Annotated in this window: 49 protein-coding genes and 1 pseudogene (2 of these 50 running past the window's edge); 21 read left to right on the top strand and 29 right to left on the bottom strand. The window is 69.1% G+C overall.

Annotated features, from left to right (window positions below; all coding sequences use genetic code 11):
• Positions 1-313, top strand: partial view of a CocE/NonD family hydrolase gene (locus tag FBZ89_RS15080; RefSeq protein ID WP_246172234.1) — the final stretch only. It extends 1,700 nt beyond the left edge of the window; 313 of the gene's 2,013 nt are visible here — the last part of the coding sequence; the start codon falls outside the window, past its left edge; its stop codon occupies positions 311-313.
• A 54-nt stretch (positions 314-367) separates the two neighbouring features.
• Here FBZ89_RS15080 and FBZ89_RS15075 read toward each other — a convergent pair.
• The 4 genes and pseudogenes from FBZ89_RS15075 to cysE form a co-directional block, all read right to left on the bottom strand.
• Positions 368-1,114, bottom strand: a pseudogene (locus tag FBZ89_RS15075) (YoaK family protein); the annotation flags it as partial.
• 170 nt (positions 1,115-1,284) lie between these two features.
• Positions 1,285-1,965 carry a hypothetical protein gene (locus FBZ89_RS15070; protein WP_145750781.1) on the bottom strand — a complete coding sequence of 227 codons (681 nt, stop codon included), beginning with the start codon at positions 1,963-1,965 and terminating at the stop codon, positions 1,285-1,287.
• 80 nt (positions 1,966-2,045) lie between these two features.
• Positions 2,046-3,281 carry a cysteine desulfurase family protein gene (locus FBZ89_RS15065; protein WP_342780616.1) on the bottom strand — a complete coding sequence of 412 codons (1,236 nt, stop codon included), beginning with the start codon at positions 3,279-3,281 and terminating at the stop codon, positions 2,046-2,048.
• Complete coding sequence (gene cysE / locus FBZ89_RS15060; protein ID WP_145750780.1) at positions 3,251-4,006, bottom strand: serine O-acetyltransferase; 756 nt, start codon at positions 4,004-4,006, stop codon at positions 3,251-3,253. Before cysE ends, FBZ89_RS15065 begins: the two co-directional genes overlap by 31 nt.
• Before the next feature lie 260 nt (positions 4,007-4,266).
• Between cysE and FBZ89_RS15055 the strand changes: the two genes are divergently transcribed.
• Positions 4,267-4,923 carry an alpha/beta hydrolase gene (locus FBZ89_RS15055; protein ID WP_004271979.1) on the top strand — a complete coding sequence of 219 codons (657 nt, stop codon included), beginning with the start codon at positions 4,267-4,269 and terminating at the stop codon, positions 4,921-4,923.
• Positions 4,924-4,945: 22 nt separating this feature from the next.
• Positions 4,946-5,791, top strand: a complete 846-nt coding sequence (locus tag FBZ89_RS15050) for a substrate-binding periplasmic protein (protein WP_145750778.1) — start codon at positions 4,946-4,948, stop codon at positions 5,789-5,791.
• Positions 5,792-5,975: 184 nt separating this feature from the next.
• Here the strand turns inward: FBZ89_RS15050 and FBZ89_RS15045 are convergent, their stop codons facing one another.
• Positions 5,976-6,734 (bottom strand): SDR family NAD(P)-dependent oxidoreductase, encoded by a 759-nt coding sequence (locus FBZ89_RS15045; protein ID WP_342780615.1) that lies wholly within the window; start codon positions 6,732-6,734, stop codon positions 5,976-5,978.
• Positions 6,735-6,901: 167 nt separating this feature from the next.
• Between FBZ89_RS15045 and FBZ89_RS15040 the strand changes: the two genes are divergently transcribed.
• From FBZ89_RS15040 to ybaL, 6 genes are all read left to right on the top strand, one after another.
• Positions 6,902-7,804, top strand: coding sequence for an AraC family transcriptional regulator (locus FBZ89_RS15040; protein ID WP_145750777.1), 903 nt, complete (start codon positions 6,902-6,904; stop codon positions 7,802-7,804).
• Positions 7,805-7,930: 126 nt separating this feature from the next.
• Complete coding sequence (tyrS, locus tag FBZ89_RS15035) at positions 7,931-9,202, top strand: tyrosine--tRNA ligase (RefSeq protein ID WP_145750776.1); 1,272 nt, start codon at positions 7,931-7,933, stop codon at positions 9,200-9,202.
• Entirely contained in the window at positions 9,202-9,522 is a 321-nt protein-coding gene (locus FBZ89_RS15030) for a hypothetical protein (RefSeq protein ID WP_145750775.1), read from the top strand. Before tyrS ends, FBZ89_RS15030 begins: the two co-directional genes overlap by 1 nt.
• 159 nt (positions 9,523-9,681) lie before the next feature.
• Entirely contained in the window at positions 9,682-10,971 is a 1,290-nt protein-coding gene (locus FBZ89_RS15025) for a hypothetical protein (protein ID WP_145750774.1), read from the top strand.
• Between the two features lie 155 nt (positions 10,972-11,126).
• Positions 11,127-11,423, top strand: a complete 297-nt coding sequence (locus tag FBZ89_RS15020) for a hypothetical protein (RefSeq protein ID WP_186457380.1) — start codon at positions 11,127-11,129, stop codon at positions 11,421-11,423.
• Between the two features lie 194 nt (positions 11,424-11,617).
• Complete coding sequence (ybaL, locus tag FBZ89_RS15015) at positions 11,618-13,363, top strand: YbaL family putative K(+) efflux transporter (protein WP_145750773.1); 1,746 nt, start codon at positions 11,618-11,620, stop codon at positions 13,361-13,363.
• Positions 13,364-13,418: 55 nt separating this feature from the next.
• Here the strand turns inward: ybaL and FBZ89_RS15010 are convergent, their stop codons facing one another.
• Complete coding sequence (locus FBZ89_RS15010; protein WP_246172232.1) at positions 13,419-16,661, bottom strand: S41 family peptidase; 3,243 nt, start codon at positions 16,659-16,661, stop codon at positions 13,419-13,421.
• A gap of 326 nt (positions 16,662-16,987) precedes the next feature.
• On the opposite strand from FBZ89_RS15010, the gene FBZ89_RS15005 reads away from it, so the two are divergent.
• A complete protein-coding gene (locus FBZ89_RS15005; RefSeq protein WP_246172230.1) occupies positions 16,988-17,926 on the top strand; it encodes a transporter substrate-binding domain-containing protein in 939 nt (312 codons plus the stop codon).
• Positions 17,927-18,016: 90 nt separating this feature from the next.
• Here the strand turns inward: FBZ89_RS15005 and FBZ89_RS15000 are convergent, their stop codons facing one another.
• The 5 genes from FBZ89_RS15000 to FBZ89_RS30910 form a co-directional block, all read right to left on the bottom strand.
• The gene (locus FBZ89_RS15000) at positions 18,017-18,505 is read right to left on the bottom strand and encodes an arsenate-mycothiol transferase ArsC (protein WP_004272607.1); all 489 of its coding nucleotides are present in this window, start codon (positions 18,503-18,505) and stop codon (positions 18,017-18,019) included.
• A gap of 8 nt (positions 18,506-18,513) precedes the next feature.
• The gene (locus FBZ89_RS14995; RefSeq protein ID WP_145750772.1) at positions 18,514-18,999 is read right to left on the bottom strand and encodes a UPF0262 family protein; all 486 of its coding nucleotides are present in this window, start codon (positions 18,997-18,999) and stop codon (positions 18,514-18,516) included.
• Between the two features lie 12 nt (positions 19,000-19,011).
• Complete coding sequence (gene hisD / locus FBZ89_RS14990) at positions 19,012-20,304, bottom strand: histidinol dehydrogenase (RefSeq protein ID WP_145750771.1); 1,293 nt, start codon at positions 20,302-20,304, stop codon at positions 19,012-19,014.
• Positions 20,294-21,043: an ATP phosphoribosyltransferase gene (gene hisG / locus FBZ89_RS14985; RefSeq protein ID WP_145750770.1), complete on the bottom strand. Its 750-nt coding sequence runs from the start codon at positions 21,041-21,043 to the stop codon at positions 20,294-20,296. The genes hisD and hisG overlap by 11 nt, the downstream gene beginning before the upstream one ends.
• 167 nt (positions 21,044-21,210) lie before the next feature.
• On the bottom strand, positions 21,211-21,504 hold the full coding sequence (locus tag FBZ89_RS30910; protein ID WP_186457379.1) for a cysteine rich repeat-containing protein: 294 nt from the start codon (positions 21,502-21,504) through the stop codon (positions 21,211-21,213).
• A 181-nt stretch (positions 21,505-21,685) separates the two neighbouring features.
• Between FBZ89_RS30910 and FBZ89_RS14975 the strand changes: the two genes are divergently transcribed.
• From FBZ89_RS14975 to FBZ89_RS14960, 4 genes are read left to right on the top strand one after another with little or no spacing between them, the layout of a single operon-like run.
• Positions 21,686-22,558: a sterol desaturase family protein gene (locus FBZ89_RS14975; RefSeq protein WP_145750768.1), complete on the top strand. Its 873-nt coding sequence runs from the start codon at positions 21,686-21,688 to the stop codon at positions 22,556-22,558.
• Positions 22,555-23,169, top strand: coding sequence for a sigma-70 family RNA polymerase sigma factor (locus FBZ89_RS14970; protein ID WP_145750767.1), 615 nt, complete (start codon positions 22,555-22,557; stop codon positions 23,167-23,169). The genes FBZ89_RS14975 and FBZ89_RS14970 overlap by 4 nt, the downstream gene beginning before the upstream one ends.
• Entirely contained in the window at positions 23,166-23,594 is a 429-nt protein-coding gene (locus tag FBZ89_RS14965) for a hypothetical protein (RefSeq protein ID WP_145750766.1), read from the top strand. Before FBZ89_RS14970 ends, FBZ89_RS14965 begins: the two co-directional genes overlap by 4 nt.
• A gap of 46 nt (positions 23,595-23,640) precedes the next feature.
• Complete coding sequence (locus FBZ89_RS14960) at positions 23,641-24,099, top strand: periplasmic heavy metal sensor (protein ID WP_145750765.1); 459 nt, start codon at positions 23,641-23,643, stop codon at positions 24,097-24,099.
• Between the two features lie 18 nt (positions 24,100-24,117).
• Here FBZ89_RS14960 and FBZ89_RS14955 read toward each other — a convergent pair whose 3' ends face one another.
• A complete protein-coding gene (locus tag FBZ89_RS14955; RefSeq protein ID WP_145750764.1) occupies positions 24,118-24,840 on the bottom strand; it encodes a LysE family translocator in 723 nt (240 codons plus the stop codon).
• Positions 24,841-25,326: 486 nt separating this feature from the next.
• On the bottom strand, positions 25,327-26,808 hold the full coding sequence (locus tag FBZ89_RS14950; RefSeq protein ID WP_145750763.1) for a catalase: 1,482 nt from the start codon (positions 26,806-26,808) through the stop codon (positions 25,327-25,329).
• A 153-nt stretch (positions 26,809-26,961) separates the two neighbouring features.
• On the opposite strand from FBZ89_RS14950, the gene FBZ89_RS14945 reads away from it, so the two are divergent.
• Positions 26,962-27,855: a hydrogen peroxide-inducible genes activator gene (locus tag FBZ89_RS14945; RefSeq protein ID WP_145750762.1), complete on the top strand. Its 894-nt coding sequence runs from the start codon at positions 26,962-26,964 to the stop codon at positions 27,853-27,855.
• 6 nt (positions 27,856-27,861) lie between these two features.
• Here the strand turns inward: FBZ89_RS14945 and FBZ89_RS14940 are convergent, their stop codons facing one another.
• The 3 genes from FBZ89_RS14940 to FBZ89_RS30905 all read right to left on the bottom strand — a co-directional run bounded on the left by FBZ89_RS14940 (position 27,862) and on the right by FBZ89_RS30905 (position 32,936).
• Complete coding sequence (locus tag FBZ89_RS14940) at positions 27,862-30,402, bottom strand: DUF3141 domain-containing protein (protein ID WP_246172229.1); 2,541 nt, start codon at positions 30,400-30,402, stop codon at positions 27,862-27,864.
• A 223-nt stretch (positions 30,403-30,625) separates the two neighbouring features.
• Entirely contained in the window at positions 30,626-31,051 is a 426-nt protein-coding gene (locus FBZ89_RS14935) for a hypothetical protein (RefSeq protein WP_145750761.1), read from the bottom strand.
• Positions 31,052-31,235: 184 nt separating this feature from the next.
• Complete coding sequence (locus FBZ89_RS30905) at positions 31,236-32,936, bottom strand: methyl-accepting chemotaxis protein (protein WP_186457378.1); 1,701 nt, start codon at positions 32,934-32,936, stop codon at positions 31,236-31,238.
• 468 nt (positions 32,937-33,404) lie between these two features.
• Between FBZ89_RS30905 and FBZ89_RS14915 the strand changes: the two genes are divergently transcribed.
• Positions 33,405-34,355 carry a hypothetical protein gene (locus FBZ89_RS14915; protein ID WP_145750759.1) on the top strand — a complete coding sequence of 317 codons (951 nt, stop codon included), beginning with the start codon at positions 33,405-33,407 and terminating at the stop codon, positions 34,353-34,355.
• Between the two features lie 7 nt (positions 34,356-34,362).
• Here the strand turns inward: FBZ89_RS14915 and FBZ89_RS14910 are convergent, their stop codons facing one another.
• From FBZ89_RS14910 to FBZ89_RS14900, 3 genes are all read right to left on the bottom strand, one after another.
• Entirely contained in the window at positions 34,363-35,727 is a 1,365-nt protein-coding gene (locus FBZ89_RS14910) for a DUF3667 domain-containing protein (RefSeq protein WP_186457377.1), read from the bottom strand.
• A 122-nt stretch (positions 35,728-35,849) separates the two neighbouring features.
• A complete protein-coding gene (locus FBZ89_RS14905; protein WP_145750757.1) occupies positions 35,850-36,557 on the bottom strand; it encodes an HAD family acid phosphatase in 708 nt (235 codons plus the stop codon).
• 10 nt (positions 36,558-36,567) lie between these two features.
• Complete coding sequence (locus FBZ89_RS14900) at positions 36,568-38,061, bottom strand: metallophosphoesterase (RefSeq protein WP_145750756.1); 1,494 nt, start codon at positions 38,059-38,061, stop codon at positions 36,568-36,570.
• A gap of 422 nt (positions 38,062-38,483) precedes the next feature.
• On the opposite strand from FBZ89_RS14900, the gene FBZ89_RS14895 reads away from it, so the two are divergent.
• On the top strand, positions 38,484-39,272 hold the full coding sequence (locus FBZ89_RS14895; RefSeq protein WP_186457376.1) for a DUF4349 domain-containing protein: 789 nt from the start codon (positions 38,484-38,486) through the stop codon (positions 39,270-39,272).
• Here FBZ89_RS14895 and FBZ89_RS14890 read toward each other — a convergent pair.
• The 5 genes from FBZ89_RS14890 to FBZ89_RS14870 all read right to left on the bottom strand — a co-directional run bounded on the left by FBZ89_RS14890 (position 39,269) and on the right by FBZ89_RS14870 (position 44,157).
• Positions 39,269-40,018 (bottom strand): SDR family oxidoreductase, encoded by a 750-nt coding sequence (locus FBZ89_RS14890; RefSeq protein ID WP_145750754.1) that lies wholly within the window; start codon positions 40,016-40,018, stop codon positions 39,269-39,271. The genes FBZ89_RS14895 and FBZ89_RS14890 overlap by 4 nt on opposite strands.
• A gap of 9 nt (positions 40,019-40,027) precedes the next feature.
• The gene (locus FBZ89_RS14885) at positions 40,028-40,735 is read right to left on the bottom strand and encodes a histidine phosphatase family protein (protein ID WP_145750753.1); all 708 of its coding nucleotides are present in this window, start codon (positions 40,733-40,735) and stop codon (positions 40,028-40,030) included.
• A 4-nt stretch (positions 40,736-40,739) separates the two neighbouring features.
• Entirely contained in the window at positions 40,740-41,864 is a 1,125-nt protein-coding gene (locus FBZ89_RS14880) for a phosphotransferase family protein (protein WP_246172227.1), read from the bottom strand.
• Positions 41,861-42,748 (bottom strand): SDR family oxidoreductase, encoded by an 888-nt coding sequence (locus FBZ89_RS14875; RefSeq protein ID WP_145750752.1) that lies wholly within the window; start codon positions 42,746-42,748, stop codon positions 41,861-41,863. Before FBZ89_RS14875 ends, FBZ89_RS14880 begins: the two co-directional genes overlap by 4 nt.
• A 170-nt stretch (positions 42,749-42,918) precedes the next feature.
• Positions 42,919-44,157, bottom strand: a complete 1,239-nt coding sequence (locus FBZ89_RS14870) for an acyl-CoA dehydrogenase family protein (RefSeq protein WP_145750751.1) — start codon at positions 44,155-44,157, stop codon at positions 42,919-42,921.
• Positions 44,158-44,236: 79 nt separating this feature from the next.
• On the opposite strand from FBZ89_RS14870, the gene FBZ89_RS14865 reads away from it, so the two are divergent.
• The 3 genes from FBZ89_RS14865 (at position 44,237) to FBZ89_RS14855 (ending at position 47,512) form a co-directional block, all read left to right on the top strand.
• Positions 44,237-45,205, top strand: a complete 969-nt coding sequence (locus FBZ89_RS14865) for a LysR family transcriptional regulator (protein WP_145750750.1) — start codon at positions 44,237-44,239, stop codon at positions 45,203-45,205.
• A gap of 32 nt (positions 45,206-45,237) precedes the next feature.
• A complete protein-coding gene (locus FBZ89_RS14860; RefSeq protein WP_145750749.1) occupies positions 45,238-46,224 on the top strand; it encodes a tetratricopeptide repeat protein in 987 nt (328 codons plus the stop codon).
• Positions 46,225-46,321: 97 nt separating this feature from the next.
• Positions 46,322-47,512 (top strand): SEL1-like repeat protein, encoded by a 1,191-nt coding sequence (locus tag FBZ89_RS14855; protein WP_145750748.1) that lies wholly within the window; start codon positions 46,322-46,324, stop codon positions 47,510-47,512.
• Positions 47,513-47,518: 6 nt separating this feature from the next.
• Here the strand turns inward: FBZ89_RS14855 and FBZ89_RS30900 are convergent, their stop codons facing one another.
• From FBZ89_RS30900 to FBZ89_RS14830, 5 genes are all read right to left on the bottom strand, one after another.
• Positions 47,519-49,108, bottom strand: coding sequence for a hypothetical protein (locus tag FBZ89_RS30900; protein WP_186457375.1), 1,590 nt, complete (start codon positions 49,106-49,108; stop codon positions 47,519-47,521).
• A gap of 106 nt (positions 49,109-49,214) precedes the next feature.
• Positions 49,215-50,804, bottom strand: a complete 1,590-nt coding sequence (locus FBZ89_RS14845) for an MFS transporter (protein ID WP_211115240.1) — start codon at positions 50,802-50,804, stop codon at positions 49,215-49,217.
• 98 nt (positions 50,805-50,902) lie between these two features.
• Positions 50,903-52,357, bottom strand: a complete 1,455-nt coding sequence (xylE, locus tag FBZ89_RS14840; RefSeq protein ID WP_145750747.1) for a D-xylose transporter XylE — start codon at positions 52,355-52,357, stop codon at positions 50,903-50,905.
• Positions 52,358-52,410: 53 nt separating this feature from the next.
• On the bottom strand, positions 52,411-53,478 hold the full coding sequence (locus FBZ89_RS14835; RefSeq protein WP_145750746.1) for a LacI family DNA-binding transcriptional regulator: 1,068 nt from the start codon (positions 53,476-53,478) through the stop codon (positions 52,411-52,413).
• A 226-nt stretch (positions 53,479-53,704) separates the two neighbouring features.
• The gene (locus tag FBZ89_RS14830; protein WP_246172226.1) at positions 53,705-56,008 is read right to left on the bottom strand and encodes a TonB-dependent receptor; all 2,304 of its coding nucleotides are present in this window, start codon (positions 56,006-56,008) and stop codon (positions 53,705-53,707) included.
• Between the two features lie 355 nt (positions 56,009-56,363).
• Between FBZ89_RS14830 and FBZ89_RS14825 the strand changes: the two genes are divergently transcribed.
• Positions 56,364-56,729: the 5' end (the start) of a tryptophan halogenase family protein gene (locus FBZ89_RS14825; protein WP_145750745.1), read on the top strand. Its footprint extends 1,293 nt past the window's final position; only the first 366 of its 1,659 coding nucleotides appear in the window; the start codon lies at positions 56,364-56,366; its stop codon lies off the right edge, out of view.

The following is a 56,729-nucleotide window of genomic DNA, read 5'->3' as shown; positions in this document are numbered from 1 at the left end:
GGTGCGCGGCGACCCGCTGCGAGCCAAGTTCCGCAACAGTTTCGAAAAGCCGGAACCCATGGTGCCGGACCAGGTGACGCCCATCCGTTACGCCCTGGCCGACGTCAACCACACCTTCCGCCGCGGCCATCGCATCATGGTGCAGATCCAGAGCAGTTGGTTCCCCTTGACCGACCGCAACCCCCAGACCTTCGTCGATATCCCCAACGCCAAGCCGGAAGACTTCAAGGCCGCACACGAACGCGTCTATCGCAGCCCCGACTACCCGTCGGCGCTGGAGGTGCGGGTGATGCCGGGGGTGGGGACACCCTGACAGTCCTTCAACGCGGGACGGGGCGCCCTCAGGTCAACGCGGCGCGGGCGCGCGCCGCAGGTCATCGACCAGCGGCACGATGGCCAGCAGCAACAGCAGCAGGGCCAGCGGCACGGTGACGGAAAAGCCGATGACCTTGAAGCCCAGGGCGCCCAGAACCCCGCCGCCGAAGAACGACCCGACCAGGCTGCTTAACAGGCGCAGCTTGGGCAGGTCGGCCTGGACGCGGGCGCCATCCTGGCCCACCGCGTTGACGGCGTCCGCCGAACGCCGGTTCCAATAGAGCATCTTGCCCAGCTCGATCCCGATATCCGTCACCATCCCCGTCATGTGGGTGGTGCGAATACGGGCGCGGGATATCTTGGTGATGATGGCGTTTTGCAGGCCCATGATGAAGCACAGCAGGGGCACGGCGATATCCAGGAAATAGCGGACATGCGGCCGCAGCATGCCCAGCGCGCCGAACAGCAGCAACAGGGCCGCCTCCAGCGACAGAGGCAAGGCGTACTGGCTGGTGTTGGCCCGGCGCCGGCCCCAGTTGATCAGGATGGCGGAACAGGCTGCACCGGCCAGGAAGGCGCCCAGGGCACCCAGCCCCATCAGAACCATGTCCGTGGCGCCCAGCACCAGGTTGTCGGCCAGGCCCGACACCACCCCCGACATGTGCGAGGTGTACTGACCCACCGCCAGGAAACCCCCGGCATTGGTCATGCCGGCGACGAAGCACAAGGCCACGGCCAGCTGCCTATCCTCCCGGTCGCCGCGTTCCGGCGCGATCAGGCGGCGCAGACGGTCGAACAGCCCGGCGGGGCTCGGCCGCCGGGCGGCGCCGTCAAAGGAGGAAACGCCGGTGTAAGTCTTGTCCATGCCCCGCACCCGGTGGCTGCCGGGCGGCCCAGGCGCCGCCCATCCCCGAACATAGCGCCGGAAGGCGGGGGATGATCAAGGATGGGGATCGATGGGGCCGGGAATCAATCCGCGTCAGGCGGCGTCACGGCACCCAGCGCCTCACCCAGCTGCTGGCACAGGGCCAGACGCTCGGCCAGTGCCGGCACGGCCGCCAGATTGTCATTGTGGAAGGCGGCGGACAGGTCCACCAGAGTGCCGGCGATGGCGCCAATGACACCCAGAGTCGCCTGCTCCAGCTGGTCCTCATCCACCGGATTGGCGGCGTGCAGCTCCGCCACCTGGGCCGCCAGATCGGCCATGTCGGCATCCTCCGGCCCCTTGCCCGGCGTTCCCGGCAGATCGCCGTCCGGGCGCACCAGGTCCAGGAGATAGCGGGCGCGGGCCGCGGGGTCGCGCAGGGTGGCGTAGGCCTGTTCCACAGCCTGGCGGTGCCGGTCGGCCAGTGCGCGTTCCTGGGGCCCGCGCGACTTCAGCCGTTCCGGATCCAGGATGCGGGTGAAGCCGGCGCGCTGGCGGTCCAGCACCGCGCGCTCGACATCGAAGCGGCGTTCCAGGTTCAGGCGCGCGAAGGCATCCAGGTCGGCCGGCGGCTGGATGGAGCCGCAGTTGTGGCAGAACAGCGCCCGGCCGGAGACCGGCTTGCCACAGGCCCAGCAATCCCCCATGCCGCCCGGCACCACGCCGGAGACACCCTGTCCCGCCCCCTTGTGCGGGGCTTTGTTCCCACCACTACCCTCGGCCATGCGCCGCCTACCCCTGCTTCACCCCGCCCCCGGGGAGTCATAACCCAGCCCGGCCTTCTTAAGCCAGCCGGGGCGCAACCCTACTGCTGCCGCGCCGTCTGGGAAACGATAGACTGCCTATCCTGTGGCGATAAGTGCGCCTGCTGTGCCGCCGGCGCCGGCATGCGGCGGCCATATAGGGCGATCCAGGCGTCGGCGAAACGCCGCACCTCATCCTCGGTGGTCGACCAGCCCAGGCTGACGCGGATGGCGCAACCGGCCAGATCCGGCCCCATCCCCATGGCCGCCAGCACGTGGGAGGCCGCGACCTTGCCGCTGGAGCAGGCGGAACCGCTGCTGACGGCGTAGCCGGCCAGATCCAGCGCCATCACCTGCGTCTCCCCCCGCCAGCCGGGCGTCACCAGGCAACTGGTGTTGGCCACACGCTCCGCCCTGGCGCCGGCCACCACCAGTTCCGCCGCCGCCGCCCGCAGCCGCGCCTCCAACCCGTCGCGCAAGACCGCCAGCCGGTTGAAGGCGCCGGCGTCGCAGGCCGCCGCCGCCGCGCCGAAGCCGACGATGCCGGCCACGTTCTCCGTCCCCGCCCGCCGCCGCCGCTCTTGACCGCCGCCGCGCAGGATGGGGGCCAGAGGGGCGCCGTCCCACACGGCCAGGGCGCCCACCCCCTGGGGCCCGCCGATCTTGTGGGCGGAAACGGTCAGGTAATCGGGCGCGAGGGCGGCCCAGTCCCAGGTCAGGCGGCCCACCGCCTGGCTGGCGTCGCAGTGAAACAGGGCACCGTGGCGCCGCGCCAGGGCCGCCGCCTCGGCCACCGGCTGGATGACGCCGGTCTCGTTGTTCACCGCCATGAGCGACAGGAAGGCCGGACGGCCGGCGCCCCCCAGCATCGTGTCCAGCGCGCCCAAATCGACCCTGCCATCCGGGGTGACCGGGCAGCGGACGGCCCCCGGGGTTGCCTCCAGCACGCTGGCGTGCTCGATGGTGCTGGTGATGACGGAGCGATCGCCGGCGCTGGCCAGCGCCAGCGCATTGGCCTCCGTCCCGCTGCCGGTGAAGATCAGGGTGGCGGGGGGCAGGTTCAGCAATGCTGCCACCTGACGGCGCGCCACCTCCACCCGCCGCCGCGCCTCACGTCCCTGGGCATGGACGGAGGACGGGTTGCCCGGCAGGGACAGCGCCGCCACCATGGCCGCAACGGCCTCGGGCCGGGGCGGGCAGGTGCCGTTATGGTCGAGATAGGTCGACGGCATCAGGGTGAACCGGTTGGAAGGGACGGTCGAGTCGCTCAGCAGGGTGAGCGGCCGGGCTTGCCGCACTCCTCATCCCCGACGCCGGCCCGGACCATCTGGGGGGCGATCATCTCGGAAGCGACCAGGGGGACGATGGGGGCCGCCTGCTCCAGCTCCTCGATGCGGCGGCTGAGGGTACTGACTTGGTCGGTCAGCGCCTGCAGGGCGCGGGCCACGGGGTCGGGCAGGTTGTTGCAGGGCGTGCCGTAGGCCAGGAACTGGTCCTTTTCCGTCTTGGCCTTGGCCGTGACGGCGCGGGCCGGGATGCCCACCATGGTGGCGCCCGCCGCGACGTCGGCCACCACCACCGCGTTGGCGCCGATGCGCGCCCCGGCCCCGATGGTTATGGCGCCCAGGATCTTGGCGCCCGCGCCGATGATGACGTTGTCGCCCACGGTGGGATGGCGCTTACCCTTGCTGAGCGAGGTGCCGCCCAGGGTGACCGCGTGATAAAGGTGGACGTTGCGGCCGATCTCCGCCGTCTCGCCGATCACCACGCCCATGCCGTGGTCGATGAAGAATCCCTCGCCTATGGTGGCGCCGGGGTGGATTTCGATGCCGGTGCCCATGCGGGCCAGGTGCGAAATGAATCGGCCCAGCGTCGGCCAGCCGTTACGCCAGCAATGGTTGGCCAGGCGGTACAAAAGCACAGCATGTAGGCCCGGATAGCACAGCAGCACCTCCAGGGTGGACCGCGCCGCCGGGTCGCGGGCTTTAATACCCTCGATCTCTTCTTGAAGACGCTTGAACACCGATGCGCTCGCTGTGGTATAAATCGCGCCCGGAATGGTCGTCTGCCATCATTGCAGCCTGGCCGTCCCGAGAAACGGGGGGTCAGATTGTCCGATGCGTCCGCACATGGCTCCAGGAGGCCCAGCCTTGCGATATAAGATCGCGTGCAGGCGGGGTCAAGCGATGCCAGCGCCACGGGCCTCGATGCGGCTGTTTTCCCCCCGTGCGGGTTCCAACGGTACGGGTACCACGTCCCATACAGCAGCGGAAACGGAGCACGATGCCTGAAGTCATCATCAATGGACCGGCCGGCCGGATCGAGGGACGCTACCTTCACGGCAAGTCGACCAACGCCCCCATCGCCCTGCTGCTGCATCCGCACCCGCAGTACGGCGGGACCATGAACAACAAGGTGGTCTACACCCTGTTCCATGCCTTCGCGCAGCGCGGCTTCTCCTGTTTGCGCTTCAACTTCCGCGGCGTCGGCCGCAGCCAGGGCACCTATGACCGGGGCGAGGGCGAGTTGTCGGACGCCGCGTCGGCGCTGGATTGGCTGCAGACCTACAATCCCAACGCCACGGCCTGCTGGATCGGCGGCTTCTCCTTCGGCGCCTGGATCGGCATGCAGCTGCTGATGCGCCGGCCGGAGATCGACGGCTTCGTGTCGGTGGCCCCGCCCGCCAACATGTTCGACTTCAGCTTCCTGGCGCCCTGCCCGTCCTCCGGACTGATCGTCCACGGCGACAAGGACGAACTGGTGCCGGATGCGGCGGTGACCAAGCTGGTCAACAAGCTGTCCAACCAGCGCGACATCAAGATCGACTTCAAGAAGGTCGAGGGCGCCAACCACTTCTTCAACGATCGGTCCGACGCGTTGAACGAGGTCGTGGGCACCTACCTGGACAGCAACCTGGGCAAGACGCTTGCCGCCGAATAAGGCCGGCCCAGACTTTTCCCAAGTGCGCACCCGGCCCGGACGCGCCCTGACGGCGGTTTTCCGGGCCGGGGTTCTTTTATCGTGCGGCGCCGCGCTGGGTTATGCGCCGGCGGCGCGGGCGGTCATCGATGACGCGCCGCCACCCAACCCAACGCTGGTGATGGTTTTCGCGGAACAGCCGCCCGTGCTGAACTGGAACCGCGAGACACGGCAGCCCTATGGCCCCCTGGTCGATACCATGACCCGCGTGGCGGCCCGCGCCGGCCTGACCCTGGTGTGGCAGGAGCCGTGGACACGGCGGCGCCTGCTGACCGATCTGGACGCCGGCCGCCAGCCCCTGTGCACCCTGAACTGGGCGTTGACGTCCGACCGGGCCCGCCGTTTCAAATTCACCGATCCGTTGGGGCCGGCGCCGGATTGGGTGCTGCTGGTCCGGGCCAGCGACCCGCGCATCGGCGCCAACCCCACGCTGGCGGACCTGCTGACCCGCCCGGACCTGGTCTTCGGCTTTTCCGACGGGTCCTGGGCGGACGAACGCTACGTCCAGCCGGCCCTGCGCGCCCAAGCGGGGCCGCAGCCCCGGCCCGACGCGCCCAACCGGGAACGGGTGCGCAGCGGCCACAGCACCCTGGTTGCCATGGTGGCCAAGGGCCGCATCGACTACACCATCATCGACCGCCTGATGCTGGACCACATGCTGGCGGAATGGCACATCCCGCCAGCCGACATGCGCACCATCCCCGCCCCCGATGCCGGCCCCAGCCAGCCGGGCCGCGTCATGTGCACCCTGTCCACCGCCAGCGAGGTGATCGATCGCCTGAACCAGGCCATCGCCGAAGAGGCCCGCGTGCCCCTGGCCGGCGATTGAGGCCTGTGGCCTTGCGCCAACGGCATTTGACCGTGACCGTTCAAATGCCATCCCTCAGTCGCCGGGCGGCCACACCCGTGGCCTGGGCTTCCTCGCGTTTCAGTCCGCTCACGCTCCCCAAAACGCTCCGGCGGACGCGGTCGCGTCCTATAGCGGCATAAGTCGAAATCTCATGCCGCTGGCATTACAGCACCATGCCGCCCGACACCTCGATGCGCTGGCCGTTGACCCAGCGGTTGGCCTCGGTCAACAGGCCGGCGATCATGGGGCCGATGTCCTCGGGCACGCCGGGGCGGCCCAGGGCGGTCATGTCCGACACCCGCTTGTTGACTTCGGGATTGTCGCGGACGATGCCGCCGCTGAAATCGGTCATGACGGCGCCGGGGGCGACCGTGTTGGCGGCGATGCGGCGCTCACCCAATTCCTTGGCCAGGTAGCGCGTCAACACTTCCACCGCGCCCTTCATGGCGGCGTAGGCGGCGCTGCCCGGGAAGGTGACGCGGGTCAGGCCGGTGGAGACGTTCACGATGCGGCCGCCGTCGTTCATCAGGGGCAGCAGCGCCTGGGTCAAGAAGAACACGCCCTTGAAATGGACATTGTAGAGGGCGTCCAACTCGGCTTCCGTCGTGGTGGCGATGGCGTTGTGGTGCGAGGTGCCGGCGTTGTTCACCAGGAAATCGAAGCGCTCCACGCCCCAATCCGCCAGCACGGCCCGGACCTGCTCCGCGAACCCGCGGAAGGTGGCGGACGCACCGGTGTCCAGCCGCAGGGCGGCCGCCTTGGCGCCCAGCCCTTCGACCGCCGCCACCACCTTGTCCGCCTCCGCCCCGTTGGCGTGGTAGGTGAAGATCACGTCCATGCCGTCGCGGGCCAGGGCCAGGACGGTGCTGCGACCCAGGCCGCGGCTGCCGCCCGTCACGATCGCCACCTTGCCCTTTGACATCACTGAATTTTCCGAGGTCATCGCTCATCTCCTTTGAGACTGGGTGTTGACCTGGAAGATAGGCCCCGGCCCGTTTCGCTTGAATGCCGGAACCCTGCTAGTTCTTGCCTGATCCTGCTCGGCTTCCCACTTCCTTGCGTAACGGCCCTTTAGCGAGAGTATGGGACATGTTGGAAGCCCTGGTTGAGGCGGTGACCCGCTACACGGACGCGCAAAGTGGTACCAGCCCTTATCCCACCGCCATCGACGGCTTCATCGTCATGCGCACCAACCAGCAGAAGCCGCCATCGCACATCATCCACAAGCCGGCCCTGTGCCTGGTGGTCCAGGGTGCCAAATGGACGGCCTTCGGCGACCGGCGTTATCACTACCGCGCCGGACAGGCCCTGATGGTCAACATGGAGATGCCGGCCTCCGGCCAGGTCAGCGAGGCCAGCCCCGACAAGCCCTATCTGGGCATCGTCATCCAGCTGGACCTGGGCATCCTGCGCGAGGTGTGGGAGGGGCTGGACCCCCCCTTGCCCGTCAGCGACGCCACCGGCCCCGGCGTCTTCGTCACCGACTTCGATGGCCCCCTGGCCGACTGCGCCCTGCGCGCCGTGCGCCTGCTGGATCGGCCCCAGGCCATTCCGGTGCTGTATCCCGCCATCATGCGCGAGATCTGCTATTGGCTGCTGAGCGGCCCGCATGGCGCGGAGGTCGCGCGCATGACCCTGGCCCAGAACCATACCCAGCGTGTCATCAACGCCATCCACATGCTGCGGACGCGCTTCACCGACGCCATCCGGGTGGACGAGCTGGCGGCCGTCGCCCAGCTGAGCCCATCGGCCTTCCATCGGCATTTCAAGGCCCTAACCGCCATGACGCCGCTGCAGTACCAAAAGCGGCTGCGCCTGCTGGAAGCGCGGCGCCTGATGGTTTCGGGTGCCGCCAACGTCGAGGACGCGGCCTTCCAGGTGGGATATGAAAGCCCGTCGCAGTTCAGCCGCGAATACGCCCGCATGTTCGGCGCCCCGCCCCGGCGCGACACGCAGGCGCTGCGCCGGTTGGAAAGCAGCCGGGCGGCTTGATATCGCCCAGTCCTTTTCCGACGAAGAACCCGGCTGGTTTTGCGGGCCGGCGTTTTATAGGAATGGGGGATGTGATAACAGACGTCTTCCTTTTCGACAGACGTTTCCAGCCGGCAGAGTTCATCCATGAGCAGCGCGTTCCCCTACGCCCCCAAGTCCGAGTTCCTGCGCGTCATGACGGAGCGCGGGTTCTTCCACCAGTGCACCGATATGGAAGCGCTGGATGCCGCCTTCCTGGCCGGGCCGGTGACGGGCTATATCGGCTTCGACGCGACGGCGGACAGCCTGCACGTGGGCAGCCTGGTGCAGATCATGATCCTGCGCTGGCTGCAGCGGACGGGGAACCGGCCCATCGCCCTGATGGGCGGCGGCACCACCAAGATCGGCGATCCGTCGGGCAAGGACGAATCCCGCCAGCTGCTGACCAACGACGCCATCGCCCAGAACATCCTGGGCATCCGCAAGCCCATGGACCGGCTGCTGGATTTCAACGACGGCCCCAACGGCGCCATCCTGGCCAACAACGCCGACTGGCTGGATGAACTGGCCTACATCCCCTTTCTGCGCGACGTGGGCCGCCACTTCACCATCAACCGCATGCTGACCTTCGATTCCGTGAAGACGCGGCTGGACCGGGAACAGCCGCTGACCTTCCTGGAATTCAACTACATGATCCTGCAGGCCTACGACTTCGTGGAGCTGAACCGCCGCTATGGCTGCCAGCTGCAATGCGGCGGGTCGGACCAGTGGGGCAACATCGTCAACGGCGTGGAGCTGGGCCGGCGCGTGTCGCAGGCGGCCCTGTTCGGCCTGACCGCCCCGCTGCTGACCACCGCGTCCGGCGCCAAGATGGGCAAGACCGCCAACGGTGCCGTCTGGCTGAATTCCGAGCGCTTGAGCGACTGGGACTTCTGGCAGTACTGGCGCAACACCGAGGATGCGGACGTGGGCCGCTTCCTGCGCCTGTTCACCGAACTGCCGCTGGATGAGATCGCGCGGCTGGAGGCCCTGCAGGGGGCGGAGATCAACGAGGCCAAGAAGATCCTGGCCAACGCCGTCACCGCCCTGATGCGCGGTGAGGAGGCCGGCGCCGCCGCCGCCGAGACCGCCCGCCAGACCTTCGAGCAGGGCACGACGTCCGAAGGCCTGCCCAGCATCGACGTAGGCCTGGCGGAACTGGAGGAGGGCATCCCCGCCTATGCCCTGCTGCTGCGGTCCGGCCTGGCGGGCAGCAATGGCGAGGCCCGCCGCCTGATCAAGGGCGGTGGCGCCAAGGTCAACGACATCCGCATTGCCGATGAGCAGGCCAAGGTCACTGCCGCCGACATCACCGACGGCGACATCATCAAGCTGTCGTCCGGCAAGAAGAACCACGCCCTGGTGAAGGTCGTCCGCTGATGCCCCTTCACGTGAACGGGGGCCGGGGCATGACCCTGCGCCTGGTGTTGGTCGGCATGGCGGCCCTGGTCGCCCTGTTCGGCACGCTGGGCGTCGTCGTGGGCCTGCGGGTGTCGGCGGTCCTGCTGGGTATCGGCTTCCTGGCCGCCCTGCTGCGGGTATGGACCAAGGTGAAGCCGGAGCGGCGCCTGCGCGCCACCTTGCGGCTGGTGCTGTTCTCCGCCCTGATCCTGGTGCTGATCGAGCGGCTGGCCGTGCTGGGCGGCTATGGCGTGCAGTTGCATGAAGGCCTGCGCCTGGCCTTCGGCCTGGCGCTCTGACCCCCGCCTGTCCTTAGGACTCAAGCGGCGGCGTGCACGGCGCCGCCGCCCGTCCGAACGGCATAGGTGCGGCACCTTGCGGGCTGCCACGAACGTGCCAGACTGTGCCGGTGGGTGGTCACCGGGGGCGGCGCCATCCCGTGGATAGGCAGGGGCGCCATGTCGGGGGACGACAGCGATAAGGGAGCGGCGGCCGCGCGGACGGTCGATACGGCCATAACCGGGGCGCCCGTAACCGTGGCGCCGGTTTCGTCACCGCCGCCGGCCGGCCCCGTGGCCCGTTGCCTTTACCGCGTCCGCGCCAGCCTGGGCCGGTGGATGACCATCGCCTGGACCCTGGCCCTGATGTGGCTGGGCGCCTTTCGGCACCGCGCGGGTGCCGCCCTGTTCGGACGCGCCCGCGCCTGGGGACAGCGCCTGTCCTTGTTCCTGACCCTGACCGGCCCGCAAGCCGCCGCCGGCACCTTGCGCCACTGGCGCGACCGCGCGCTGGACAACGCCGCGCGCCACATGAAGGACCCGCGCGGCACCGGCGTGCGCGCCCACCTGCGCCGCGCCTGGATCGCCGTGGCGGTAAGGACGGGCTATGCCCTGGACCATCAGGCGAACCGTCTGACCTGGCGCCTGGCCCACACCCTGCGGATGCTGGAGCGACAGGCCGCCGCCCCGGCCCGCTTGGGTCCACCGCCCCGAAGGGGCCCGGGCGCCCTGTCGCGCCTGGCCGCCCGCCTCGCGGCCGGTGGCTGGGGCGTGCTGGAAAAGCTGGCCAAGGGCCTGGACGGCGCGGGACGACTGGTTTCGCGGGTCAGCGCGGCAGGCCGGGCGCGTGCCGGCGGGTCCGGACGCGCCATCCTGCGCCTGGGTCGAACCTGGGGGGCGGCCGGCCTGGCGCTGCTGCGCCGGTTTCACGCCCGTCTGCGGCCGGTGATCGCATCGGCCCGGCATTGGCTGGCGCGCCGTCCGCGCCGCGTGGGGCTGATGGCGCGCGACGCCTCGCGGATCGCCGTCCGGACCGCCCTGGTCCGTGCCCGCGCCTATCCTTGGCGCCGCCTGGGCGCCCGCCTGCTGGTACCCGCGCAGTGCGCCGCCGGCATCCTGTTCGGCCTCAGCCTGCTACGCCGGGGCGACACGGTGCACATGCTGGCCGGCGGCCTGCTGGCCACCGCCTTCGTGTTGATGGCCGTCATTTACACCTGGATGCAGGCCCAGCAGCCCAAGGCGGAGACGCTGGGAACGGCCATGGCCGAAGAAGCGGCCGCGCCGGCGCCGGTGGCAGACCTGCCCACCGACAACGCGGTCGACCCGCCGCCCCTGGCGGCGCTGGGGGCGGTGGCGCCGCCTGAGATGGCGCCGCCGGCCAAACCCCGGCGCAAGCGGGCACGGCGGAAGGTCGCGGCGGTGCCGTCGCCCGCGCCCGCACTGGTCGGCGACCTGGCAACGGGCGCCTGAGCCGGGACGGCGCACAAGCGCCGGCTGAAATTGGCCCCCCGCCATCGACCCATAATGGCGTTGATTTGCGTCGCCCCTGCAATACCATGCGCGCTAACACCCTGATTTACAGGGACGCCCAACCTATGGGAACGAACACGGGGGATACTGAAACCATGCTGCGGATCGACGGGCCGGGCGCTGGTGACCGGTTGGACCGCCCCCACCCGCGCCGTGGCGGTCGTGCTGATGCTGGCGCCATGCCCATCGACATCGGCCTCTTCAGTACCGACCCGGGTGCATCGACCTTCGGCGACCATGACGTCATCCACCTGGCCAAGCACCCGCTTCACTTCGGGGAGCAGACCATCGAGCTGGTGGTGAACAAGAAGCCGGCGTTCGTCGGCATCGATCCCTACAACAAGCTGATCGACCGCAATTCCGACGACAACGTGGCGCGCCTGGGCCAATGACGGCGTGAATAACGGCGGTGACGCGGGGCCCTGGTGCCCCCCGTCACTGCCGTTTCCATTCCGGCCCGCAAAATGCCGATGCGAGGCGGATCCCGCCTGTTGCGGGGTGGGATGGAACGGCCCGGCCTGCTAGGGTGCGCCGCGAAGCCGGGGCGTTCGCCCCCAAAACCATATCCGGAGGCCACCCCCCACCCATGGTGCATGAGACCCCCCTGATCGCCATCATCGTCGGCGGCCTCGGCTGCGCCTTCGTCCTGGGCGCCATCGCCACCCGCCTGCGCATCTCGCCCCTGGTGGGGTATTTGCTGGCGGGGGTCATCCTGGGCCCGTTCACGCCCGGCTTCGTCGCCGACCAGCACCTGGCGTCGCAGCTGGCGGAGATCGGCGTCATCCTGCTGATGTTCGGGGTTGGCCTGCATTTCTCCCTGTCCGACCTCATGTCGGTGAAACTGATCGCCATTCCCGGCGCGCTGGCTCAGATCGGCGTCGCCACCCTGATGGGCATGGGCCTGGCCCGCGTGATGGGGTGGGGCCTGGGGGCGGGGCTGGTGTTCGGCCTGGCCCTGTCCGTCGCCAGCACGGTGGTGTTGCTGCGCACGCTGCAGGAACGCCGGCTGATGGAGACGCAGGGCGGCAAGATCGCCATCGGCTGGCTGGTGGTGGAGGACATGGCCATGGTGCTGGCGCTGGTGCTGCTGCCGGCGCTGGGTGACCTGCTGGGTGGCATGGGCACGCCGTCCTGGTCGCAGCTTAGCCTGACCCTGGCGCTGACCCTGGGCAAGGTGGCCCTGTTCGTGGCCCTGATGCTGGTAGGCGGGCGCCGGTTGATCCCCTGGATCCTGCACCGCGTCGCGCAGACCGGCTCCCGCGAGCTGTTCCGCCTGGCGGTGCTGGCCGTGGCGCTGGGCGTGGCCTTTGGGGCGGCCGAGCTGTTCGGCGTGTCCTTCGCCCTGGGCGCCTTCTTCGCCGGCATGACCCTGGCCGAATCCCCCCTGGCGCACGAGGCGGCGGAGGAATCACTGCCGCTGCGCGACGCTTTCGCCGTGCTGTTCTTCGTGTCGGTGGGCATGCTGTTCGACTGGCACATCCTGATCGACCATCCGCTGCCCCTGCTGGGCACGCTGGCCATCATCCTGGTGGGCAAGGTGGTGGCGGCCTATGTGCTGGTGCGCGCCTTCCGCCACACCATCCCGACGGCGCTGACCATCGCCGGCGGCCTGGCGCAGATCGGTGAGTTCTCCTTCATCCTGGCGGCGTTCGGCGTGGACCTGGGGTTGCTGCCGCCCACGGGGCAGAGCCTGATCCTGGCGGGGGCCATCCTGTCCATCCTATTGAACCCCCTGGTGTTTATCGGCCTGCAGCGCCTGGCCAACCAGCGCCAGCGCAAGGCGGCGGTCGCCACCGGCGAGGCGGAAGCGGCGGAAGCAACGGCCAAGGCCAAGACGTTCACGGCGCCGGAACCGACCGCGCTGACCGACCATGCCATCATCATCGGTTACGGCCGCGTCGGCCGCCTGGTGGGCGAGGCCCTGCGCCAGGACGGCACGCCCGTGCTGGTGGTGGAAGAGGACACCGGCATCCTGGAACAGCTGCGCGGCGCCGGGCAGGAGGTGATCGCCGGCAACGCGGCCCAGCCGGATGTGCTGGCCGCCGCCAACCTGGATGGCGCGCGGTGGCTGTTCGTGGCCGTGCCCAACAGCTTCGAGGCGGGGCAGGTGGTGGCCCAGGCGCGCAAGCGCAACCCCCAGCTGGACATCATCGCCCGCGCCCACACCGACGCCGCCGTGGACCATCTGCGCCAGCACGGCGCCAGCCTGGTCATCATGGGCGAACGGGAAATCGCCCAGGCCATGCTGGCCCACACCCACGGCCTGCGCATCCCCGACCCCGCCCCGGCCCGGGACATACCGCCGGAAGGAGCGGTGGCCGAGGCCGTATAGAGGGACTTCGCGGAGAAAAGGGCGCGGATGATGGACCGCGCCCGTTGCCACGACCTTACCGCCCCCCTTCCGGCAGCACCGGCTTGCGGTCCGGATAAGCGGGCCGCGCGAAGGTCTGGGGCGGGTTCTTGGCCAGTTGGTCCAGCGCCACGGCCACCGCCTTTTCCAGCTGGGGATCGTGGCCCTGGCGCACCAGGGCGGGATCCTGCTCCACCTCCACATCCGGCGGGATGCCGATGTTCTCCACCTCCCACTCGCCATGGGTGCCGTAGAGCGCCCAGCGCGGCGCGGTGATGGAGCCGCCGTCCATCAGCGGGGGATAGCCGCCGATGCCCACCAGGCCGCCCCAGGTGCGCACCCCCACCAGGGTGCCCAGCTTGGCCTTGCGGAACAGCCAGGGCAGCGCGTCACCGCCGGAGCCCGACATCTGGTTGATGATCATGACCTTGGGGCCGTAGATGGCCTGCGCCGGCTCCACCATCTCTTCACCCTCACGGGTGGCATCGATCATCTGCGGCGTCTTCTTCATCTGTTCGACGATGAAGTCCGCGATCTGGCCGCCATGGTTGAAGCGCTCATCCACGATGGCGCCCTGCTTGCCCACCTGCGAGTAGTAGTAGCGGTTGAAGTTGGCAAAGCCGCCCGCCGCCGTGTCCGGCAGATAGACATAGGCCAGGCGCCCGCCCGACAGCTGGTCCACCTTGCGCCGGTTCTCCTCCATCCAGGTGTGCAGGCGCAGCTTGGTTTCCGAGGGCAAGGGCACCACCGTCACCTGGCGCGACCCGCTGCCGTCGGCCTTGGGGCCCACGGTCAGCACCGTCTGCTTGCCGGCCGTGCCCAGGAAATAGCGGTAGACCTCCTGGTCCGTCTTCACCTCGTTGCCATTGACCGCCAGCAACAGGTCGCCCACGGCGACGTTGACGCCCGGCTGGGTCAGGGGCGCCCGGGCGCCCGGCGTCCAGTTCTCGCCCTCCAGGATGCGGGCGAACTGGTAACGGCCGGCCACGACGCGGTAGTCGGCGCCCAGTAGGCCGACGCTGACCTTGTCCTGCTTGGGGAAGGCGCCGCCGCCCACGAAGGTGTGGCCCAGGCCGATATGGCCGGTCATCTCCGCGAACAGGGTGTTCAGGTCCACACGGCCCGCCAGCGCCTCCAGGAAGGGGGCGTAGACCTGTTCGGCCTTGGCCAAATCCAGTCCCTGGGCCTTGGGGTCGTAGAGGAAGTCGCGCTCAATGCGCCAGGCCTCGTGGTACATCTGCCGCCACTCGGCCCGGGGGTCGACCCACACCTGCATCTCGTCCAGTTTCAGGGCGCCGGCCCCGGCGTCGGGCGCCTTGTCGGCGCCGTTCACGAACCAGCGTCCGTGCTGGGCGTACAGCACCTTGCGCCCATCGGCGGAGACGAGGAAGCTGCCGGCGTCCACGCCGTCCACGAACTTGTCGGTCTTGCGCGTCTTCAGGTCGAAGCGCGCGACCTCCAGGCTGGGCGGGCCGTTCTCGTCACCGTCCAGGTAATCCTCATCCGTCAGGGCTACCGGCTGGGCGGCGGCGAAGACGATACCCTCCGTCCCGACCTCGATGCCCGCCAGGTTCACGCGCGGGATGGGCAGGGCCAGGGTGCGCTGATCCAGGCCGGCGAAGTCGATGCGGACCTCCCCGACCTTCTTGCCGTCGCCCTTCTTGTCATCCCCTTTCTTGTCGCCGTCATCCTGGCCAGCCTTCTTGCCATCGGCGGCCGCTTCCTCGTCACTCTCCGGCGCCAGGGGCGAAGGCAGGTCGCGGCGCAGCACCATGACGTAGACGCGTCCATCGGTGGCGCGGCCCATGCTGGACATGTCCAGCCAGCCCTGGTCCAGGCCGTTGTTGGTGAAGGCCACGAAGTACAGGTACTTACCGCCGCGGTCGAAGCGGGGGGACGTGGCGTTGCTGCGCCCGTCCGTCACCATCTGCGTCTTCTTGTCGGCCAGGCTGTAGACGTAGATGCCGTGCAGGTGGTTGGGCAACTGCTTGGCATAAGCGATCCAGCGGCTGTCCGGCGACCAGGCGGGGTTCAGCTGGCTGGCCGGGCTGTCATAGCGGTCGGTGTCCACCTTCACCGGCGTGCCATGCTCCACATCGACCATCCACAGGTTCAGCCGCTTGTCGGTGTAGGCGATCTTCTTGGCATCGGGCGACCAGAGGGGGCCGTAGAAATAGCTGGGCGGCTGGCCCAGGGCGATCACCTTCACCGGGCCCAGCCCGTCGGCAGAGCGCAGATGCAGGGCGTATTCCCCACCCTGGTCGGAGAACCAGGCCACGGTCTTGCCGTCGGGCGACCAGGCAGGGTCGCGGTCGGCCACGCCGGGGCTTTGCGTCAGGTTGCGCACGTCGCCCTTTTCCGCCGGTACGGACAGGATCTCGCCATGGGTTTCGAACAGCACCCGCTTGCCGGTGGGCGACAGGGCGGCGTGCAGGATCTGGCCCGGATCCAGGGTTTCCAGGTGGGCCCGGGTCTGCGGCAGCTCACCGGAGATCGTCACCGGCACGGCGTGCGCCTGATGGGTCGTGGTGTCGTACAGGTTCAGGGTGCCGAACTGGTCATAGACGATGCCGCCTGGGCCGGCCGCCGCCGACTGGATGTCGAAGCCCCTCTCATTACGGACGACGGACGTGACCTTGGCCGTCTTGACGTCATAGGCGTAGAGGGCCATAGGCCCCTCGCGGTCCGACAGGAAATAGACGGTGTCGCCGACCCACAGCGGGTTGCGGTCGTTGGAATTGTCGCGCGGGATCTTGACCACGCCGCTGTCGCTCAGCGCCGCGATCCACACCCGCGATGTCTGGCCGCCGCGATAGTGCTTCCAGGCCGGCTGCCACTGCGAAAAGGGCACATAGGCCAGGCGGCCGCCGTCCGGCGAATAGCTGGCCTGGAAGCCGGAGGGCAGCGGCAGCTGGGTGGCGGCACCGCCCGTGACGGGGATGGTATAGAGCTGCTCCAGGTCGCGCGGCGTGGTGCGCGGCGTGCGGAACAGCACGTTCTTGCCGTCCGGCGTCCAGCCCACCGCCACGTCGCGGCCGGGGTGCCAGGTCAGGCGCTGCGGCTGACCACCGCCCGCCGGCACGACGTAGACGTCGGTGTTGCCGTCATAGGTGCCGGTGTAGGCGACCAGGCTGCCGTCGGGGGAGAAGACGGGGCCGCTGTTCTGCCCCTGACCCGCCACCAGCAAGGTGGCCTGGCCGCCGGCGCGCGGCACGGTCCAGATCTGCCCGCCGTAATCGAAGGCGATCAGGCTGGCCGACAGGCTGGGGTGCTGCAGCATCAGGGGCGGCGGGGCGGAGGCGGGCCTTGCCCCCGGGGGCGGGGCTTCGGGCGGCTTCGTCTGGGCCTGGGCGAAAGAACCGGATAAGGAAACGGGAACCAACAGGCACGCGAGCGCCACGCCAAGCCAACGCATCAGACACCGCCGGGTTGTGAAAGGGCTGGCGGCGATTGTTCCATACCGTGTCGGCCGGCGCCACGGCGCTGAAACAGCCTGCGACGATTTCATTTGTCAAAATACGCGCCGCAAATGGTGCCGCCATAAGGCAAGATGAAGGGCCACGCCGCCGCCGGGGGGATGCGGCGCGGCCTGCGGGGGACGGTTCGATGGGGTGGACGAGGGTGGCCACGGCACTGTTGTGCACGGCCTTGGTGACGACGAACGCGCGGGGTGCCGGCACCGCCGCGCCGCCGGCGGATGAGGCGCACCCGGCGCCGGTGCGCGCGCAGAATGATGAGGTCTTCACCATTATCTATCCCCGCGCCACGGAAAGCGCCACCGACCCCCGGGACGAATATCCCCTGGGCCTGCTGCGCCTGGCCCTGGACAAGGTGGGTGCCCGCTACACCATCCGGCCCAGCGCCACGGTCATGGAACAGGCCCGCGCCGCCGTGGCCCTGCAGCAGGGCACGGAGGTGACGCTGCTGTGGAACGGCATGTCGGCCAAGCTGGAACGGGAACTGAGGCCCATCCGCATCCCCCTGTTCCGGGGGGTGCTGGGCTATCGCCTGTTCATCATCAACAAGGCGGCGCAGGCCAAGTTTTCCGCCGTGCGCAGCCTGGACGACCTGAGACGCCTGACCGCCGGCCAGGCCCTGGGCTGGCCCGACGTGGACATCCTGCAGGCGGCTGGGTTGCCGGTGGAGGCTTTCCGCTATGATCTGCTGTTCCGCCTGGTGGGCCTGAACCGCATCGACTATTTCCCCCGGGGCGCCAACGAGATCTTCGCCGAGGTGGCCCAGCGCGCGCCCGAGGTGCCCGACCTGGCGGTGGAAAGTGACCTCGTCCTGGTCTATCCCTTCGACAGCTTCTTCTACACCAGCAAGGCCAACGAGGCCCTGGCCGCCGCCATCGAGAAGGGCCTGACGAAGGCCTATGAGGATGGTAGCTACCTCAAGTATTTCAACGACAGCCCCTACATCCGTCAGATGCTGACCGACGCCCACCTGGACAGCCGCCGCCGCATCGAGATACCCAACCCGCTGCTGTCGCCGGAAACGGCGGCCCTGCCGGACAGGTTCTGGTATGGCAAGGACGGGCACTGACCAAGCCGATCGTCAGCGCCCCTTGCCCATCGTGGCCACGGCCTTGGTGATGGCGGCGCGCCCCCAGCATCCTCGCATGCCAAGAGCCTTTCACAACACCGGCACAGGCCCCAGCGGAAACCGCTGCTTGATGCGGGCCAGCAGGCTGTCGCGCACCTGGCGGTAGGCGGCCAGGCGGGTCTCGCGGTTGCCTTCGATGAAGCTGGGGTCGAAGGTGTGCCAGAATTCCACGTCGCAGGCGGTGGTGCGGGTCATCTCCACCGCGCGGTGCTGCGCCTCCGGCGACAGCGACACCACCAGGTCGAAGCTGGTGTCCTCCAGCTGATCGAAGGTCTTGGCGCGGTGGCGGCTGATGTCTATGCCCATCTCCTCCATCACAGCGGCGGCGAAGGGGTCGGGGTCGCCCTCGCGCACGCCGGCGCTGTCGACATAGAGGCGATGGCCGTGCAGGTGGCGCAGCAGGGCCGCCGCCATGGGGGAACGGATGGAGTTGTGCGTGCAGGCGAACAGCACGCTGGTGATCTGGGCCGGATGCACGGCAGGGGCGAAGGCGGCGAAAGGATCCGGACGCTCCGCCATCTTTCCCCTCAGCCCCGGATATGCAGGACGCAGATGAGGGTGAACAGGCGGCGGGCGGTGCCATGGTCCATGGTCACCTTGGCGGCCAGCCGCTCACGCAACACGTCGGAGCCCTCGTTGTGCAGGCCCCGCCGCCCCATGTCGATGGCCTCGATCTGCGACGGGCTGGCGGTCTTGATGGCCTTGTAATAGCCCTCGCAGATCAGGAAATAGTCGCGGATCACCGTGCGCAGCGGCGTCAGCGGCAGGGTGATGCGGTCGACCTCCGCATCCCCCTCGTCCCGCAGGTCGAAGACCATGCGGTTGTCCTCGATGGACAGGAACAGACGGTAGGGCCCGGCATCCGGATGGTCGACCAGCTGGAACTGCTGGTTCTCCTCCACCAGGTCGAACAGCGCCACCGCCCGCTCATGCTCCACCTCCGGCCGGCGGCGGATGGCCGTCTGCTCCACCAGCTCGACATGGACGATGCGCTGGCGGCTGGCGTCCGACATCCGGGCGTCCCCTCAGCGGCCCAGCCGGACGCGAACCGACAGTGCGTGCGCGCCCAGCCCTTCCGCATCAGCCAGGATGGCGGCCTGCGGCCCCAGCCGGCCCAGGCTGGCGGCGTCGCAGCCCACCAGGGTGGTGCGCTTCATGAAGTCCAGCACGTTGAGGCCGGAGGAGAAGCGGGCGCTGCGGGCCGTGGGCAGCACGTGGTTGGGGCCGGCGATGTAGTCGCCGATAGCCTCGGGCGTGTAGCGGCCCAAAAAGATGGCGCCGGCGTGGTTGACCCTGGCCGCCAGCGCGTCGGGATCGGCCACCGCCAGTTCCAGATGCTCCGGCGCCAGGCGGTCGACCAGGGCCACCGCCTCATCCAGGTCGCGCACCAGGACCGTGGCGCCGTTGTTGCGCCAGCTGGCGCCGGCGATGACGGCGCGCGGCAGGGTCTTCAGATGGGTGTCCACCGCCGCCCGCACCGCCTGGATGAAGGTGGCGTCATCGCTGATCAGGATGGACTGGGCGCTGCTGTCATGCTCGGCCTGCGACAGCAGGTCGGCCGCGATCCAGCTGGGGTCGTTGGCCCCGTCGGCCACCACCAGGATTTCCGAGGGGCCGGCGATCATGTCGATGCCCACGGTACCGAACACCTGGCGCTTGGCGGCGGCGACATAGGCGTTGCCGGGGCCCACGATCTTGTCCACCGGCCGGATGGTCGCGGTGCCGTAGGCCAGCGCCGCCACCGCCTGGGCGCCGCCCACGCGATAGATCTCATCCACCCCGGCGATGCTGGCGGCCGCCAGCACCAGGGGGGACAGCGCCCCCTCCGGCGTCGGCACCACCATGGCCAGGCGCTTCACGCCCGCGACCTTGGCCGGGATGGCGTTCATGAGGACGGAGCTGGGGTAGGAGGCGAGGCCGCCGGGCACGTACAGGCCCACGGCCGACAGCGGCGTCCAGCGGGCGCCCAGGCGCACGCCCACCTCGTCCACGTAATCGTAGGTGTCGGGGGTCTGGCGGCGGTGGAAGGCCTCGATCCGGCCGGCGGCCACCTTCAGCGCCTCGATAACCTCGGGGTCGCAAGCGGCCACGGCGGCCTCGGTCTCGCATTCCGCGATACGCAGCCGGTCGGGCGTCAGGTCCAACTGGTCCCAGCGGCTGGTGTATTTGATCAGCGCCTCATCCCCGTGCAGGCGCACGTCGCGCAGCACCTCGGCCACCGCGTCGGCCACGTCGCTCTGGGATTCCCGCTTGGCATGCAACAGCCGGTCGAAGTCCGCCTCGAAGCCGGCATCGGTGGTGCGCAGTTCACGCGGCATGGGTGACAACCTCCGTGAAACGGTTGATCCAGTCCTGGATCTCCGGATGGCGGGTCTTGAAGGCGGCGCGATTGACGATAAGGCGCGAGGTCACGTCGGCAATATGCTCGATCTCCACCAGGCCGTTGGCCTTCAGGGTGGCACCGCTGGACACCAGGTCGACGATGCGCTGGCACAGGCCCAGGCTGGGCGCCAGTTCCATGGCGCCGTTCAGCTTGATGCATTCCGCCTGCACGCCGCGGCGGGCGAAGTGGCGGCGGGTGACCTCCGGATACTTGGTGGCCACGCGCACGTGGCTCCAGCGCGAGGGGTCGTCGCCCTGCGCCTCGGCCACCGGCTCGGCCACCGCCAGGCGGCAATGGCCGATGCCCAGGTCCAGGGGCGCGTAGATTTCGGGATAGTCGAATTCCATCAGCACGTCGTTGCCGCACACACCCATCTGGGCGGCGCCGAAGGCGACGAAGGTGGCGACGTCGAAGCTGCGCACGCGGATGATCTCCACATGCGGCAGGTTGGTGGCGAAGCGCAGCGCCCGGCTCCTGGGGTCGTCGAACGCGGCCTCGGGCCTCAGGCCCACGGCCTCCAGCAGCGGCCGCACCTCATCCAGGATGCGGCCCTTGGGCAGGGCCAGGGTCAGCCGCTCCGCCGCGCCGGACGCGGCGGCGCTATGCGCGTGCCCGGATGTTGAAACCGGGGCGGTGGCGACCGGGGCGGATGGTGGCGGCGCGGCGGCAGGCATGGAAACGCGGGCTCCGAAGGACGAACCCCATTCCGGGTCCGGAGGGCCGCAGAATAGCAGATCGTCCGCCCCCGCCAACGCCTTGGGTTGGAGGGCAGCCCTGTCTGTTTGCACAGGGCCGGGCCGCCCGCGCGCGCCTTTACGGGCCCGTCCTGATTGGCCGGGCCTTATTGGTTCTGGGGCGCCTGCGCCTTGGCCGGCAGGGTGGCCAGCGCGGCCTTGCAGTCGGCCGACAGCTTGTCCTCATGCGCCTTCAGGCAGGCCAGGACGCGGCCGCCGCCGGGTTGTTCATCCTTGCACAGGGCCTGACGGTCGGGTTGGCAGGCCTTCATGGCGGCGCGGGCCGCCGGGTGGGCCGGCTGGCCGTCCTGTGACTGGGCCTGGGACTGGGCGAAAGCCGCCATGGGCGCCAGGACCAACGACAGGGCGAGGCAGGTGCCGACAAGCGTCTTGGTCATCATGTAAGGTATCCTTGCTGACAGGGGGCCGGGACGGCCAATTCGGCCGCCTGGGCCTGATACGCCGCAACCCCGGCCAACTATTCGAACCCGTTTTTCCAAAATCCGGCCGACCCGCCCGAATACCGGAGAGCCCGGCCGGCGTATCAGCGCCAAATCCCCCGTTTCCGCGCGAGGTTCGGCCATGGCCATCGTGGATGGTGCCAGCGTCCTTCCCCTGAAGTTCTACCCCTTCGTCGCGGCCGCCGTGGCGGCGGAAGTGGCCTGGTACGCCGCGCGGCGCCAGTCCTACCCCTGGACGGAAACGGCAACCTCCGTCGCCGTCTTCCTGATGCGCATACCCACGAAGCTGGCGCTGGCCGGCGTCGTGGCGCCGGTGGCCTGGTATGCCTGGACCCACCGCATCGCCACCGTGCCGCTGGACCGCTGGTGGGGGCTGGCCCTGCTGTTCGCGGCAGAGGAGTTCTGTTACTACTGGGCCCATCGCCTGGGCCATGAGGTGCGCTGGGTCTGGGCATCGCACAGCGTCCACCATTCCCCCACCGCCTTGCACCTGGCCAGCGCCTTCCGGCTGGGGGTGACGGACGTGCTGTCCTGCGGCTGGCTGGTCTACATTCCGCTGTATTTCCTGGGCTTCAACCCGGTGGCGGTGACGGCGATGCTGGCGCTGAACCTGTTCTATCAGTTCTGGCTGCATACCGAAGCGGTGGGCACCCTGGGCCCGCTGGAATGGGTGCTGAACACCCCCGCCCACCACCGGGTGCACCATGCCAGCAATCCGGAATACCTGGATCGCAACTACGGTGGCGTGGTCATCGTCTGGGACCGGCTGTTCGGCACCTTCGCCCAGGCGTCGCCCGAGGTGCCGCTGACCTACGGCCTGGTCCATGTCGCGCCCAGCGCCAACCCGCTGGTGGTGTGCCTTCGCGAATGGAGGGCCATGGCCCGTGACGCGGCCCGCGCGCGCGGGGTGGGCACCCGCCTGCGCCAGCTGTTCGGCCACCCTGGCGACAGCCTGAGCGCGCGGGGCGCGTGCTTGCGACAGGACATCCCGTGACAGGCCAGCAGCCCTGGAGCCGCCTGCCCGCCACCAATGGAGATGATGGGGCGGACGACGACACCCTGATGGCCCGTGTCGCCCAGGGGGACGAGCGGGCGCTGCGCCAGGTCGGCCAGCGCCACTACGCGGCCACCTGGCGGCTGGCCAAGCGCCTGCTCACCTCGGAGGCGGAGGCGGACGACGTGGCGCAGGAGGTGCTGGTGCGGGTGTGGAACCATGCGGCCCGCTGGACGCCCGGCCGGGCCCAGCTGTCCACCTGGCTTTACACCGTGACCTACCGGCTGTGTCTCGACCGCCTGCGCGGCCGCCGGCATGCCCCGCTGGAGGCGGCGATGGACGTGGCCGATCCCAGCGAGGGGGCCGCCGAGACGATGGAGCGCCGATCGGAACAGCGGCGCGTGCGCGACGCCCTGGCCAGCCTGCCGGAAAAGCAGCGCGCGGCCCTGGTGCTGTTCTATTACCAGGAAATGCCGGGGCCCCAGGCGTCGGCCGTGCTGGGCCTGAACCTGCGTGCCTACTGGTCGCTGCTGTATCGTGCCCGGGGTGCGCTGGAACGGGCGCTGATCAAGGGCGGCAAGGAGATTTTTGAAAGGAAGGGTGAGCCATGACCATTGAGGAATTCGCCCAGTTGCTGGCGGCCCACGGGCCGGATATCGATCACTGGCCGTCGGCGATCCAGCGCGCGGCCCGGCGCCTGCGTACCCAGGACGCGGACGCGCGCGTCCTGTGGGAGGCCGCCTTGCGTCGCTGGGGCCCGCCTGCCGGCGACGGCCTGGAAGATGACGCGCCGGGCGCGGCCCGCGTCCAGGCCGGCATCGACGCCAGCTTGCGCCGCATTCGCCGGCAGCAGGTTCCTGCCCCCTCGGCCCCTTGGCTGTCCTGGCGGCCGGCCGGCGCCGTCTTCGCCACCATGGCGGTGGCCGGCTGGCTGGCCGGCACCTGGCTGACGCCCGCGCCCGAGGCGACGGCCACGGCCTCTCTGGCCACCCTGTTCACCCTGGCCGGCGTGGGCGGCGACTGGCTGGTGCAGTAGCGCCCCCGTCCCCGTCCGCCCAATTCTCCATAAAAGGTTCGCCCCCATGCGGTCACCGGTTCTGCGCTTCCTCTTCCCCCTGTCCCTGGCCCTGAACCTGTTCCTGCTGGCCTTCGTGGGCGCTCAGCAATGGCGCCAGCGGGCGGCCCTGGGCACCCTGCCCCCCTTGCTGGCCCGTTCCGCCGCCGGCAACGCGCTGGCCACCCTGGTGGGACAGTTGGCGGAACAGCTGCCGGCGGGGGACCGCAACCTGCTGCGCGGGGCCATCGCCAGCCACATGGCGCAGCTGGAGGCGGCGCAGGGCCGCTTCGCCGCCGCCATGGACCAGGTGCGGGCGGAGATCGACCGCACGCCGCTGGACCCCGATGCCCTGCGCGCCGCCATGGCCAACGCCCGCGAACAACGCCAACCCATCGGCCCGGTGCTGGAGGACATCATGATGGAGGTGCTGCCCAAGATGTCCCCCGAGGGCCGGCATGTCCTGGCCCGATACCGCAGCCGCTAACCCCACAGCCTCCATGCCTCACGACGCGGCCGCCCGGTGCAGCTCCACCGCCGCGAAGGCCAGGAAGGCCAGGCCGGCGGCAACGTTCAGCCCCCGGGCCACGCGCGGCGCCATAATGCCGCGCAACGCCGCGACCCCGGCCACCAGCACCACCCACCACAGCAGCGAGCCCGCCGCCACGCCCGCCACCGTGGTGACGATCCGCAGCCGCGCCACCTCCACCCCGGAAAGGGCCGCCCCCGAAAGGGCTGAGAGGGGGACGAAGGCCGTCAGCATGGCGGCGAAGACGATGATGGTGGGCGGATTGCTCAGGGTCAGCAGGAAGGAGGACGCCCAGGCGCGCGGCAGGGACAGGGTTGAGAGAGCGGCCGGCCGGCCATCTTCCTTGGGCGTTTCTGGGCCGGTCGGCTTGGGCCGCAGGGCGGCATAGGCCAGCCAGCCCAGGAACAGCCCGGCCAGCAGGTGCAGCGGCCGGCCATGGTCGGTGACAAAGGCCGAAACCTCCGTCAAACCCAAGGCGGCGACACCGGCGTAGACGCCGTCGCCCGTGGCGATGCCGGCCCCGGTGGCCAGGCCCAGGCGCCAACCGCCCGCCAGCGTGCGCCGCATGCACAGGAAGGCCATGGGGCCCACCGGCGCCGCCACACCCAGGCCCAGCAGCATGGCCTTCAGGAAGACGCCGGCGAACGCGGCGGGCAGAAACAGGTTGGGCGCGATGGTGATCAGCGTGTCCAAGTCCATGAGAACCATCCCAATTTTAAAAGGTCGTTCCCGCGCCGCGCTGGTATTGCCAGGGTGGTGACGCCACCGCCCCGCACGGGGGCGGGACGGCGGCATCGGCGGGATTGGGGCACAACAAAAAGCCCCGCGGGCAGCTGCTCGCGGGGCCTGTTATCGGGTGCGTCGGGGACGGCGCTTAGCCGTGACCCTCCCAAACCCCTGTCATAAACAGACAAAGCCCCGCCCCAAGCGGCACAGCGGTTTGCTGGCTGAATTGGGTGACGAGGCGCATCGGACTATGACCCTTTGTTGTGATGGGCTGGAGGCTAAGCCGCCGGGCCACCCGGTCACAACCTGAAAGTGCGCGATTGTTAAAGAAAAATGTGACCGGGTGGCTTTTTGGGCACACCCGGTCACCAAGTTCCCTGGTGCCAGGGCCGGTTCCCGATGGGGGATCATGGGGAAGGGCCGGTTTGGGGGACGGGCGCCAGGGTGGGATAGGTTGGATCAGGGAATGGCCGTCTCTGGCCGGGCGGCGCCCTCGCCCTGGGCCAGGGCCCGGCGCACACCCGCCGCGTAGTCGGCATGGACCAGGGCGAAGTGGCCCAACTGGCGCTCCACGATGGTCTGCGGCACGCCCTGCATGGCGGCGGCGATGTTGGCGAAGAGCCGGTCCCTCTGGCCCTGGTCCATCAGGGTGAACAGGGCCCGGGGCTGGCTATAGTCGTCATTGCCGGCGCGGTGGTCATGGCGGCCCACCTCGCCCGACAGGCGCAGCGGCGGTTCGGCCACGCTGGGGTCCTGGGCCGGGCCGCCCAGGCTGTTGGGCTCGTAATAGGCGTCCGGGTTGCCGGTGTCGTTGCGGAAGAAGCGCATCGCCCCGTCCTTGTGATAGTGGTGCACCGGGCACTTGGGCTGGTTCACCGGCAGCGCCTCGTAATGCGTGCCCAGGCGATAGCGGTGGGCGTCGGCGTAGGAGAAGATGCGGGCCTGCAGCATCTTGTCCGGGCTGTGGCCGATACCGGGGACGATGTTGGACGGGCTGAACGCCGCCTGCTCGATCTCCGCGAAGTAGTTGTCCGGGTTGCGGTTCAGCTCCACCACGCCCACGTCGATCAGCGGATAGTCGGCGTGCGGCCAGACCTTGGTCAGGTCGAAGGGGTTGTAGGGCGTCTTGTCGGCATCGGCCTCGGGCATCACCTGGACCTGCAGGGTCCAGCGGGGGAAGTCGCCCGCCTCGATGCTGCCGAACAGGTCCTCTTGATAGCTTTCGCGCGACCGGCCCACAACCTGGGCGGCTTCGTCATTGGTCAGGTGCTTGTGGCCCTGCTGGGTCTTGAAATGGAACTTCACCCAGAAGCGTTCGCCCTGGTCGTTCCAGAAGCTGTAGGTGTGGCTGCCGTAGCCGTTCATGAAGCGCGGGCTGGGCGGCAGGCCGCGATCCGACATCAGGATGGTGACCTGGTGCAGGCTTTCCGGCGACAGGGACCAGAAGTCCCACATGGCGGTGGGGCTGCGCAGATTGGTGCGGGGATGGCGCTTCTGCGTGTGGATGAAGTCCGGAAATTTCAGCGGGTCGCGGATGAAGAAGACGGGCGTGTTGTTGCCCACCACGTCCCAGTTGCCTTCCTCGGTATAGAACTTGACGGCGAAACCGCGCACGTCGCGCTCGGCATCCGCGGCACCCAGTTCACCGGCGACGGTGGAGAAGCGGATCAGCAGGTCGGTCTTCTTGCCCACCGCCCCGAACACCTTGGCGCGGGTGTAACGGGTGATGTCGTGGGTGACGGTCAGGGTGCCGAAGGCGCCCCATCCCTTGGCATGCACCACCCGTTCCGGAATGCGCTCGCGGTTCTGGTGGGCCAGCTTTTCCATCAGTTGGTAGTCCTGCATCAGGACGGGGCCGCGCGGGCCGGCGGTCAGGCTGTTCTGGTTGTCGGCGATGGGGGCGCCCGCGGTGGTGGTCAGGCGGGGCGGCTGGCTGGTCATGACTATCGTCCCTCGTCGTCATCGATTGGCTGGGGCGTCCGTGCGCCCGACAAGGGAAAGGTAGGCCGTGCGGCCTTCATGCGTAAAATCGATTGTTTGTATCGCGACGATAGACCACGTATATGGTTCTCCGTCATTCGAGCGACCAGCCCAATGAACCTGCGTGACCTGCGATACCTGCTGGCGGTGGCCCAGCACCGCCACTTCGGCCGGGCCGCCGCCGCCTGCAACGTCAGCCAGCCCACCCTCAGCAGCCAAGTGGCCAAGCTGGAGGCGCGACTGGGCGCCCCTCTGTTCGAGCGCACCAACAAATGGGTGGCGCCCACGCTGCTGGGGGAGGAGGTGCTGGTCCACGCCGCCCGGGCGGTGGCGGAGGCCGACGCCATCGTGGCGCTGGCGGGGGCCCGCGACCCGCTGGCCGGACCCCTGACCCTGGGCGTCATCCCCACCCTGGGTCCTTATCTCATGCCCCGGGTGTTCGCGCCCCTGCGCCGGCGCTGCCCGGCCCTGACGCTGGAGTTGTGGGAAGACACGACCGACGCCGTGGTGGAACGGCTGCGCCGACGCCAGCTGGACGCCGCCCTGATCGCCACGCCGGTCGCGGGCGACGACTTGGTGGAGCGGCCCTTGTTCCAGGAAGGCTTCCTGGCCGCCCTGCCCCCGGACCACGCGTTGGCCAGAACTGGGAACGCCGTAACAGGCGACGCCGTGGACGAGGCGGCGCTGGCGCCCGACCTGCTGGTCCTGGCCGATGGCCACTGCCTGCGCGACCAGGCCCTGGCCGCCTGCGCCCGGCCCGACCCCGGCGGCTGGTCCCTGCGGGCCACCAGCCTGGAAACCTTGCTGAACATGGTGGCGGCAGGCTACGGCACCACCCTGGTGCCGGCCCTGGCGGCGGCGGTCCATGCCGGGCGCCAGGACGTAATCTTCCGCCCCCTGGCCGGCGCCGGGACCGGACGTCTGATCCGCCTGGTCAGCCGCCCCACCTTCACCCGCCAGCCGGCGCTGGACGCGCTGGCGGATCAGGTGAAGGCGGTCACGGTCTAGCCGCCCTTACCGGCGCGGTGCCTTGGCCCGGCGGGGTGCCGGCGCGCGCTTGGGCACGGTCACCGGGGCCGTGGCCACGGGGCCGGGCTTGGGCTCCGCCGCCACGTCCACGGGTTGGGAGGTAGGCGCGTCGGTGATGACGGAGGTCTCCGCCGCCGGCGGTTCCTTGGGCGCGGGTGCCGCCTTGGCGCGACGCACCTTGGCCGCGGCCGGCTTGGCCGGGGGCCTGGGCGCCGCCGGGGGCTCTTCAGCGGGCTCCTCGCGCGCGGGCGGGGCAACGGCCGGCGCGGTGGCTGCGGCCGAGGCCTCGCCTGGGGCTTTGGGCGCCTTGGCGGCCAGGTCCTTGAACAAGGCGACCATGCTGTCCAGCCGTTCCCGGCCCTTGGTGTCCAGCGGGCCGGCGGCGCCGCCCACCATCACCAGGCCTTCCGAAAGGCGGGTGATTTCCTCCGCCGTGGCGCCGGCCAGCAACTCGGGCAGGGTTTCCAGGGCCGCCGCCGGATCGAGCAGCAGCATCAGGAACTGGTCGCGCACCAGTTGCTTGAACTCCGCCAGTTCCAGGCCCCGGCCATGGATGTCGCGCAGGCCGCGCAGGGCGTTGAAGCCACGGGCGTCGGCCATGCGCTCCGCCAGCCCCACATGCAGCAGCGCCCGCATGCCGGCCTCGCGCAGGCCGCCCTCATGCAGGCGCCGGCGCAGCTCCGCCCCCTGTTCCGCCAGGAAGCGGCGGTGTTCCGGGGTTTCGCCGGGATGGCTCCGGGGCGGGGCGTCGTCGGCATTCAGGCCGAACAGCGCCTGGGTCAGCGGATGCCCGTAGATGCCCATGAACAGCGCCTCCGCCGTCGCGTCGCGGCGGTCGCGGTAGACGTCCAGCGCCGTTTCCATCTGGCGGGCCAGCCGCTGTTCCAGGTTGCGCCAGATGTTCTCCGACCCTACTGGGCGGCGGTCGCGCCGGGCGGCGGCGGCCAGCTCCGGCACGCCGTTCAGCCAGGGGTTGGTGTCGGAGAACAGTTCATAGCTGAGGCGCAGGGGGTGCAGGCCGCGCAGGATTTCCGCTGTCGTCTCCCCCACCAGCTGGCGTACCCAGGGCTGCACGAGGTCGCGGTAGAGGCCCAGCGTCACGCGGGAGAGACGGGACACGGTAGCGAAGCGGCGTTCGTCATCCGGCAGGGGTTCGACATGGGCCGCCACGTCATTGATGCTGCGGGCGGCGAAGCGCAGGACATTGGGGTCGCCCTCCTGCCCCGACTGGCCGGAGGGGGCGGCCTCGGCCGGCAGGATCTGCGCCTCGTACAGGCCGGGGGGCAGCACGTCGATGAAGTCGATGTTGGACGCGAACTCGCGATGCTCCTTCCGCGCCACGGCGGCGGAGACGAAGATGCCCAGGTGGCCGACGCTTTCATGCACGGCGTAGACGATGGTCTGGCCGTGGCAGCGGATGTCGTCCACGCTTTCATACAGGTCGCAAATCCAGCCCAGCGCCTGCGGCGGGGGGGAGATGTTGTCACCCTTGGAGCAGAAGACGATGATGGGGGAGCGGATGGCCCGCAGGTCCACGCGCACGCCGTCCTTGGTGACGATGTCGGCGGTGGCCAGGCGGTTGCCCACGAACAGCTTGTCGACGATGTACTGGATTTCCTCGCCGTTCAGCAGGACGTGGCCGTTCCACCACTTCTCGAAACCCAGGTAGCGCGGCGCCTCGGTGTCGACCTTGTCCCACAGGGCGTACTGCTTGCCCACCAGGGTGTTGGCGGGGTTCAGGTTCTCGAAATTCTGCACCAGCCAGGCGCCGTCGAACAGGCCGGCGCCCAGGTCGCTGGCGAAGGCCGTCAGCCAGCTGCCGCCCAGCAGACCGCCGCTGTAGCGCATGGGGTCCTGCCCGCGATGGCCGGCCCAGAAGGACAGGGGCGTGCCGGCGATGATGATGGGGCCGAACAGGTCGGGGCGGATGGCCGCCGTCATCATCAGCTGCCAGCCGGCCTGGCAGTTGCCGATGACCACCGGCTTGCCTTCCGCCTCCGGATGCAGCTCGATGACCTTTTCCAGGCAGGCGGCCTCGGCCGCGATCACATCCTCCACCGTCTGGCCCGGCACCGGACGCGGCAGGAAGCCGATGAAATAGCAGGGATGGCCGGCGGCCAGGGCCACGCCGATCTCACTGTCCGACTTGAAGCCGCCGATGCCGGGGCCGTGGCCGGCGCGGGGATCGACGATGACGAAGGGGCGCTTCTTCAGGTCCAGCTCGACGCCCGCCGGCGGGATGATGCGCTGCAACGAATAGTTCACCGGCCGGGGCAAGGTGGCGCCATCCAGCACCGTCTCGCTTTCGAAGCTGAGCACCGTGGGCGCCGTCTGGGCCATGTGCTCATGGTACTGGGCGCCGCGTTGGCGCAGCACGTCCATCACCAGGGCGGTGCGCTGGAAGGCGTCGACCGTGTAGGCCAGTCCGTCCTGCCACAGGCGGAAAGGCCAATGATTGCTGGGGTCAAGAAAGCCCTCGGGCATCTCGAGTGGCCCCTTGGGGCCGGTCGCGTCGGTAAAGGCCATCCGCTTTCCCTCTTCGTCTTTCCCATACGCCGGCCGCTCAGGCGCCAGGGATAACCCCGCGAGGTCGCAGTATAACCAAGCGCTCTCGCAGGCGCGAAGAAGGTTTTGCGTCGCACAAAAGGAATAGGCCGCCGGGGGGTCTGGACCGGCGGCCTACCCAGGGCGGGGCCCATCTTCGTGCCGCACCGGCCGAAGCGGTACCCCGCCTGCAAGGCAGAGAGGATCAGAAGCTGAGGCAGCGGCTGCCCTCATCGCCGGCGGCGCGCTCCAGCACCAGGGCCAATTCCGCCGCCACGGTGCGGGCCTGCCGCCAGGAGGCGCAGGGGACGCGGTAGCGCCAGGGCACCGGCTCCCCCGCCCACAGGACCACTTGGGCCAGCGCCTCCGGCCGGGCGATGTCGGCCGGCCGGATGGGCTGCACCGCCACCTCCGCCAGGGGGAAGTCGCCGGCACGGCGGGGATCGCTGATCCACACCCGGCCGGCGGCGAGGTCGACGCACACGGAACCTCCGGCCGGCAGGTGGGCCGGCGTGGCGAAGGACCAGTCGGCCGCGTGCGGCACCGGCGGCGGCTGGTCCGCCTTGGCGATATCGGGGGCGGCGTCGGGTGTGTGGGTGATGAGGTCGATCAGGGTGGTGAAGCCCAACATGGCGGCGTGTCCGGGCAGGGGTCGTTCAGGGGGTCGTCCAGGGGGGGTCGTCCAGGCCCCCATTGAGCCGCCATCAGGCCATTAAAATTCCATAGCAGAAGGGGCCGCCGTTCATTAAAGCCCCGAAAAGGAACGGCCCGGCATCCTGAGAAGCCGGGCCGCTGGAGCAGACGCCACAGCCGGATCAGGCGGCCTTCACCCCGATGATGAAGCGCGACACCTCGGCGTTCAGATCCTCCGCCTGGTGCGACACGTCGCGGGCGGAGTCCTGCAACTGGCCGGCGGCGGCACCGGTGGCCACCGCCGCCTGGTGCACGCCGGTGATGTTGCGCGACACGTCCTCGGTGCCCTTGGCCGCCTCGTTCACGCTGCGGGCGATTTCCGAAGTGGTGGCCGACTGCTCCTCGATGGCGGAGGCGATAGCCATGGCGATGTCGGACATCTCGTTGATGGTGCGGCTGACGCTCTCGATGGCGGCCACCGCCTGCGACGTCAGGCCCTGGATCTCGCCGATCTGGCTTTCGATGTCGCCCGTGGCCTTGGCCGTCTGGTTGGCCAGGCTTTTCACCTCGCTGGCCACCACGGCGAAGCCCTTGCCGGCCTCCCCCGCCCGGGCGGCCTCGATGGTGGCGTTCAGCGCCAGCAGATTGGTCTGCCCGGCGATGTCGCTGATCAGCTGAACGATCTCACCGATGCGTTGGGCGCTGTCGGCCAGGCGGCGGGCGGTGCCGCTGGTGTCGTTCGCCTCCTGGATGGCCTTGGTGGCGATGGTGCGCGACTTTTCCACCTGGCTGCTGATCTCCTGCACCGTCGCCACCATCTCGTCGGTGGCGGAGGCCACGGTCTGGACGTTGGCGGAGGCCTGCTGGGCGGCGGCGGCCACGGCGCTGGACTGGGTGTTGGTCCGCTCGGCCGTGCCGGCCATGCTCTCGGCCGTGGCCTGCATCTCCGTCGCGGCGCCGGCCAGGGCGTTCACCAGCTGGGCCACCTTGGCCTCGAAGCCCTGGACCAGGCCTTCCAGCGCCACGGCGCGGCGTTCCCTGGCCTGGCGCTCCAGCTCCTGGGCCTGGGCCAGGTCGCGGGCCTTGACCATGCCGTCGCGGAACACCTCCAGCGCACGGGCCAGCGTGCCCACCTCATCCCCCCGGTCGGTGTCGGTGACGGTGACCGCCAGGTCGCCGGCCGCCATGGTCTGGACCACGCCGGTGGTGCGAGCGATGGGCCGCACGACGCCCGAGACGATGACCACCGTGGCGCCGCCACACAGCAGGGCGGTGATCGCGATGGCCACCCAGGTCATCCACACGGCGCTGTTGTATAGCTCAGCCCCATGGTCGGCAGCCTTCTTGCCTTCCGTTCCGTTGAAGTCGTTGTCATCCATAACGCTCTTCTGCGAGGCCTGGTAGGCATTGAGCCCGTCACCCAGGTACAGAGGCAGGGCCTTCGCCACGTCACCCTTGTGGACCAGGTCATCCACCTGCGCCGCCGTCGCCTTGTACTGTGCCCAATTGGTCACGAATTCCTTCATCAGCCGCTCATCAGCCGTGCCCTTGGTGATCAGGGGCTCGTAATCCCTGTAAGCCTTCGCAGCCGCCGCCTCGGCCGCCGCGTACTGCTCTTCGGCAGTCTTCAGCAGGGTGGGATCGTTGGCGGTGGCGGCAATGACCACCCGCGCCTCCATCACCCGTGTGTTGGACACCGCGACGCCCAGGCGGCCCAAGGCCACGGTGGAGGGCAGCCAGTTGTCGCGCATGTCGGCGGCGGCGGTGTTCACGGCCTCCGTCCGGCCGAGGCCGAACAGGCCCAAGCCCAGCGTCGCCAGGAAGACCACCAGGAACGCGGTCAGGACCTTCAGGCGGATGGAGAGGTTGCGCCAGGCTGTCATGATGAGGGCCCTTTCCTGGATGCGGCTTGCTGTGGACGGCCAATGGCAGCCCGATGAAACGACGCCCCTTGATCTCCCGTCCCCAATTAAAGAGGGATTAACAGACACTTGCCACAATCCGTTGCCCGGACCGTTCTAAATTATTGATTATTATATATAATTCTCTGATTTTCTTTAGCTGTACTGTGGGATAGTCCGGGGCTGCGTGCGTAAATGTCGCACCCTCGCAAGATAGCTGCCGATGATTACGCCAAATCTTCCCGAGCGGTCTAATACCGAAGCCTTAACGATTGAATAATCCTTTTGCCGTAATCTTCCCCGTTGGAGGCAATCCTGGTCCCATGGATCAAGGGTCGCCCCGGGAGAAGGCCGCCGATAAGGTCGGCCGCACCAAGGCCCAGAAGGGCCCGCCACCACCAAGCGACAACGGCCCCTTGGCAGAAGGGGCCGAAGGGATGTGTTCACGCCATGGCCATGCCCGCCCCGCGGTTCTCCTTTCAGCCACCCTGTTTGCGGCGGGCCGCCTTGTGCCTGGCCGTCGCCTTCCTAAGCGTAACCTCCTGGGCCGTGACAGCCCTGGCCGCCAGCGATGATCCCGTCGATGCGGGCGGTCTGGCCATGCCCGGCGCGTCCGCCCCAGCCCCGACGCCGCTGGTGGTGCACGCCCTGAACCAAGGGACAGCACCCGCCTATGTGCTGAAGGTGCTGAAACTGGCCCTGGACAAAAGCGGCCGGCCCTATGTGCTGAAGGTCGACACCCACACCCTGCCCACCACGCAGGTGCTGCGCCTGCTGGAACAGCCGGACAACGGCACGGTGGATGTCTATTGGCTACCCACCGCGCCGGCGCTGGAGGCACACTTCCAGCCGGTGCGGGTGCCGCTGGACCGGGGGCTGATGGGCTATCGCCTGCTGGCGGTGAATGAGGCGGCGCAAGCCAAGATCAGCGCCGGCACGCCCCTGTCGCTGGCGCAGGGGCCTGGCTGGCCCGAAGCCCATCTGCTGCGCGCCGCCGGCCAGACGGTGCATGAGACGGCGGGCAACCTGTACAATGAGGTCGCCACCGGCGGTGCCGACGCCGTGCCGCGCAGCAGCCTGGACATCGACCAGGAGGTGGAACGGGCGAACGAGGCCGGCGTGCCGGTGACGGTGGCCCGCGACATCGCCCTGCTCTACCGCGACTTCTACCTCTACTTCTTCGTGGCCAAGCACAATGACCGATTGGCCGACATGCTGCAGGACGGGCTGTACCAGGCCTATGCCGACGGGTCCTTCATGGCGCTGTTCCGCAACGACCCGCAGATCCGCGCCGCCCTGGCCTATACCCATCAGGGCCGCCGGGTGCTGGCCCTGCCCAACCCCGACGCCACCACGCCCACCCGCGCCATCGCCGCCAGCCTGACCGAAAGCCTGGAATAGGCGCGGGTTACTCCACCAGCCCCATGGAGACGATGAAGACCAGGTAGAAAGTCAGCGCGAGCAGGGCCACCCACAGCAGCACCATGGTGCGCCATAGGGCGCCGAAGGTGCCGAGGCGGTAGGCGCCCTTCAGATGGGCGTACATGTGGACGGGCGGGACGAAGCACATGAGGCTGCCGATGGCAGCCGCCCCCAGCCCAGCGCGGGAGCCCAGGGCCGCCACCGCCGTCAGCACGGCCATGAAGGACAGGGAGTGCAGCGCGAAGACCACGTGGTCGTAGAGATAGACGCCGCGCTTGAACAGGAACATCAGCCAGATGAAGGGCACCGACAGCGGCACCAGCAGGAAGGACAGCTTGGATGCCGATTCCTTCATCTTGTAGAGCGTCAGCTCCGGATTGCGCAGGGCATGGCGGATGTGTTGCTCCAGCTTGGGCATGCCAAGATCGACGTCGAACATCTCCTTGGAATCGGCCAGGCGCTTGGCCGCCCGCGCCCAGGACGGCTCCTCCCCCGTCGCCGGTTCCTCGTCCGTGGCACCGAACAGCTTGGCCATCTGTTGCTGGCGATGCTCTTCCTTGGTGGGCTTAGGGGATTGGGCTTCGGGCCCAGCGGAAGACGCCGCCGCGCCGGGGGCGGTCGCGGGCGCCGGAGGCGCCGTGCTCTCCACCGGAACCGAAGCCGGGGCGCCGGACACCGCTTGTCCGGCCTTCTCCACCGCCTTCACGCCCGCGGCGGTGGCGGCGTCAAAGGCCTTCAGCACAGCCTCCGCCACCTTCAGTTCCTGTTGGCGCTTGTCGCGGCGGGCGATGGTCTTATCGACGTTGCCGCCATCCCGCCGCGCCTCGGCCAGATCGTTTTCCGCGTCCTGCAGTTCCGCCTTGGCGTCGTTCACCGCCGATTCCAGCTCCACCCGGCCGTCGGCCATGGTCCCGTGGTCCAGGTTCTTCAACGCGGCGCCGTTGATCGCCTTGCTGGGCGTATCGATGAAGGACAGGGAGAAGAACATGAGGAAGACGCAAAACAGGAACAGCGCCAGGGGCGAGACGTAGCGCACGCGGTGCCCGTGGACATAGTTGCGCGTCAGCTTGCCCGGCCGGAACACCAGCATGGGGAAGGTGCGCCAAACCTTGCTGTCGAAATGCAGGATGCCGTGGAAGAACTCTTCCGCGATGTGCAGCATGGACCGGTGAACGTGGCCCGGCTGTCCGCAGGCATGACAGTAGGCGCCGGTCAAATGCGCGCCGCAGTTGGCGCAACGGTGGTGCCCGTCCTCATGGCTGACGGCCGTATGGTGCCGTTCGCCCTCGATGGCCCTGGCCACCAGGCCGGCTTCCACCAGGCCGCCGGCCGCGTCGATCTCCCCGCTCATCCCCGCCCCCCAAGGCATACGCTCCGCCGCCGCGCGGCGCTGGCCCCCGCGGCTGCGCGGGGTCGGCCCGAGGATGCGGGCGGCTCGCTTTAATTGCAAGATTGACGGGCCGGCTTAAGGATTTAGGGGATGAAGTAGAAGGGATTGGCCAGCTTGAAGGTGCGCTCGGCGTGGCCGCCGGCCAGGTCGCTGTCCTGGTCGCCCATGTTGGCGATGATGGTGTAGCCCTGCGCCTCGATACGCGCCCGTTCCGCCGCCTTGTAATCCGCCGCCCCGCCATGGGCGCCAGGCGCGCGCAGCACCAGGCCGGCCCAGCCCTCGTACCCGGCGGCCGCCAGGTTGCGGGCGGTGGCCTCGCGCTCCGCCTCCGGCCGGCCGGTGATGAAGAAGACCGCGACGCCGGCCGCGCGCGCCTGGCGGTAAAGCTCCAGCGTCGGGGCGATCACGGTGGCGCGGCCCATCATCTCCCACGCCGGGGCGGCGCAGGGCCCTCGGTCCAGATCGCAGCCGCCGGCCTTGATGTAGCCGAAGTCGTTGATCTTCAGCTGCGGCCAGTTGCTGAGCGAGGTCTCGTCGATGTCCAGCACCAGGGCGGGGCGGGAACCGGCCGGCAGGGTGGTGGCACGCGCCTTGATCCAGGCCCCGGCCTCCCCCGCCACGCGCGCCAGGTCGCGGTCATAGGCGCCGCTGTCGTGATAGACCACAAGCTGGGTCTTCACCACGCCCAGGTTGGGCAGATCCGCCACCGGTGCCGCCTGGTTGGCGCAGCCGGCCAGGGTCGTCAGGAACAGGGTCAGAAACAGGACAAGGATGGGGGCGCGGACGAACATCGTTGCTCCTTCACGGGGCCGGGCAGGCGCAGCGGGTGTAGGCGTCCGCCAGGGTGTTATCCAGGGCGCAGAGATACAGGGCCTGGTTATCCGGGACCATGGCCGAGGCCTGGGGCCGGGCGACGCTGTAGATGCTGCGGTACAGCGCGCGGGCTGGGCCGCTGTCCCGGATATGGGCGATGATGGCGCGCAAGGCGTCGGGCGTCAGCGACTTGGCGCCCCAGGCCTGGGCGGTGTCATACTCGGGCACCCAGCGCGCCGTCTTCACGCTGGGGTGATCGCTGAGGTTGCTCAGGTAATAGGTGGTCAGGTGCGCGACCGAGCCGTCGGGGGCCGCCTGCCCCAGCTTGAACGAGGGGCTCTGCTGGTAGACCGGGCTGACGGCCGGGGTCACCAGCACGGGCACGCCGGCGCCCGGCGGCCCCACCAGGCGCAGGTCGTCCATATGGATGTGGCCGGCGAACAGCACCTTGATGATGTCGTGATACTGCGCCAGTTCCGCCTCGAACCGCGCCTCCATGCCGGGAGCGAACAGTTCCACGGGCGCGGTGCAGGCAGGTATCGGCTGGCCGGCCGCCACCGCCGCCTTGGCCGCCTTGGACCAGTTGTTGGCGGTGGCGAAGCCGTCGACGCCCGGCACCACGTGGGTGATCAGCCAGACGCTGTCGCCGGCCGCCCTGGCGTCGGCCAGGGCCTGATGCAGCCAGCCCAGGGTGGTGTCCTGGGGCGTGTCGTCGGGCCGGCCGCAGCTGTTCTTGTACTTGCGGGTCAGCATCACCGTGTCGAAGGACAGGATGCGCACGCCCTTCAGGGTCGGATGCGGAATGACGTAGTTGCCGGCCTGGCGCCAGTCACGCCCGATGCCGGCCTGATCGGCCCGGCCGTTCAGGGTGCGGCCGAAACCCTGGGTCAGCAGCGGCAGGGTATCGCCCAGGAACAGGCCGTTGGGCTGCACCGCGTAGTCGCCGCAATAGCTGTCGTTATTGCCCAGCGCCGTCAGCACCGGCACGCCGGGGAAGGTGCGGCGCAGCGTTTCCAGCAGGGTGGTGATCGTCTTCAGGGTGAAGGCGCGGTAAGCCGCCTCATCCCCCTTGTGCGCCGGCAGCGCGGCCTCGAACGTGTCGCGAAAGTCGTGGGCCAGCATGTCGCCGGTGTGCAAGACGTAGGCCGGGTGCGGCTGTGCCTGGCGCATGGCGTTGAGGGCGGAGCGCAGCACGAACCAGTTGCTGTCCCGGCCGAAGGGCGACAGGCGGCGGCCGGCCGTGCCGTCCAGGATGGCCGGCCAATCCTTGGTGGGCGCCGCGTCCAGCCGGGCGGCCAGACTGGCATCGTCCAGCGGGTTGAAATGCATGTCGCTGACGATCAGGAAGGGCGCCGATTCCCCCATCGCTCCCACCGGCTTGGTTGTGCCGGCCTGGGTCGCGCGGGCACCGGCGGCCCCCAGTAGCGACAGCCCCATCGCCACCACCACGGCCATGACCGGCCAGGTCCTTGCCTTCACCACCAACCGCCCCCTTGGTTTCGCAACTGCAGTATCGCGCCCCGTTGATGGCGGGCCATCCCCGCCCTGTCAATGGCCCCCTGCCGCCTTCCCGAAAAAACATGACCAATTGGACAGGATTTAACCGCGGCACCAATATTTATTTCGTGGAAATCCTTGGCGCTGCTGGTTGTATTCAGCCAGAAGGGCCGACACCGTTTCGTATTAACGCCGCGTTTCAACGCGACGGTCCTCAGAATTATGGCAGCAGCGCCACGATTCCCCCGAAGTTTTGCCACTATAGGTTTTTAGGTTTCCCGTCGTTCAATTTACGCGATGGGGATCGTGCCATGGGAAGCTGGAGAAGGGTCCGGCAGCGTCTGCCGCTGGTGATGGCGATTTGCTTGGCGCTCACCGCCTGTGACAGGGCGCCGGAGAAGAAGGAGATGGCGGCGATCCGCCCGACAGGTCCTGCGCCAGGGTCCAAGGAAGACTTCGTGGTGGGCTTCGGCGCATCCCCGCAGGGGCAGCAGACAATGCAGCGCAAGTACGTGGCCGTCAGCCACAGCTACACCTTGCGTCTGCCGGCAGACGCGGTGGAGGCCGTGCAGCGCCATCACTTGGAAACCTGCGTCAAACTGGGATGCGAAATCGTCGAGTCCCAGGTTAACCGCAATGGCACACGGGGCGGCGTCAACGCCCACACCAGCCTGCGCCTGCCGCCGTCAGCACTGCCCGCTTTCACCGCCGATCTGACCGCCCCGCCGGTGGAGGTAACCGCCCATTCCGAGACCAGCGAAGATAAGACGCTGGCCGTGCTGGATATCGACAAGCGGCTGGAAACCAAGATCGCCCTGCGGGAACGGCTTACCACCCTGCTGCACCAGACCAACACGAAGAACGTCGGCGACTTGCTGAATGTGGAACACACCCTGGCCCAGGTGCAGGGTGACATCGAAAGCGCCACCGCCCAGCGTGACTATCTGCGCACACAGACCGAGATGGTGAAGGTGGACATCCGCTATGAGGGGGCCCAAGCGGACGAGCCCAAACCCAACGGCGTGGACTGGCGTCCTCTGAAAAGCGCGTCTAAGGACTTCGGCGACATTCTGGTGGAATCCCTGGCCAACGTCATGACCTTCACCGCCCGTGTCCTGCCCTGGACGCCGGTGGCGCTGTTGGCCGGCTGGATGCTGCGGCTGGTATGGCGCCGCTGGCGGCGCAAGGCCGCCTAAGCCAGCTTGGCCACCAGCGACAGGGGCAGCAGTCTCAGGACCGGCGCCATATAGGCCCAGGGCCAGGCGGGGACGTAGGCCTTGGCCGGTTCCCGCTCGATGGCGCGCACCAGCAGGCGGCTGCCCACGTCGTCCGGAATGGCGAAGGGCAGGCGCTTGGCGCCCTCGTTCAGCTCGGTGCGGATATAGCCGGGCAGGATGCTGCTGACCCGGATGGGGCTGCGCAGCAGGTCGGCCTGGATCCCTTCGGTCAGGGCGGCCAGGCCGGCCTTGGTGGCGGCGTAGGTGGTCAGGTGTTTGGGTAGGCCGCGCAAGGCGCTCATGGAGGAGATGACCACTAGGTGGCCTTTGTTCCGGGTTCGGAATAACTCAAGCGCTGCCTCGCATTGCGCCAGCGCCGCCACGAAGTTGGTCTGGGCTGTGGCCAGGTTGTCGGCGAAGTGGCCGGTGCCGATGCGCCGGCCGGCACCGATGCCGGCATTGACGATGATGCGGTCCAGCCCGCCCATTTCGATATCGAAAGCACGAAAGGTTTCAAACACCGCCGCATGGTCGGTGACATCCAGCGGGCGGATGGCGACGCGGATGCCGGGATGGGCCCGCAGCAATTCGTCTCGCAGCGCCTCCAGCCTGTCGGTGCGACGGGCGCACAGGGCGAGGTCCCGGCCCAGGGCGGCGAATTCCCGGGCCATGCCCTGGCCCAAGCCGGAGCTGGCGCCGGTGATGAGGATGGTCTTGGCCGGCATCTTGGTTCCTCAGCGATAGGTCAGCAGGCCGTCGGGCCCGTCCAGGCCCGCCTGCTCGTTCAGGCTGGACAGCGACCAGCCCGCCCCCACCCGGCCCACGGCCCTGGATGAGGCCAGCAGCTTGGTGACGCCGCCGTTGACCAGGGCCCAGTGCACCTGGCGGGCGCCGGCGTCATCCAGGCCCAACACCGCCTGCACCGCCACCATGATGGGCCCGCCGGAGGTGAAGACCAGGACGGTGTTGCCCCGCTGGGCCGCCCGGGCCAAGCCGGCCAGCACACGGTTGCGGAACACCGGCCAGCATTCGGCGTAGTCGGCATCGTGCTGCCCGCCCATCCAGCGGGCCACCGCCTCGGCGAACAGGGCCTGGTAGGCGCGGCGGGGATCGGGCGCGGTGGCCAGTTCCGCCCTGAGCGCCGCGGCGTCGGCCAAATCGGGGCGATGGCAGGCGACCACGTCTGCCGGGTCGTACTCATTCAGGTCGGGATCGATGGACAAGGCCGTGCCGCCCCGGCCCATGGCCTCAAGGCAGGCGGCGGCGGTGTCGCGGTGGCGGTTCAGGCTGCCGCTGACGACGGCGATGTCCGCCGCCCCCAGCCGGGCGCCCAGTTGTTGGCCCACCACCCGGCCCTGGGCGACGCCCAGCGCCGACAGCCGGTCGTAATCATCCGCCCCGAAGGAAGCCTGGCCATGGCGGACAAGGTGCAGCGCCACCATGGGATCAGCGCCCCGCCCGGCGCAGAATGCGGCGGCAGCGCCAATCCAGGTAGGTTACCAGCAGCCAGAAGCGCTTGAACGCCGGGTTGCGGGTCTGGCGGTGGTGATAACGGTAGTAGATCTGCTGGGCAATGACGGCCAGGCGGAACAGGCCGAACACCTCATAGAAGGTCCAGTCCACCGCCTTGGCCCCCAGCCGGTCGCCCATGGCCGCCAGGTAGTGCGCCACCACCTGGTCCCGCGTCAGCATGCCCGGCAAGTGGGTGGGCTGGCGGCGGATGGAACGCATGAAGAAGTCGTCATCCGCCTGCACCCAGTAGGCCAGCGCCCCGCCCAGATCCATCAGCGGGTCGCCGATGGTGGCCATTTCCCAGTCCAGCACGCCAATGACGTGGGTGGGGTCGGCCGCGTCCAGCACCAGGTTGTCGAAGCGCCAATCGTTGTGGATGACACAGGCGGCGCTGTCCGCCGGCGTGTTGGCCGCCAGCCAGGCCCGCACCTTGGCGAAAGAGGGAACGTTCCAGGTGCGCGCCTTCTGGTAGCGGCCGGACCATCCCTCCACCTGGCGGCGGCAATAGCCGTCGCCCTTGCCCAAGGCCGACAGGCCGGCCGCCGCCGGGTCCACCCGGTGCAGGGCCACCAGCTTGTCCACCATGGCCAGGCACAGGCGGCGCACCGCATCGGACCCCATGTCCAGGCCGCGCGGCAGGTTGGCCCGGGGGATTATTCCGGCGATGCGTTCCATGACATAGAAGTCGGCGCCGATGACCCGGTCGTCCTGGCACAGCCCCACCATGGTGGGAACCCAGGGGAAGACGGGCTTCAGCGCCTGCTGCACCCGGAATTCACGCGCCATGTCGTGGGCGGACTTGGCCTTGGTGCCGGCGGGTGGCCGGCGCAGGATGAAATCACCCCCCGCCCCATCCTCGCCATAGGCCAGGCGGTAGGTCCAGTTGCTGGCCCCACCGGAGTACTGCGTCACGGCCGGCAGGCCCCGCAGGTCCGGCCGCCGTTCCTTCAGCCAGCGGTCGATCACGGCCGCGTCCAGATCCTCACCCGGCCGGACCGGGCCCGCCCGGTCGGTCACGGGGCGGGGCGGGGCGTCCCCCGCCACGGACGCCGCCGTCACCCGCGCGACCCGGGCGTGGTCGCGCCCGCCGGGGCTGGCGCGGCGCCGCTGCGCGACGGCGTGGCCATGCTGCGCGCCCGCTTGTCGATCATGGCAACGTACCAGGCGCGCGGCATCAGCCGCTTCATCAGCCAGAAGCGGCGGCCTTCCTTGTGCGGCAGCAGGTGGCATCGGCCCGCGGCCACGCCCTGGAACACGTACTCGGCCACATCCTCCGCCGTGATGCCGGGGCGGTTCAGCAGCTTGTCCACCCGGGCCCGCAGGCGCGGGTCGGTGGTGCGCAGGCTGCTGGCCAGGTTGGTCTTGAAGAAGGAGGGGCAGATGACGCTGACGCCGATGCCGCCGGGCGCCAGTTCGTGCTGCAGCGTCTCGGACAGGGACACGACGGCCGCCTTGGTGGCGTTGTAGGCGCTCATCGTCGGCATATCGAGCAGGCCGGCCATGGAGGCGGTGTTCACGAAGTAACCATGGCCCTGCGCCTTGAACATGGGCGTGAAGGCCTTGCAGCCCCGCACCACGCCCATCAGGTTGATGTCGATGATCCAGCGCCAATCATCCAGCGGCGTGTCGTCGATGTTGCCGGCCTGGGCCACACCGGCGTTGTTGACGACGATGTCCACCCCGCCCCAGCGCTGGGTCAGGGCCTGGGCGGCCGCGTCCAGCGCCGCGTCATCGCGCACGTCGCAGGGGATGGCGAAGGCGTCGGGCGCGATGGCCGACAGTTCCGCCACCGCCGCCGCCATGGCGTCGGGGTTGATGTCGCCCACGGCCACGCGCCAGCCGGCGCGGGCGTAGCGCTTGCCCAGCGCCAGGCCCAAGCCGCTGGCCCCGCCCGTGATGAAGATACGCCCGCCCTGGGGCCCCGTCTTCGGCGTGATGCCCATGCCCTCAACCCTCCCCTTATTTTCATTGGCCTTTGATCCAAGGATCAAAGGCCTCTCAATCGCCGGGCGCGGCCATCCGGCCGCTTGGCTTCCTCGTTTTCCGGCCCGCTCCGCTTCCCGGAAAACTCCGGCGGCCGCGGTCGCGGCCTACGCCGGCAAGAGCCGATGGCTCAAGCCGGTGTCTTTTTGTAGCCGCGCCTGGCCAGCTCGATACGGGCGATCATGGCCTTATGCACCTCATCCGGTCCATCGGCCAGGCGCAGGGACCGCGCCTGGGCGTAGAAGCCGGCCAGCGGCGTGTCGCCCGACACGCCGGCGCCGCCATGCATCTGGATGGCATCGTCCACCACCCGTTCCAGCACGCTGGGCGCCACCACCTTGATGGCGGAAATCTCGGTCAGCGCCGCCTGGGTCCCGACCTTGTCCATCTTCCAGGCGGCATAGAGGGTCAGCAGGCGGGCCTGGTCGATGGCGACGCGCGCCTCCGCCACCCGCTCGCGGTTGCCGCCCAGGTCGATCAGCGGCCGGCCGAAGGCGGTGCGGCTGGTGCCCCGGCGGATCATGAGGTCCAACGCCGCCTCCGCCGCGCCCAGGCAGCGCATGCAGTGATGGATGCGGCCGGGGCCCAAACGCCCTTGCGCGATCTCGAACCCCATGCCGGGGCCGGCGATCAGGTTGGATGCGGGCACGCGCACCCGGTCGAACACCACCTCGCCATGACCATGCGGGGCGTCCCAGGCGCCGAACACGGGCAGCATGCGCTCTATGCGCACGCCGGGAGTGTCCAGGGGCACCAGCACCATGGAATGCTGGTGATGGCGGTCGCGGCCCTCATCGGGCGTGCGGGCCATGACGATGGCGATGCGGGCACGGGGGTCGCCGATGCCGCTGGACCACCATTTGCGGCCGGTCACCACAACCTCGTCCCCCTCGACCACCGCCGTGGCCGCCATGTTGGTGGCGTCGGAGGAGGCCACCTCCGGCTCGGTCATGCTGAAGACGCTGCGGATTTCGCCGGCCAGCAGGGGCTTCAGCCACCGTTCCTGCTGCTCACTGCTGCCGTACCGCCACAGCACCTCCATATTGCCGGTGTCGGGGGCGTTGCAGTTGAACACCTCCGGCGCCATCAGGCTGTGGCCCGTGGCCTCGGCGATGGGGGCGTATTCCAGGGTGCTGAGGCCGGCGCCCAATTCCGGGTCGGGCAGGAACAGGTTCCACAGGCCCTCCGCCTTGGCCCGGGCCTTCAGCTCCTCCATCTTGGGCGGCACGCGCCAGGCGGTCCAGTCGGGGCCGTCATGGGCGGCGACGTCGCGCCAGTACTGCGCCTCCACCGGGGCGATGTGGTCGGCGATGAAGCGGCGGACACGGTCCAGGTAATCCTGGCCGCGGGCGCTGGGCTGGAAATCCATCGGCGTTCTCTCCCTTTGTTGGGGCGGAGTGTAGCGCCGGATTGACATGAACGGATGGGAAGTTTATGCGCGATAAACCATGAATGATGTTCATGATATCCGCCTGCTTTCCCGGTTGGACCTGAACCTGCTGCGGGTGTTCGACGCCGTCTACCGGGCGCGCAGCCTGACACGGGCGGCGGATGAGCTGGCGCTGTCGCAATCGGCCGTCAGCCACGCCTTGGCCCGCCTGCGCGACCAGCTGGGCCCGCACCTGGGAATGGGGCCCACGGGCGCCGGAAACGAACCGCTGTTCCCCCGCGACGGCCGGGGCGTGGCGCCTTCCGCCCTGGCCCGCCGCCTGGCCCCCCGGGTGCGCGAGGCGCTGGCGGCCCTGGGCCGGGCCCTGGCCGACGCCCAGGATTTCCAGCCGGACCGCGATTTGCGCCAAGCCGTCATCGCCATGCCGGAAGCGGTGGAGCCCGCCCTGCTGCCGGCCATGATGGCCCGCCTGCGCCGGCACCTGGCGGAAGGCTCCAGCCCCCGGCTGGATAGCGTGCGGCTGGACCGGGCCACCATGAAGGCCGACCTGGCGCGGGGCCGCATGGACCTGGCGGTGGATGTGACCCTGGCGCCCGACCCCGACCTGCGCCACCTGCCGCTGTTGAGCGACGACTACTGCCTGGTCGCGGCCGCGGGCCATGCCCCCGTTGATCTGGAGCGATATATGGCGGCGGCGCACATCGCCGTCTCCTCCCGCCGCAGCGGTCCGGCGGTGGAGGACTACGCCCTGTTGCGCCTGGGCATACAGCGGAAAATTTCGCTGCGCTGCCAACGGTATGAGACCGCCTGCCGCGTGGTAGCGGAAGCGGGCCTGAAAGGCGGCGGCCTGCTGCTGACCATGGGCCGGCACCACAGCCAGCCGCTGGTGGACGGCAGCCGGGGGGCCCTGGTCACCCTGCCCCTGCCTCTGGACATGCCGCCATTGGCGTTTAATCTCTATTGGCATCGTGCCAGTGACGATGACCCCGCCAACCGCTGGCTGCGCGACGTTCTGCGCCCGACCTGACGGGCCCCATTTTCGGCCAAGGACCATACCCCATGCCGCGATCCCCGCACCAAACCGCCCATCACCGGTCGAAGCTGGCCATGTCTCTGGCCGTCGTCGCCCTGCTGGCATTCGGCGGAGGCGCGGGTCCGGCCTGGGCCGACAACGCGTCCGACCTGGCCGTGGCGCGGCTGGCCATGGCCCGGCACGACTACGCCGGGGCGCTGCCCACGCTGACCCAGCTGGCGGGCCAGGGCGACGCCGGCGCCATGGTGGAGCTGTCCAAGATTTATGGTCAGGGCCTGGGCGTGGCCGTGGACCAGGACAAGGCCCTGGCCTATCTGCGCCAGGCGGTGGAGAAGGGCAACGCCCAGGCCCAGGTGGGGCTGGCCGTGCTGTACGATCAGGGCAGCAACGGCCTGCCCAAGGACCCGGCGGAGGCCGCGCGCCTGTACAAGCTGGCGGCCGACCAGGGCAACGCCCGCGGCCAGGTCAGCCTGGGCTGGCATTACGAGAACGGCAGCGGCGTGCCCAAGAACGTGGCGGAGGCGGTGCGCCTCTACACCCTGGGCGCCCGCCAGGGCGACCCCGCCGGCCAGACCAACCTGGGCTGGATGTACCAGAACGGCGCCGGCGTGCCGCCCAACCCGACGGAGGCGGCGCGCCTGTACAAGCAGGCGGCCAGCCAGGGCTTCGTCCGCGCCCAGGGCCAGATGGGGGCCATTTACCTGGCCGGCGTGGGCGTCGCCAAGGACCCGGTGGAGGCGGCGCGCTGGAACATGATGGCGGCGGAACGCGGCTGGGTTCCCGCCCAGTTCGCGCTGGGCTTCCAGTACCGCCAGGGCGAGGGTGTCGCGCACGACGACGCCCAGGCGCTGCACTGGCTGCGCAAGGCGGCGGACGGCGGCGAACAGGGCGCCATAGCCCTGCTGGCGCAGATGTACGAGAACGGCGACGGCGCGCCCAAGGACCCGGCGGAGGCGCGGCGCCTGTGGGCCAAGCTGCCCCCCGACCAGCGGCCGGGGCCCACGCCACAGTGACGGTGACAAGCTATCCGGCCTTGCACCACCGTCCGGCCCATGGCACGTCTGGCATGTGCAATGTTGCACCAATGGGCGATGCCGTGGGGGCGATCAAATGGGCCGGCGGAACTACCACCCTTTCCTTATGCGCGCTCTATCGCCCGCCCTGACGGCCGTGGCCCTTGGCGCCATCCTGCCCGCCTGGGCGGCAACGGCAGAAGCCGCCAAGCCCCAGACCCCGGTCCCCCAGACCCCGGTCATCGAGGGCCTCTCCTTGCAGGAAGTGGTGGATGCCATCCCGGCCATGACGGAAGCGGCACGTCAAGGCGACACCAATGGCATGGTCTTCCTGGGCTTGGTTTATGACGCGGGCCAGGGGGTTTCGGTCGACCACGTCAAGGCGGCAGCCCTGTTCCGTCAAGCCGCCGATGCGGGCAGCGCCGATGGGCAGGCTCTACTGGCAGCGCACTATGTCGATGCCAGCGGGGTTGAACGCAACCTGGCCGAAGCAGTCCGTCTTTACAAACTATCCGCCAACCAAGGCAATATCCTGGCCGAGACCAAGCTGGCCAAGATGTACCAGCTGGGCGAGGGCACCGGGCGCGATCTGGCCGAGGCCACGCGCCTGAACCGACTGGCCATCGCCGGCGGATCGGCCGAGGCGGCGCTGGATCTGGGCGTGCAGTACTCCAATGGAGAAGGCGTGCCCCGCGACATGGCCGAGGCCATGCGCCTGTTCCGTCAGGCAGCGGAACAGGGCTTTGCCATGGCCCAGACCCGGCTGGCCATCGCCTATCTGGAAGACCCCCAGGTGCCGCATGACCCGGCGGAGGCGGCCAAATGGCTGCAGCTATCGGCGGAAAAGGGTGACGCCACCGCCAGTGCCATCCTGGCCGATCTGTATTTCCAGGGGCGGGGAGTGCCCAAGGACCCAGCCCGGAGTTTCCACTGGGCCCATCTGGCCGCCGACCAGGGCAACACCCGCGCCCAGTTCCTGACCGGTCTGCTTTATATCCAGGGCCTGGGCGTCGCCAAGGATGAAGCGCAGGGCATTCTATGGTGGCGCAAGGCTGCCGAGAACGGGCAGGCGATGGCGCAATCGGCCATGGGGCGCCTATACAAATCAGGTTTAGGGGTCGAGAAAGATCCCCAGCAGGCGGTCCGCTGGCTGCGCTTGGCCGCTGACCAGGGGGAACCCATGGCCACGGCCTTGCTGGCCGCCATGTACGCGCAAGGCGACGGGATACCCCAAGACACGGCGGAGGCCGCCCGGCTGCGCGCCAAGCTGCCGCCCGCGCCCCAGTGACGTGGGTCATCCCGGCGGGTGCCGGGAATTGGCCAGCAGGTCGACACGGGACATGCGCACGATGTGTTCCGGCGCTTCCGTCCAGCCGCCGATCAAGTCGCCGGCGATGAAGTCGGCGCCCACGCGGTCCACCAGCCCTTCCGTCTCCACCGAGTCCACGCCCTCGACATAGAGTTTCAGGTGATGGCGCCGGGCCTCGGCCCCCACCAGGCCCAGGTCGGTCGCCACCCGTTCCGGGCTGAGACGCTCCGCCCCGGGGTGGTCAATGGCCGTCCTGTCCCCGGCGCCGGGCAGGATGACGCCTACGCCCTTGACCCCCGCCGCGGCCAGCGTGCCCATGTCCTGGCGCCCCAGGGCCACGCCCACCATCAGGTTGCGGCCAAAGGGGCGCAGGGCGGTGACGAAGTCCGCCAGCCGCCCGGTGGGCGTGCCCTCGGGCAAGCCCACCAGGTGATAGGTCAGGAAAGGGACGAGGTGGGCCGGGATGCGGCTGGCCAGCGCCACGTAGGACCGGCGGCGCTGCACCCCGGCCAGCGTTTCGTAATGCACGGGCAGCGACAGGAAGAAGCGGAAGCGGTTGTCGTAGAGTTCCAGATAGGCGGCGATGGCCTGGCGCATCGCTTCCTCATCCAGGTCCAGAATGGCGTTCAGGGTTTCGGCCGACAGGGTCCCGCCGCCCGCCGCCTGGGGGCCCGCCGCCTGGGGGATGGTGTCGTAGCCATAGACGGCCTGCCCGCCCCGGCGCATGCGCCGCCCCCGGGTGATGTACAGGCACAGCGCCTGGTGGTTGGCGTCCCAGACCGGGCGGTAGACGATTTCCAGCGGTCCCAGCTGGCCATGCGCCGCCCAGGCGGCCGTCACCTCGCCCTGGCGGAAGCCGGACGCGCCCGTCCGGCCGCCCTGGCTGGGCAAGGGCATCCAGCCGGGATCGCCGGAGCCGCCGGCCGTGCCCTGGATGAGGGTGCCGCCCCCGCCACGGCCTGGCGCGCCGTGCAAATCGGTCCAGCCGGGCGCGGCCTTTCCCGACGCTGGTGCCCCCTCCCCCCGCCCCTTGGCCAAGGCCTCGGCGCGGGCGGTGCCGGCCAACAGGTCTGCCAGGCGATGGGGCTTCAGCACCAGGTCGCCCGTGACTTGGCGTACGGCGGTGCGCACCACGATGGTGGCGGTGTCGGCATCGCCCAGAAGCAGGCGCTGCAGGTCCTGCAGCACGCGGGCGCAGAGCAGGCCGGCCGCGCGTTCGTCCATCTGGGCGAAGACCACCAGATAGGTGTCGGGGCCATAGGGAAACACCACGTCGCCAGGGCCCAGCGACTGGTTCAGCAGGCGTTCGGCCAGCTGGTGCACGCGGTCGCGTACCGGAGGCCAGCGGGACCCCAGCTTTTCCTTCAAGCTTTCCAGGCCCAGAAGCTGGACCGTTCCGGCACTGACCCGCGCCTGATGCTCCAGGATGGCGCCCAGCCTGTTCTGGATATCGTCCGGGCCCGCGTCCGGCGTAATGGGTTCGACGGCGCCCGGACGGGCGGGACGGGCAGGTGCCGCCGGCTGCTCACCCTCCCCCAGCCACCAGGTCGCAATTTTGTTGATCAGATTTGGCATGCCGCCGCCAACACTCCCGTTCGCACAGCGCCGAATGGCTATGGTGCCGCTACCGCAGGCCGGGGAGAACTCGCACGATCGGGGTACCCCGCTGGGGCAGGTGGCCTCAAGCGCCGCTGGTTTCCGCCGCTGCCGCCGTCTGCGGAGGATCCGCATCCCGCCGGCCAACCCGTGTTTCGGATCCAAAATAGATGACCAGCAGGAGTGAGGCCGCCATCAGGCCGCAAATGGCCAGCGCCAGGGTTCCCAGGCCCGGCACCAGCGCCGCGATGGCCAGGCACTGGGTCACCAGGCCGCCGGCCTTGCTGCATCCGGCGACCCAACCGGTGGCGCGGCCGCGCAGGCCCACGGCGTAATTCTCGGCCGTGTAGGGCAGCAGCACGGCCAGGATGCCGTTGCTGCCGACGATCAGCAGCGCCACCGGCGCCACCACGTCCAGCAGGCCGGCCCCGTCGCCCAGGCGCATGACGCCGCCCAGGCCGGCGATGGCGACGATGATCATCAGCGCCAGCGTCCACTTCGTGCTCCAGCGGAAATAGAGCAGCGCCGCCACCGCGATGGTCGGGCAAGCGATAAGGGCGGACGCCGCCAACAGGCGGCTGGACACGACCACATCCATGCCCCGGGCCGTCAATTCGGCCGGCAGCCACAGCAGCAGCCCGAAATTGGTGAAGCTCCACGCCAGGGCGGTGACCGTCAGGGCTAGGGTGCGGCCGCTGAGGAAGTGAGTCTCGCCCCCCTTGGACGCGGGCGCGCCCTCCGCCTCGCGCGTCAGGGCGGCGCCGAAGCGGGCCAGGGTGCGCTCCGCCTCGCGCAGGCGGCCACGCAGCAGCAGGAAATGGGGTGATTCCGGGATTTGGCCGTTGAGAAAGACCAGGATCAAGCCCGTGGGCAGGTTCAGCAGCCACATGATGCGCCAGCCATACAGGGGCTGGAGCAGGGCCGACAGGCCGCTGGCCGCCAGGTAGCCGCCAATGCCCCCCAAGCCACCCACCAGCACCAGGTTCCAGCCGCGATGGCGCAGCGGCATGGTTTCCGCCAGCAGCGCGTAGGCCACCGGCAACATGCCCCCCGCCGCCGCGCCCATGAGGAAGCACATGGCCACGTTCCACCAGAAATCGGGCATGGCGCCGCAGATGGAGGTGCCGACGAACATGACGGAAGACAGCAGGATGGAAGCGCGGCGGCCATAGACATCGGCCAGCGCGCCCCAGATCAAGGAGCCCACGACCGTGCCGGCCAGCGCGGCCATGGGCAGCCAGGCCACGGTCATCTTGTCCACGCCGTATTCATCGCGCATGCCGGGCAGGACGAAGCCCAGGCTGGCCGGCTTCATGACGTCGATGACCAGGGCCACGACGATGACCGCCATCAGCCGCCAGTGCGCCGCGCGCAGCGGACCGTCGTCATGCACCACGGCGAGGTCGACGGCCGCCACCGCCGTCCTCCGCGGCAGCAGCCCATAGGCGGCGATGAGGACGCCTACGACGATCAGGCCCATGCCGATGGTCATGCCCATGTCCATCGGCATGTCGGCCAGGCGATAGCCGACGTCCTTGGCCATCAGGAACATGGGCAGGTGCAGGACCACGCCCAGGGTCACCACGGCGCACCCGACCCAGAAGGCCAGCACCGCCCGCCGGTCGGCCAACACCCTGTCCCCGTCCCCGGGACCAGTCTCGAACAACGACGCCACCCGAACCACCTTGCCGGAGAAAAGGAAGCGGCCCGTCCCTACCCTGGCGCGCCATCCAACCTATAGCTGTGAGCGCTATCAACCGCCAGAAGGAAGGCTCAGCGGCCGGTCGCTTTCCATACGCCCTCCATCTCCTCCAGGCTGCGGCCCTTGGTTTCGGGGACGAAGCGCCAGACGAACAGGCCGGCCAGGATGCTGAAGGCACCATAGAGGTAATAGGCGAAGCCGTGGTTGAACATGGCGTTCAGCGCGGCGTTGCCGTCCAGCACCTTGAACGACCAGGACACTACCCAATTGGCGATCCACTGGGCCGCCACCGCGATGCTGAGCGCCTTGCCCTTGATGGGGTTGGGGAAGATCTCCGCCAGCAGCACCCAGACGACGGGCCCCCATGAAAAGGCAAAGCCGGCGACGTAGACCACCACCGCCACCAGCGCGCCGATGCCCATCTGGTGCAGGTTCAAGAGGAAACCCAGGGCCAGCATGGCGACCGCCATAACGGCAGAACCGGCGATCAGCAGCGGCTTGCGTCCCAGCCGGTCCACCGTGACCATGGCCACCAGGGTGAACACCACATTGGCCGCCCCCACCACCACGGTCTGCAGCAACGCGCTGTCGGTGCCCGCCCCCATGTTCTCGAACATCAGCGGGGCGTAATAGAGCACGGCGTTGATGCCCACCAGCTGCTGGAACAGCGACAGCATGATGCCCACCGCCAGCACCAGGACGCCGTAGGCCAGCAGGCGGTCGGTATGCTGCACCAGGCTGCCCTCGATCTCCCGCCGGGTGAGGGCGGCCTCGGCCGGGCCCATCAGCCGTGTCAGCGTGGCCTCCGCCTCCGCCGTGCGGCCCACCTTGATCAGCCAGCGCGGCGTGTCGGGCACGAAGGCCAGCAGCACCAGGAACAGGGCGGCGGGCAACGCCTCCGATCCCAGCATCCAGCGCCAGCCGACGCTGTTCAGCCAGGCGGTGTCGCCCTGGGCGGCGATGGCCCAGTTCACGAAATAGACGCCGGCGATGCCCAGCACGATGGCCATCTGGTTGAAGGAGATGAGGCGGCCGCGGGCGTGCGGCGGCGCGATCTCCGCGATGTACAGCGGCGACAGCATGCTGGCGATGCCCACGCCGACGCCGCAGATGACGCGATAGATGATGAAGGGCGTCAGTGCCGCCGGCCCCATGCGGCCGACGGTGCCCAGCCCCAGTTCCGGCAAGGCCGACCCGATGGCGGAGACCAGGAACAGCACGGCCGCCAGGAACAGGCCGCGCTTGCGCCCGAAGCGATCGGCCATCCAACCGGCGATCATGCCGCCGAAGATGCAGCCGATGAGGGCGCTGGAGATGGTGAAGCCCGACAGGCTGTCGCGCGCCGTGTCGGCCAGGCCCAAGGGGTCGATGAAGTTGGCGTCGATGGACTTCACGGCACCCGAGATGACGGCGGTGTCGTAGCCGAACAACAGGCCGCCCAGGGTGGCGACCAGGGTCAGCATCACCACCAGGCCAGAGCCGGCATGCGCGTCATGCCCGCCCTTAAGTCTCACATCACTGGCCATGACAGTCCTCCCGCGCGGGATCGGTACCCGCGCGCCTTCGGTGTTGGGTTGGGTCAGCGCCGGGCGCGGCCAAGGGACGGCACGCTGGATGGCGGGGCGGTCGATTCCCGCACCACCACCTCGAACTCCAGCAGCCGGCGCGGCATGGGGTGGGTCCACGGCTGGCGCCGCACCGCCCGGTCGATCAGCAGGTCCGCCGCCGCCGCCGCCATGCGGCTGATGGGCTGGCGGATGGTGGTCAGCTGCGGCCAGATGATGCGCGCCACCGGCGTGTCGTCAAAGCCCGCAACCGACAGGTCGGCCGGCACCGACAGGCCCAGGCGCTGCGCCACCGCGACGGAGGCCGCCGCCATGTCGTCATTGCTGGCGAAGATGGCGGTGGGGCGGTCGGCCAGGGTCAGCAGCTGTTCCGCGCAAGCCATGCCGATGCGGTAGGAGAAGTGGCCTGGGCGCACCAGCTCCGGATCCAGGGGGATGCGGTGTTCCGCCAGCTCATCCCGGAAGCCGCGGTAGCGCTGTTCGGTGGCGCCGTGGTCGGGATGGCCCAGCAGAAAGCCGATGCGGCGGTGGCCCAGGCTGATGAGATAGGCCGTCATCTGGCGGGAGGCCGCGTAGTCGTCCATGTAGACGAAGGGCGCCGTCTCGCGGTCCGTGTCCGGCGCTATGCGCACCAGCGGAATGCGCGAGGTGCGCAGGGCCTCCAGCACGCCGGCATGGTCGACCAGCGGCGGCGTCAGGATGACACCCTCCAGCCGCAGCTGGGAAATGAGGTTCAGGACCTGGTCGCCCACGGTGGGATCGGTGCTGTCCCAGGGCTCCACCAGCAGATGGAAGCCGCCCTCGCGGCAACGGGCCACGGCACCGGCCTGCACATCGCTCATATAATGGGCGCTGGGGTTGTCATAAAACAGGCCGATGAGGAAGGAGCGGTCGCCGGCCAAGCCCCGGGCGTTCAGGTTGGGGCGGTAGTCCAGGCGGGCGATGGCGTCCATGACCCGGGCGTGCGTCTCGTGGGAAACGCCGGCCTCGCGGTTGATGACCCGCGATACGGTCTTGATGGACACCTTGGCCAGGTCCGCGACCTCCCGAATGGTGATCGACCGCTTCTCTGGCTGGGCCAATGGGGTCTCCCAAATCAGGGGCGGAATCAGGCGACGTGACGCGTTGTCATCGTGGCGCCGAACAGCGATGGCGACAGGGGGATAAAGGGATGGGCGGTGCGGGGGCACCGCCCATCAAGGCGCAGGATTCGGGGAGAGAGTATCCTGCCAAGAAGGGGAAAACACCGGGGCGCGGAAGGGGAGAGCCCCCCGCGCCCCGGGGGTCGAACAACGCGAACGAACCGGATCAGAAGCTGGCGTGGGCCCGCACACCCCAGGTCTGGGGCGGCTGGTACACGGCCGTCCACACCGGGGTCGCCGGGCCGCCGAAGGCACCGGCATTGGACTTGATGTTGGCGTTTTCCACGTTCTGGACGAAGCCTTCCAAGGACCACTTGCCGCTGGGGGCGTCGTAACGGACGGCCAGGTCGGTGCGGGTATAGGCCTTCTGCTCGTCGTACGTGCCGGCGTTGAAGAAGGACAGGTAGCTGCGGGTCTCAAAATGGGTGGAGACGCGCGGGGTCAGGGTGCCGCCGTTGGGCAGGTCGAACACGTGCTCGTACCCGACGGTGCCCGACAGGGCCGGGGCGTGAGGCAGCTCGTTGCCCTTCAGCTCGACCAGGTGGGAAACGTCGCCGCCGCTGTACAGGCGGGCGTCGATGCTCTGCAGTTCTTCCATCTCGGTGTGCTGGGCGGACAGCGACAGGTTGATCGTGTCCCGCGGCGTGACCTTGGCGGCCAGTTCGGCCTCCAGGCCGTAGGCCTTGGCGCCCTGGGCGTTCTGGGTCACGATCTGCGAGCCGATGACATGGCCGGCGGCGTCACGGGTGGTGACCGCCTGGTTCACCTGATAGCCCGTGAAGTCTTCATAATAGGCCGCCACGTTGAAGGTGGCGCGGCCGCCGAACAGCGTCGTCTTGGCGCCGACTTCATAGTTGGTCAGCGTCTCGGGACCGGCCAGCTTGCCGCCGTCCTCGATGTTGCCCGACTTGAAGCCCGTGCCGACGCTGGCATAGGTCATCAGCACGTCCTTGATGATGTCGGCGTCGGCGCGGACCAACCAAGTGGCCTTGCTCCACTGGCCATAGACGTCGTTGGGCGACGCCGTGTAGCCGGGGATCGAGTAGGGGTCGCGGCCGAAGATGCCCTGGGTGCAGCCGTTGCAGGTGACGTTGCGGCCGCCGATGTCTTCCTTGTCGTCGCGGGTGTAGCGCAGGCCGCCCGTCAGGCGGATGTCGTCGGTGACGTGCCAGGTCGCCTGGCCGAAGCCGGCGGCCGACTCGATCTCACGATCGGACTGGATGAAGCTGCCGGCCCAGCTGAAGGTGCCCAGGCGGTAGCCGTTGGCCTGGTCGATGTCGAAGCGGATCTTGTTGGTTTCGTGCGAGTAGTACGCACCCAGGATCCAGTCGATGGTGTGCACGCCCGACGACTTCAGCTGCAGTTCGTGGCTGAAGAAGTCGTAGCTGGACCAGACGGTGCTGTTCTGCTCGAACGCGCCGGACGGCGTGGTGGCGCTGGTCGGCGGCAGCACGCCGCTGTCGGCGTCCACCTGGTTGTTGCCGCCCAGCCAGGACGCGCCGGCGATGTAGGACAGCTGCAGGTAGTCGTTGATATCGTAGTCCATCTTGCTGTGGACGGACTTCGCGGTGCGGTCCTGGAACGGCGCGGTGTCGGCCTGCACCGACCACAGGTTCGTGCCCGGACGTGGGGTCTGCATCAGCGGCTCGACCGGGGTGCCGGTGTCTTCATACCACTCGAAGTTCAGGTCCCAGCTGAAGCGGTCCGTCGGGCGCCAGGCGCCGCTGACGCGGAACGACTTCTGGTCGCCGGCGTAGTACTTCGGACCGCTGGTCACATAGGCGGCCGGGTTCACGCCCGGGACGTTCGGCGCCGGCTGGTAATCGACGTAGCCGTCGTGCTTGTCCGTCACGAAGGCGACGCGGAAAGCCAGCTTGTCGGAGACGGGCAGGTTGAACATGCCGCGCGTGCCGAAGCGACCGTAGGAGCCGGCGACGACCTCGGCGTTGCCGTATTCCTTGTCGAAGGTCGGCTTGGCGGAGATCAGGCTGACGGCGCCGACGGTGGCGTTGCGGCCGAACAGGGTGCCCTGCGGGCCCCGCAGCACTTCCACGCGTTCCATGTCATACATCAGCACCGAGGCGCCCTGGGCGCGCGGCGAGTAGATGCCGTCGACGTACATGGCGACCTCGGGGTCGGCCACTTCGGTGTAGGCGCTGTCGTTGCCGATGCCGCGCAGGGTCAGGGTGATGGCGTTCTGGTCGCCCTGCTGGCCGAACTGCAGGCTGGGCACGAACTTGGACAGATCGGTGATGTCTTTGACCTGCTGCTTGTCCAGGCTTTCCTGGCTGAACGCCGACACGGCGATCGGGGTTTCCTGCAGCTTGGTCTCACGCTTGGTCGCGGTAACGACGATTTCGGCAATGGTGTCGGAGGGACCGGCCGGGGCCGTCGCGGTCTGCGCGTACGCGCCGCCGGACAGGGCAATCACAGCCGCTGCTTGCAGATAGAGTCCGAGTCTCGCCTTCATCTCGCTTCCTCCCTTTTATTCTAGCCTGATTACTCTAGGCGGATATTCGACGGTCACCGCCCACATCCAATGGATGCGGCGCCGTTGTGGGTTGCATGTTTAGCGGGGCCGACAATGCTGTCAACAAAATTATGACAACGTTGTCGCACAGCGCTGTCATATGGCGGCAACCGTGGTATTCTGGCCTCATGTGCAGGACGACGCCTGCGGCAGCGCAACAAATCGGCCGGCAACCCCTGGGTGATGAGCCGGCGGGCGCCGCCGCGAAAAGCGGCGCCCCCGCCCTAATGGTTTGAGAAACATAAGAACCGCCGCCGTTCCGCCAAGAGGACAGGCGGCCTTGAGGGAGGAAGTGATGACCGCAGCGGAAGGCGCCCGGCGCCGTATCCTGATCGTGGGCGGGGGCACCGCCGGCTGGCTGACCGCCGCCTATCTGGCCAAGACCTTGGGCGCCAATCTGTCCGGCGGGACAGAAATCACCCTGATCGAATCGAGCGACATCGGCATCATCGGCGTGGGCGAGGGCACCTTCCCCACCATTCGTTCCACCCTGGCCGCCATCGGCATTGATGAGGCGCGCTTCCTGCGGGAAAGCACCGCCACCTTCAAGCAAGGCGTCCATTTCGTGGACTGGGCGGAAACGCCGGCGCCCGGCGCGTCGCCGACCCAGGCCCTGGGCGCCGTGGCCGGCCACACCCACTATTTCCATCCGTTCAACTTC

The organism is Nitrospirillum amazonense (assembly GCF_007828045.1).
Lineage (GTDB): Bacteria > Pseudomonadota > Alphaproteobacteria > Azospirillales > Azospirillaceae > Nitrospirillum > Nitrospirillum amazonense_C.
This window is presented reverse-complemented; position numbering and strand designations above follow the sequence as displayed.

Coding starts and splice junctions, on each gene's coding strand:
- FBZ89_RS15070 (WP_145750781.1), bottom strand. CDS start 1,965: ATGGCCGAGGGTAGTGGTGGGAACAAAGCCCCGCACAAGGGGGCGGGA.
- FBZ89_RS15055 (WP_004271979.1), top strand. CDS start 4,267: ATGCCTGAAGTCATCATCAATGGACCGGCCGGCCGGATCGAGGGACGC.
- FBZ89_RS15045 (WP_342780615.1), bottom strand. CDS start 6,734: ATGTCAAAGGGCAAGGTGGCGATCGTGACGGGCGGCAGCCGCGGCCTG.
- FBZ89_RS15040 (WP_145750777.1), top strand. CDS start 6,902: ATGTTGGAAGCCCTGGTTGAGGCGGTGACCCGCTACACGGACGCGCAA.
- tyrS (WP_145750776.1), top strand. CDS start 7,931: ATGAGCAGCGCGTTCCCCTACGCCCCCAAGTCCGAGTTCCTGCGCGTC.
- FBZ89_RS15030 (WP_145750775.1), top strand. CDS start 9,202: ATGCCCCTTCACGTGAACGGGGGCCGGGGCATGACCCTGCGCCTGGTG.
- FBZ89_RS15025 (WP_145750774.1), top strand. CDS start 9,682: ATGTCGGGGGACGACAGCGATAAGGGAGCGGCGGCCGCGCGGACGGTC.
- FBZ89_RS15020 (WP_186457380.1), top strand. CDS start 11,127: ATGCTGCGGATCGACGGGCCGGGCGCTGGTGACCGGTTGGACCGCCCC.
- ybaL (WP_145750773.1), top strand. CDS start 11,618: ATGGTGCATGAGACCCCCCTGATCGCCATCATCGTCGGCGGCCTCGGC.
- FBZ89_RS15010 (WP_246172232.1), bottom strand. CDS start 16,661: ATGCTGCAGCACCCCAGCCTGTCGGCCAGCCTGATCGCCTTCGATTAC.
- FBZ89_RS15005 (WP_246172230.1), top strand. CDS start 16,988: ATGGGGTGGACGAGGGTGGCCACGGCACTGTTGTGCACGGCCTTGGTG.
- FBZ89_RS15000 (WP_004272607.1), bottom strand. CDS start 18,505: ATGGCGGAGCGTCCGGATCCTTTCGCCGCCTTCGCCCCTGCCGTGCAT.
- FBZ89_RS14995 (WP_145750772.1), bottom strand. CDS start 18,999: ATGTCGGACGCCAGCCGCCAGCGCATCGTCCATGTCGAGCTGGTGGAG.
- hisD (WP_145750771.1), bottom strand. CDS start 20,304: ATGCCGCGTGAACTGCGCACCACCGATGCCGGCTTCGAGGCGGACTTC.
- hisG (WP_145750770.1), bottom strand. CDS start 21,043: ATGCCTGCCGCCGCGCCGCCACCATCCGCCCCGGTCGCCACCGCCCCG.
- FBZ89_RS30910 (WP_186457379.1), bottom strand. CDS start 21,504: ATGATGACCAAGACGCTTGTCGGCACCTGCCTCGCCCTGTCGTTGGTC.
- FBZ89_RS14975 (WP_145750768.1), top strand. CDS start 21,686: ATGGCCATCGTGGATGGTGCCAGCGTCCTTCCCCTGAAGTTCTACCCC.
- FBZ89_RS14965 (WP_145750766.1), top strand. CDS start 23,166: ATGACCATTGAGGAATTCGCCCAGTTGCTGGCGGCCCACGGGCCGGAT.
- FBZ89_RS14960 (WP_145750765.1), top strand. CDS start 23,641: ATGCGGTCACCGGTTCTGCGCTTCCTCTTCCCCCTGTCCCTGGCCCTG.
- FBZ89_RS14955 (WP_145750764.1), bottom strand. CDS start 24,840: ATGGACTTGGACACGCTGATCACCATCGCGCCCAACCTGTTTCTGCCC.
- FBZ89_RS14950 (WP_145750763.1), bottom strand. CDS start 26,808: ATGACCAGCCAGCCGCCCCGCCTGACCACCACCGCGGGCGCCCCCATC.
- FBZ89_RS14945 (WP_145750762.1), top strand. CDS start 26,962: ATGAACCTGCGTGACCTGCGATACCTGCTGGCGGTGGCCCAGCACCGC.
- FBZ89_RS14940 (WP_246172229.1), bottom strand. CDS start 30,402: ATGGCCTTTACCGACGCGACCGGCCCCAAGGGGCCACTCGAGATGCCC.
- FBZ89_RS14935 (WP_145750761.1), bottom strand. CDS start 31,051: ATGTTGGGCTTCACCACCCTGATCGACCTCATCACCCACACACCCGAC.
- FBZ89_RS30905 (WP_186457378.1), bottom strand. CDS start 32,936: ATGACAGCCTGGCGCAACCTCTCCATCCGCCTGAAGGTCCTGACCGCG.
- FBZ89_RS14915 (WP_145750759.1), top strand. CDS start 33,405: ATGGCCATGCCCGCCCCGCGGTTCTCCTTTCAGCCACCCTGTTTGCGG.
- FBZ89_RS14910 (WP_186457377.1), bottom strand. CDS start 35,727: ATGAGCGGGGAGATCGACGCGGCCGGCGGCCTGGTGGAAGCCGGCCTG.
- FBZ89_RS14905 (WP_145750757.1), bottom strand. CDS start 36,557: ATGTTCGTCCGCGCCCCCATCCTTGTCCTGTTTCTGACCCTGTTCCTG.
- FBZ89_RS14895 (WP_186457376.1), top strand. CDS start 38,484: ATGGCGGCGATCCGCCCGACAGGTCCTGCGCCAGGGTCCAAGGAAGAC.
- FBZ89_RS14890 (WP_145750754.1), bottom strand. CDS start 40,018: ATGCCGGCCAAGACCATCCTCATCACCGGCGCCAGCTCCGGCTTGGGC.
- FBZ89_RS14885 (WP_145750753.1), bottom strand. CDS start 40,735: ATGGTGGCGCTGCACCTTGTCCGCCATGGCCAGGCTTCCTTCGGGGCG.
- FBZ89_RS14875 (WP_145750752.1), bottom strand. CDS start 42,748: ATGGGCATCACGCCGAAGACGGGGCCCCAGGGCGGGCGTATCTTCATC.
- FBZ89_RS14870 (WP_145750751.1), bottom strand. CDS start 44,157: ATGGATTTCCAGCCCAGCGCCCGCGGCCAGGATTACCTGGACCGTGTC.
- FBZ89_RS14865 (WP_145750750.1), top strand. CDS start 44,237: ATGAATGATGTTCATGATATCCGCCTGCTTTCCCGGTTGGACCTGAAC.
- FBZ89_RS14860 (WP_145750749.1), top strand. CDS start 45,238: ATGCCGCGATCCCCGCACCAAACCGCCCATCACCGGTCGAAGCTGGCC.
- FBZ89_RS14855 (WP_145750748.1), top strand. CDS start 46,322: ATGGGCCGGCGGAACTACCACCCTTTCCTTATGCGCGCTCTATCGCCC.
- FBZ89_RS30900 (WP_186457375.1), bottom strand. CDS start 49,108: ATGCCAAATCTGATCAACAAAATTGCGACCTGGTGGCTGGGGGAGGGT.
- xylE (WP_145750747.1), bottom strand. CDS start 52,357: ATGGCCAGTGATGTGAGACTTAAGGGCGGGCATGACGCGCATGCCGGC.
- FBZ89_RS14830 (WP_246172226.1), bottom strand. CDS start 56,008: ATGAAGGCGAGACTCGGACTCTATCTGCAAGCAGCGGCTGTGATTGCC.